Annotated in this window: 60 protein-coding genes, 1 tRNA gene and 1 rRNA gene (1 of these 62 running past the window's edge); 54 read left to right on the top strand and 8 right to left on the bottom strand. The window is 30.9% G+C overall.

The window, feature by feature from the left end:
* The 20 genes from rplF to C7N71_RS00220 form a co-directional block, all read left to right on the top strand.
* On the top strand, positions 1–437 hold the 3' portion of the coding sequence (gene rplF / locus C7N71_RS00315) for a 50S ribosomal protein L6 (protein WP_105956365.1). Its footprint begins 103 nt before the window's first position; 437 of the gene's 540 nt are visible here — the last part of the coding sequence; the start codon falls outside the window, past its left edge; it ends in the stop codon at positions 435–437.
* Positions 438–493: 56 nt separating this feature from the next.
* Positions 494–850, top strand: coding sequence for a 50S ribosomal protein L18 (gene rplR, locus C7N71_RS00310; RefSeq protein ID WP_105987223.1), 357 nt, complete (start codon positions 494–496; stop codon positions 848–850).
* A 20-nt stretch (positions 851–870) separates the two neighbouring features.
* Positions 871–1,374, top strand: coding sequence for a 30S ribosomal protein S5 (gene rpsE, locus C7N71_RS00305; protein WP_105987222.1), 504 nt, complete (start codon positions 871–873; stop codon positions 1,372–1,374).
* 15 nt (positions 1,375–1,389) lie between these two features.
* Positions 1,390–1,572, top strand: coding sequence for a 50S ribosomal protein L30 (gene rpmD / locus C7N71_RS00300; RefSeq protein ID WP_105956362.1), 183 nt, complete (start codon positions 1,390–1,392; stop codon positions 1,570–1,572).
* Positions 1,573–1,599: 27 nt separating this feature from the next.
* Positions 1,600–2,031 carry a 50S ribosomal protein L15 gene (gene rplO, locus C7N71_RS00295; protein ID WP_105987221.1) on the top strand — a complete coding sequence of 144 codons (432 nt, stop codon included), beginning with the start codon at positions 1,600–1,602 and terminating at the stop codon, positions 2,029–2,031.
* Positions 2,032–3,348 (top strand): preprotein translocase subunit SecY, encoded by a 1,317-nt coding sequence (secY, locus tag C7N71_RS00290; protein ID WP_105987220.1) that lies wholly within the window; start codon positions 2,032–2,034, stop codon positions 3,346–3,348.
* A gap of 32 nt (positions 3,349–3,380) precedes the next feature.
* Positions 3,381–4,031, top strand: a complete 651-nt coding sequence (locus C7N71_RS00285) for an adenylate kinase (RefSeq protein WP_280176695.1) — start codon at positions 3,381–3,383, stop codon at positions 4,029–4,031.
* Between the two features lie 163 nt (positions 4,032–4,194).
* The gene (gene infA, locus C7N71_RS00280) at positions 4,195–4,413 is read left to right on the top strand and encodes a translation initiation factor IF-1 (RefSeq protein WP_105956358.1); all 219 of its coding nucleotides are present in this window, start codon (positions 4,195–4,197) and stop codon (positions 4,411–4,413) included.
* Positions 4,414–4,451: 38 nt separating this feature from the next.
* Positions 4,452–4,568: a 50S ribosomal protein L36 gene (gene rpmJ / locus C7N71_RS00275; RefSeq protein WP_105956357.1), complete on the top strand. Its 117-nt coding sequence runs from the start codon at positions 4,452–4,454 to the stop codon at positions 4,566–4,568.
* 30 nt (positions 4,569–4,598) lie between these two features.
* Positions 4,599–4,964: a 30S ribosomal protein S13 gene (rpsM, locus tag C7N71_RS00270; protein ID WP_105987219.1), complete on the top strand. Its 366-nt coding sequence runs from the start codon at positions 4,599–4,601 to the stop codon at positions 4,962–4,964.
* 23 nt (positions 4,965–4,987) lie between these two features.
* A complete protein-coding gene (gene rpsK, locus C7N71_RS00265) occupies positions 4,988–5,377 on the top strand; it encodes a 30S ribosomal protein S11 (protein WP_105956355.1) in 390 nt (129 codons plus the stop codon).
* A 72-nt stretch (positions 5,378–5,449) separates the two neighbouring features.
* Positions 5,450–6,400, top strand: a complete 951-nt coding sequence (locus C7N71_RS00260) for a DNA-directed RNA polymerase subunit alpha (protein WP_105987218.1) — start codon at positions 5,450–5,452, stop codon at positions 6,398–6,400.
* A 21-nt stretch (positions 6,401–6,421) separates the two neighbouring features.
* A complete protein-coding gene (gene rplQ / locus C7N71_RS00255; protein ID WP_105987217.1) occupies positions 6,422–6,805 on the top strand; it encodes a 50S ribosomal protein L17 in 384 nt (127 codons plus the stop codon).
* A gap of 175 nt (positions 6,806–6,980) precedes the next feature.
* Positions 6,981–7,820 (top strand): energy-coupling factor transporter ATPase, encoded by an 840-nt coding sequence (locus C7N71_RS00250; protein ID WP_105987216.1) that lies wholly within the window; start codon positions 6,981–6,983, stop codon positions 7,818–7,820.
* Positions 7,790–8,653, top strand: a complete 864-nt coding sequence (locus C7N71_RS00245) for an energy-coupling factor transporter ATPase (protein WP_105987215.1) — start codon at positions 7,790–7,792, stop codon at positions 8,651–8,653. Before C7N71_RS00250 ends, C7N71_RS00245 begins: the two co-directional genes overlap by 31 nt.
* 6 nt (positions 8,654–8,659) lie before the next feature.
* Entirely contained in the window at positions 8,660–9,454 is a 795-nt protein-coding gene (locus tag C7N71_RS00240; RefSeq protein WP_105987214.1) for an energy-coupling factor transporter transmembrane component T family protein, read from the top strand.
* A gap of 35 nt (positions 9,455–9,489) precedes the next feature.
* Positions 9,490–10,266: a tRNA pseudouridine(38-40) synthase TruA gene (truA, locus tag C7N71_RS00235; protein WP_105987503.1), complete on the top strand. Its 777-nt coding sequence runs from the start codon at positions 9,490–9,492 to the stop codon at positions 10,264–10,266.
* A gap of 123 nt (positions 10,267–10,389) precedes the next feature.
* On the top strand, positions 10,390–10,833 hold the full coding sequence (gene rplM, locus C7N71_RS00230) for a 50S ribosomal protein L13 (protein ID WP_165807736.1): 444 nt from the start codon (positions 10,390–10,392) through the stop codon (positions 10,831–10,833).
* Positions 10,834–10,846: 13 nt separating this feature from the next.
* The gene (gene rpsI, locus C7N71_RS00225) at positions 10,847–11,239 is read left to right on the top strand and encodes a 30S ribosomal protein S9 (RefSeq protein WP_105956349.1); all 393 of its coding nucleotides are present in this window, start codon (positions 10,847–10,849) and stop codon (positions 11,237–11,239) included.
* A 183-nt stretch (positions 11,240–11,422) separates the two neighbouring features.
* Positions 11,423–11,965 (top strand): ECF transporter S component, encoded by a 543-nt coding sequence (locus C7N71_RS00220; protein ID WP_105987213.1) that lies wholly within the window; start codon positions 11,423–11,425, stop codon positions 11,963–11,965.
* A gap of 15 nt (positions 11,966–11,980) precedes the next feature.
* On the opposite strand, the gene C7N71_RS00215 is transcribed toward C7N71_RS00220, so the two are convergent.
* Positions 11,981–12,256 (bottom strand): DUF2187 domain-containing protein, encoded by a 276-nt coding sequence (locus C7N71_RS00215; RefSeq protein ID WP_225361848.1) that lies wholly within the window; start codon positions 12,254–12,256, stop codon positions 11,981–11,983.
* Positions 12,257–12,385: 129 nt separating this feature from the next.
* On the opposite strand from C7N71_RS00215, the gene C7N71_RS00210 reads away from it, so the two are divergent.
* The 10 genes from C7N71_RS00210 to rlmD all read left to right on the top strand — a co-directional run bounded on the left by C7N71_RS00210 (position 12,386) and on the right by rlmD (position 24,853).
* On the top strand, positions 12,386–13,006 hold the full coding sequence (locus tag C7N71_RS00210; protein WP_225361847.1) for a glycoside hydrolase family 73 protein: 621 nt from the start codon (positions 12,386–12,388) through the stop codon (positions 13,004–13,006).
* An 11-nt stretch (positions 13,007–13,017) separates the two neighbouring features.
* Positions 13,018–13,587, top strand: coding sequence for a xanthine phosphoribosyltransferase (locus C7N71_RS00205; RefSeq protein ID WP_105987211.1), 570 nt, complete (start codon positions 13,018–13,020; stop codon positions 13,585–13,587).
* A gap of 106 nt (positions 13,588–13,693) precedes the next feature.
* On the top strand, positions 13,694–15,952 hold the full coding sequence (pcrA, locus tag C7N71_RS00200) for a DNA helicase PcrA (protein ID WP_105987210.1): 2,259 nt from the start codon (positions 13,694–13,696) through the stop codon (positions 15,950–15,952).
* 25 nt (positions 15,953–15,977) lie between these two features.
* Positions 15,978–18,011, top strand: a complete 2,034-nt coding sequence (ligA, locus tag C7N71_RS00195) for an NAD-dependent DNA ligase LigA (RefSeq protein WP_105987209.1) — start codon at positions 15,978–15,980, stop codon at positions 18,009–18,011.
* 21 nt (positions 18,012–18,032) lie between these two features.
* Positions 18,033–19,139 carry a CamS family sex pheromone protein gene (locus tag C7N71_RS00190; RefSeq protein ID WP_225361846.1) on the top strand — a complete coding sequence of 369 codons (1,107 nt, stop codon included), beginning with the start codon at positions 18,033–18,035 and terminating at the stop codon, positions 19,137–19,139.
* A gap of 78 nt (positions 19,140–19,217) precedes the next feature.
* Complete coding sequence (gene gatC / locus C7N71_RS00185) at positions 19,218–19,523, top strand: Asp-tRNA(Asn)/Glu-tRNA(Gln) amidotransferase subunit GatC (RefSeq protein ID WP_105987208.1); 306 nt, start codon at positions 19,218–19,220, stop codon at positions 19,521–19,523.
* 4 nt (positions 19,524–19,527) lie between these two features.
* Positions 19,528–20,988 carry an Asp-tRNA(Asn)/Glu-tRNA(Gln) amidotransferase subunit GatA gene (gatA, locus tag C7N71_RS00180; protein ID WP_105987207.1) on the top strand — a complete coding sequence of 487 codons (1,461 nt, stop codon included), beginning with the start codon at positions 19,528–19,530 and terminating at the stop codon, positions 20,986–20,988.
* Complete coding sequence (gatB, locus tag C7N71_RS00175; RefSeq protein ID WP_105987206.1) at positions 20,988–22,409, top strand: Asp-tRNA(Asn)/Glu-tRNA(Gln) amidotransferase subunit GatB; 1,422 nt, start codon at positions 20,988–20,990, stop codon at positions 22,407–22,409. Before gatA ends, gatB begins: the two co-directional genes overlap by 1 nt.
* A gap of 16 nt (positions 22,410–22,425) precedes the next feature.
* Positions 22,426–23,406, top strand: a complete 981-nt coding sequence (locus tag C7N71_RS00170) for a diacylglycerol kinase (protein ID WP_105987205.1) — start codon at positions 22,426–22,428, stop codon at positions 23,404–23,406.
* Positions 23,407–23,485: 79 nt separating this feature from the next.
* Positions 23,486–24,853, top strand: coding sequence for a 23S rRNA (uracil(1939)-C(5))-methyltransferase RlmD (rlmD, locus tag C7N71_RS00165; RefSeq protein ID WP_105987204.1), 1,368 nt, complete (start codon positions 23,486–23,488; stop codon positions 24,851–24,853).
* A 40-nt stretch (positions 24,854–24,893) separates the two neighbouring features.
* On the opposite strand, the gene C7N71_RS00160 is transcribed toward rlmD, so the two are convergent.
* Complete coding sequence (locus C7N71_RS00160; protein WP_105987203.1) at positions 24,894–26,222, bottom strand: APC family permease; 1,329 nt, start codon at positions 26,220–26,222, stop codon at positions 24,894–24,896.
* Positions 26,223–26,285: 63 nt separating this feature from the next.
* Positions 26,286–27,833 carry a gluconokinase gene (gene gntK / locus C7N71_RS00155; protein ID WP_105987202.1) on the bottom strand — a complete coding sequence of 516 codons (1,548 nt, stop codon included), beginning with the start codon at positions 27,831–27,833 and terminating at the stop codon, positions 26,286–26,288.
* Positions 27,834–28,213: 380 nt separating this feature from the next.
* On the opposite strand from gntK, the gene C7N71_RS00150 reads away from it, so the two are divergent.
* The 10 genes from C7N71_RS00150 (at position 28,214) to C7N71_RS00105 (ending at position 36,221) form a co-directional block, all read left to right on the top strand.
* Entirely contained in the window at positions 28,214–28,774 is a 561-nt protein-coding gene (locus C7N71_RS00150) for a GH25 family lysozyme (RefSeq protein WP_157944325.1), read from the top strand.
* Between the two features lie 68 nt (positions 28,775–28,842).
* Positions 28,843–30,183, top strand: a complete 1,341-nt coding sequence (locus C7N71_RS00145; RefSeq protein ID WP_105987200.1) for a DEAD/DEAH box helicase — start codon at positions 28,843–28,845, stop codon at positions 30,181–30,183.
* A gap of 49 nt (positions 30,184–30,232) precedes the next feature.
* A tRNA-Arg gene (locus C7N71_RS00140) sits at positions 30,233–30,305 on the top strand.
* A 159-nt stretch (positions 30,306–30,464) separates the two neighbouring features.
* Positions 30,465–31,331, top strand: coding sequence for a phosphate ABC transporter substrate-binding protein PstS family protein (locus C7N71_RS00135; RefSeq protein WP_105987199.1), 867 nt, complete (start codon positions 30,465–30,467; stop codon positions 31,329–31,331).
* Positions 31,332–31,391: 60 nt separating this feature from the next.
* Complete coding sequence (gene pstC / locus C7N71_RS00130) at positions 31,392–32,309, top strand: phosphate ABC transporter permease subunit PstC (RefSeq protein WP_105987198.1); 918 nt, start codon at positions 31,392–31,394, stop codon at positions 32,307–32,309.
* Complete coding sequence (gene pstA / locus C7N71_RS00125; RefSeq protein ID WP_105987197.1) at positions 32,309–33,196, top strand: phosphate ABC transporter permease PstA; 888 nt, start codon at positions 32,309–32,311, stop codon at positions 33,194–33,196. Before pstC ends, pstA begins: the two co-directional genes overlap by 1 nt.
* 13 nt (positions 33,197–33,209) lie before the next feature.
* Entirely contained in the window at positions 33,210–34,004 is a 795-nt protein-coding gene (gene pstB, locus C7N71_RS00120) for a phosphate ABC transporter ATP-binding protein PstB (protein WP_105987196.1), read from the top strand.
* Positions 34,005–34,013: 9 nt separating this feature from the next.
* The gene (gene pstB, locus C7N71_RS00115; RefSeq protein WP_105987195.1) at positions 34,014–34,769 is read left to right on the top strand and encodes a phosphate ABC transporter ATP-binding protein PstB; all 756 of its coding nucleotides are present in this window, start codon (positions 34,014–34,016) and stop codon (positions 34,767–34,769) included.
* Between the two features lie 10 nt (positions 34,770–34,779).
* The gene (gene phoU / locus C7N71_RS00110) at positions 34,780–35,487 is read left to right on the top strand and encodes a phosphate signaling complex protein PhoU (protein WP_105987194.1); all 708 of its coding nucleotides are present in this window, start codon (positions 34,780–34,782) and stop codon (positions 35,485–35,487) included.
* A gap of 20 nt (positions 35,488–35,507) precedes the next feature.
* The gene (locus tag C7N71_RS00105; protein ID WP_105987193.1) at positions 35,508–36,221 is read left to right on the top strand and encodes a response regulator transcription factor; all 714 of its coding nucleotides are present in this window, start codon (positions 35,508–35,510) and stop codon (positions 36,219–36,221) included.
* A gap of 45 nt (positions 36,222–36,266) precedes the next feature.
* Here C7N71_RS00105 and rbsU read toward each other — a convergent pair whose 3' ends face one another.
* Entirely contained in the window at positions 36,267–37,145 is an 879-nt protein-coding gene (gene rbsU / locus C7N71_RS00100) for a ribose/proton symporter RbsU (protein ID WP_105987192.1), read from the bottom strand.
* A 248-nt stretch (positions 37,146–37,393) separates the two neighbouring features.
* On the opposite strand from rbsU, the gene C7N71_RS00095 reads away from it, so the two are divergent.
* The gene (locus C7N71_RS00095) at positions 37,394–38,749 is read left to right on the top strand and encodes a gluconate:H+ symporter (protein ID WP_105987191.1); all 1,356 of its coding nucleotides are present in this window, start codon (positions 37,394–37,396) and stop codon (positions 38,747–38,749) included.
* Between the two features lie 49 nt (positions 38,750–38,798).
* Here the strand turns inward: C7N71_RS00095 and C7N71_RS00090 are convergent, their stop codons facing one another.
* Both C7N71_RS00090 and C7N71_RS00085 read right to left on the bottom strand, forming a co-directional pair.
* A complete protein-coding gene (locus C7N71_RS00090) occupies positions 38,799–39,218 on the bottom strand; it encodes a GtrA family protein (protein ID WP_105987190.1) in 420 nt (139 codons plus the stop codon).
* Between the two features lies 1 nt (position 39,219).
* The gene (locus C7N71_RS00085; protein ID WP_105987189.1) at positions 39,220–40,155 is read right to left on the bottom strand and encodes a glycosyltransferase family 2 protein; all 936 of its coding nucleotides are present in this window, start codon (positions 40,153–40,155) and stop codon (positions 39,220–39,222) included.
* 195 nt (positions 40,156–40,350) lie between these two features.
* Between C7N71_RS00085 and wecB the strand changes: the two genes are divergently transcribed.
* Together wecB and C7N71_RS00075 are read left to right on the top strand one after the other, a co-directional pair.
* Positions 40,351–41,475 (top strand): non-hydrolyzing UDP-N-acetylglucosamine 2-epimerase, encoded by a 1,125-nt coding sequence (gene wecB, locus C7N71_RS00080; RefSeq protein WP_105987500.1) that lies wholly within the window; start codon positions 40,351–40,353, stop codon positions 41,473–41,475.
* Complete coding sequence (locus C7N71_RS00075) at positions 41,465–42,349, top strand: YihY/virulence factor BrkB family protein (RefSeq protein WP_105987188.1); 885 nt, start codon at positions 41,465–41,467, stop codon at positions 42,347–42,349. The genes wecB and C7N71_RS00075 overlap by 11 nt, the downstream gene beginning before the upstream one ends.
* 29 nt (positions 42,350–42,378) lie before the next feature.
* On the opposite strand, the gene C7N71_RS00070 is transcribed toward C7N71_RS00075, so the two are convergent.
* A complete protein-coding gene (locus C7N71_RS00070) occupies positions 42,379–42,837 on the bottom strand; it encodes a flavodoxin (RefSeq protein ID WP_105987187.1) in 459 nt (152 codons plus the stop codon).
* A 77-nt stretch (positions 42,838–42,914) separates the two neighbouring features.
* Here C7N71_RS00070 and recX point away from each other — a divergent pair, with 77 nt between their 5' ends.
* From recX to C7N71_RS00050, 4 genes are all read left to right on the top strand, one after another.
* A complete protein-coding gene (gene recX, locus C7N71_RS00065) occupies positions 42,915–43,718 on the top strand; it encodes a recombination regulator RecX (RefSeq protein WP_105987186.1) in 804 nt (267 codons plus the stop codon).
* Between the two features lie 39 nt (positions 43,719–43,757).
* Positions 43,758–44,864 (top strand): AI-2E family transporter, encoded by a 1,107-nt coding sequence (locus tag C7N71_RS00060; protein ID WP_105987185.1) that lies wholly within the window; start codon positions 43,758–43,760, stop codon positions 44,862–44,864.
* A gap of 27 nt (positions 44,865–44,891) precedes the next feature.
* Entirely contained in the window at positions 44,892–45,305 is a 414-nt protein-coding gene (gene tagD / locus C7N71_RS00055; RefSeq protein ID WP_105987184.1) for a glycerol-3-phosphate cytidylyltransferase, read from the top strand.
* Positions 45,306–45,403: 98 nt separating this feature from the next.
* Positions 45,404–46,984: a peptide chain release factor 3 gene (locus C7N71_RS00050; RefSeq protein WP_105987183.1), complete on the top strand. Its 1,581-nt coding sequence runs from the start codon at positions 45,404–45,406 to the stop codon at positions 46,982–46,984.
* A 17-nt stretch (positions 46,985–47,001) separates the two neighbouring features.
* Here C7N71_RS00050 and C7N71_RS00045 read toward each other — a convergent pair whose 3' ends face one another.
* On the bottom strand, positions 47,002–47,853 hold the full coding sequence (locus C7N71_RS00045) for a MucBP domain-containing protein (protein ID WP_225361845.1): 852 nt from the start codon (positions 47,851–47,853) through the stop codon (positions 47,002–47,004).
* Positions 47,854–48,390: 537 nt separating this feature from the next.
* On the opposite strand from C7N71_RS00045, the gene C7N71_RS00035 reads away from it, so the two are divergent.
* The 7 genes from C7N71_RS00035 to C7N71_RS00005 all read left to right on the top strand — a co-directional run.
* Positions 48,391–48,657: a phosphocarrier protein HPr gene (locus C7N71_RS00035; protein ID WP_105987180.1), complete on the top strand. Its 267-nt coding sequence runs from the start codon at positions 48,391–48,393 to the stop codon at positions 48,655–48,657.
* Positions 48,658–48,659: 2 nt separating this feature from the next.
* On the top strand, positions 48,660–50,384 hold the full coding sequence (gene ptsP, locus C7N71_RS00030) for a phosphoenolpyruvate--protein phosphotransferase (RefSeq protein WP_105987179.1): 1,725 nt from the start codon (positions 48,660–48,662) through the stop codon (positions 50,382–50,384).
* Positions 50,385–50,515: 131 nt separating this feature from the next.
* Entirely contained in the window at positions 50,516–51,703 is a 1,188-nt protein-coding gene (locus C7N71_RS00025) for a glycosyltransferase family 4 protein (protein ID WP_105987178.1), read from the top strand.
* Between the two features lie 8 nt (positions 51,704–51,711).
* Positions 51,712–52,734, top strand: coding sequence for a glycosyltransferase family 4 protein (locus C7N71_RS00020; RefSeq protein ID WP_105987177.1), 1,023 nt, complete (start codon positions 51,712–51,714; stop codon positions 52,732–52,734).
* 2 nt (positions 52,735–52,736) lie between these two features.
* Positions 52,737–53,753 carry a lysylphosphatidylglycerol synthase transmembrane domain-containing protein gene (locus C7N71_RS00015; protein ID WP_105987176.1) on the top strand — a complete coding sequence of 339 codons (1,017 nt, stop codon included), beginning with the start codon at positions 52,737–52,739 and terminating at the stop codon, positions 53,751–53,753.
* A gap of 22 nt (positions 53,754–53,775) precedes the next feature.
* The gene (locus C7N71_RS00010; protein ID WP_105987175.1) at positions 53,776–55,836 is read left to right on the top strand and encodes an LTA synthase family protein; all 2,061 of its coding nucleotides are present in this window, start codon (positions 53,776–53,778) and stop codon (positions 55,834–55,836) included.
* 572 nt (positions 55,837–56,408) lie between these two features.
* A 16S ribosomal RNA gene (locus C7N71_RS00005) occupies positions 56,409–57,671 on the top strand; the annotation flags it as partial.

Below are 57,671 nucleotides of genomic sequence, written 5' to 3'. Positions count from 1 at the left end.
GTGAATTTTCACCAAACATTAAAATGAATGTTAAAGATAATATCGTAACATTTGAACCTGCTGTGAGATATAGCAATAAGGTACGTGCTATGCACGGTACTATGCGTGCTAACTTAAATAACATGGTTGAAGGTGTAACTAATGGCTTTAAGAAAACCCTTAAATTAGTCGGTGTTGGTTACCGTGCTCAAGCTAAGGGCTCAGTATTGGAAGTAAATGTTGGTTACTCAAACCCTGTTGAAATTCAAATCAATGATGATCTAAAAGTTGAAACCCCAGATAGTTTAACTATTAATGTTAGTGGTATCAACAAAGAACATGTTGGTGACTTTGCTGCTAAAGTTCGTGCTGTACGTTCACCTGAACCATATAAAGGTAAAGGTATTCGTTATGAAGGCGAAGTTGTTCGTCGTAAGGAAGGTAAGACTGGTAAATAATAAGTATTTGCTTTTTATTTAGTCAATTTTACAAATTCAATTAAGAGGTGACTATTTTGATTAACAAACCAGACAAAAATAAGACACGTCAACGTCGTCACTTGCGTGTCCGTAACAAGATCTCTGGTACTGCTGTGTGCCCACGTTTGAACGTATATCGTTCTAACCAAAACATCTATGCTCAAATTATTGATGACGTAGAGGGTGTTACGCTTGCTAGTGCCTCAACTTTAAGTAAAGACGTAAATGGTGCAAACAAAACAGAACAAGCAAGTTCTGTTGGTGCTTTAATTGCAAAACGCGCTGTTGAAAAAAATATCAAAAATGTTGTTTTCGATCGTGGTGGATACTTATACCATGGACGTGTTCAAGCATTAGCTGATGCTGCACGTGAAAACGGATTAGAATTTTAAAAAAGGAGGAATAACCACAAATGGCAGAATTTATTGATCCAAATAAGTTAGAACTTGAAGATACTGTCATTTCAATTAACCGTATTACTAAGGTAGTTAAAGGTGGACGTCGTCTACGTTTTGCAGCTTTAGTTGTTGTTGGTGATAGAAATGGACATGTTGGATTTGGAACTGGTAAAGCTCAAGAAGTTCCAGATGCAATTCGTAAGGCTGTTGATGATGGTCGTAAGAACTTAATTACTGTTTCAAGAGTTGGTACAACTATTCCTCATGAAATTATCGGTACTTTCGGTGGCGGTAAGATCATGTTAAAACCTGCTGAAGAAGGTTCTGGAGTTGCTGCTGGTGGAGCTGTTCGTTCAGTTATGGAATTAGCTGGTATTGGCGATGTTACAAGTAAGCGTTTAGGTTCAGATACTCCAATCAATGCAATTCGTGCAACTTTTGCCGGATTAAAATCATTGAAGAGTGCAGAAAAAGTTGCTACTTTACGTGGCGTTTCTGCTCAACATTTAGCAGAATAAGGAGGGGTTTATAAGATGGCTCAATTAAAGATTACTTTAACTCATAGTGCAACTCACCGTCTCCCCAAACAACGTAAAATCGTTAGTGCACTAGGATTAGGTCGCATTAATAGTACTGTTGTTAAGCCTGATAACGAAGCAACTCGTGGAGCTCTATTCCATATTGCACACTTAGTTAAAGTTGAACAAGTTGATTAATAAATAACAAGGAGGTGCACTTTTATAATGAAATTACATGAATTAAAAGCTGCTGAAGGTTCACGTTCATCAAGACAACGTCTTGGTCGTGGATTAGGAAGTAAAGGTAAGACTTCTGGTCGTGGACAAAAAGGTCAAAAAGCTCGTAGTAAGACCCGTCTAGGCTTTGAAGGTGGTCAAATGCCTTTCTACCGTAGAATGCCAAAACGTGGTTTCACTAATATTAACCGTAAAGAATATGCTATTGTTAACTTATCTGTTTTAGATCAATTTGATGATGGTGCTGAAGTTACTCCAGAAACTCTTAAAGAATCTGGAGCCATTAAAAATGCTAAGAGCGGTGTTAAAGTTCTTGGTAATGGTAAAATCAGCAAAAAGTTAACTGTAAAAGCAAGTAAATTTTCAAATGCTGCTAAGTCAGCAATTGAAAACGCTGGCGGTAAGATTGAGGTGATCTAAATGCTATCAACCTTGAAAAACGCTTTTAAAGTAAAGAGCATTAGAAATAAGATTCTTTTTACCTTAGGAGTTTTGATTGTATTTAGACTTGGAGCATATATTACTGTTCCTGGAATAAACGCCAAAGCACTCCAAAGCGTTGCTTCATCTGGTTTGGTTAGCATTTTAAACACCTTTAGTGGTGGTGGATTAACTAATTATTCACTATTCGCTATGGGTGTTTCACCATATATTACTGCACAAATTATTGTTCAGCTTTTACAAATGGATATTGTTCCTCGCTTTGTTGAATGGAGTAAACAAGGTGAAGTTGGACGTAAAAAATTAAATCAAGTTACTAGAGTTTTAACAGTAGTTCTTGCATTTGTACAGTCTATTGGAATTACAGCTGGATTTAATACTTTAAGTAGTTTGAACCTTGTTCAACATCCAGGTCCTTCTACTTATATAAGTATTGGTTTAATTTTAACCGGTGGATCAATGTTAACTACTTGGATGGGTGACATGATTACTGATCGAGGAATCGGTCAAGGTGTTTCAATGATAATCTTTGCTGGGATTATCGCTAGAATTCCTGTTGGAATTCAACAATTGTATAAAGAATATATTGTTGGAGATACTTCTTCTCAATTATGGCAATCAATTATATTTATAACTCTATTGTTCATAATAGTTCTAATAATTGTTACATTTGTTACTTGGGTTCAACAAGCTGAACGTAGAATTCCAATTCAATATACAAGAAGAGAAACAGGAGCATCGGATAACAGTTACTTGCCTTTAAAAGTTAACGTTGCCGGTGTTATCCCTGTAATTTTTGCCAGTTCGTTTATTTCAACGCCTCAAGCTATTTTGATGTTTTTTGCAAGTAAACATTCTGGTGACGGTTGGTACAAGATTTTGAGTGATATTTTTAATATGCAAACTCTATCTGGTGCTACTTTATATACATTCTTAATTGTTTTATTTACATTCTTTTATGCGTTTGTTCAGGTTAACCCTGAAAAGTTATCTAAGAATTTACAAAAACAAGGTAGTTATATTTCTGGCGTTTGGCCAGGTAATGGAACACAGACCTATGTTTCTAAGTTACTTATGAGACTTAGTGTTGTTGGTGCCTTATTCTTAGGAATTGTTGCTCTTATTCCTTTAATTGCACAAAATTTATGGAATCTTGATGAGTCAATTGGACTTGGAGGTACAAGTTTATTAATTGTTGTTGGGGTTGCTATCCAAACAATTAGTCAAATTCGTGGATTAATGATGAAGCAAGAATACGTTGGATTCATTCAAGATCCTAGACCTAAAGATTTATAAAATTTTGTGTAAGGAGGAAAAATAAAATGACAATGAATTTGATTTTAATGGGATTACCTGGTGCTGGTAAGGGTACTCAGGCTGAAACTATTATTAAAAATTATGGAATCCCACATATCTCTACTGGAGATATCTTTAGGGCCGCTATAAAAAATCAGACTGAAATGGGAATAAAGGCCAAACAATATATTGACAAAGGGAATTTGGTTCCTGATGATGTAACATGTGGAATTGTTAAAGATCGTCTTGCACAAGATGATACTAAAAAAGGATATATGTTAGATGGTTTTCCTAGAACTCTTGATCAAGCTAATGCTTTACAAAAGATTAGTAGTGATTTAGATCGTCCATTGGATGCTGTTATAAATATTGATGTTGACCCTAAAATTCTTATTGATCGACTTTCTGGTAGATTTATATGTAAAAATTGTGGAGCAACTTACCATAAACTATATAAAAAACCTAAGGTTGATAATACTTGTGATATTTGTGGTGGTCATGAATTTTATCAACGTAGTGATGACAAACCTGAAACTGTTAAAAATCGTTTAGATGTAAACATTAAAATGAATACACCATTAATTGATTTTTACAAAGGTCTTGACTTATTGTATACCGTTGATGGTAGTCAAAATATTGATAATGTTACTGAAGACATTGACAAAATACTCAAGAACCTATAATTTATTAAAATTTTAGAATGTTGCCGTAAGTTAGTTTATATGATAAACTAACTCATGTGTATTTGCGGTTTTATTAACGATTTCGGGATTAATACTACTTAATTTAATATTTTAATGTGTACCCAAAGTTTATAAAGAATCGTAGTTTCGAGGAGGAAATTCTTTGTCTAAAGATAATGTTATTGAAATTGAAGGTAAAGTAACTGAAACTTTACCTAATGCTATGTTTCGTGTTGAATTGGAAAATGGACATGAAATTTTAGCTCACGTATCAGGTAAAATTAGAATGCATTACATTAGAATATTACCTGGTGATCGTGTCACTGTTGAAATGTCACCATATGATTTAAGCAAGGGACGTATTACTTACCGTTATAAATAAGTAGTAGTACTGTCTTTAAATATAGGAGGGTTATTATAATGAAGGTAAGACCATCAGTAAAACCAATGTGTGAAAACTGTAAAGTTATTAGAAGAAAAGGCCGTGTTATGGTTATTTGTTCTAATCCTAAACATAAACAAAGACAAGGCAAGTAATTTATTTAATATCACAGGAGGTGTATTTTAATGGCTCGTATCGCCGGAATTGATTTACCACGTGACAAGCGTATTGTTATTGGTTTAACTAGTATCTTTGGAATTGGTCAAAGTAGAGCTGCTGAAATTCTTTCAAAAGCTGGCGTTTCTGAAGATATTCGTGTTCGTGACTTAAGTTCTGAACAAGAAGAAAAGATTCGTGAAATTGTTGACGGTTACAAAATCGAAGGTGACTTACGTCGTGAAGTAAGAATGAATATCAAGAAACTTCAAGAAATTGGTTCTTACCGTGGAATGCGTCATCGTCGTGGATTACCACTTAGAGGTCAACATACTAAAAATAATGCTCGTACTCGTAAGGGCAAAAAGACAGCTACCATCGCTGGTAAAAAATAATTAATAAAGGAGGTTAGTAAATCATGGTTCAAAAGAAAGGTTCACGTAAACGTAGAGCAAAGAAGAATATCGAAGCTGGTGTTGCTCATATTCATTCTACTTTTAATAACACATTAGTTATGATTACTGATATGCAAGGAAATGCTATTGCATGGTCATCTGCTGGTTCTTTAGGTTTCCGTGGTAGTCGTAAATCTACTCCATTTGCTGCTCAAATGGCTGCAGAAGCTGCTGCTAAATCATCAATGGAACATGGTATGAAATCTGTAGAAGTTGCAGTTAAAGGTCCTGGTTCAGGTCGTGAATCAGCTATCCGTGCTCTTCAATCAACTGGTTTAGAAGTTGCTGCTATTCGTGATGTTACTCCAGTTCCACATAATGGATCTCGTCCTCCAAAGCGTCGTAGAGTTTAATTTATGTTCATCATTTTAGATGGAAATAATTAATATTAACTCATAGCGTTTTGAAAGGGGTAGAAGATAAGAATGATTGAATTTGAAAAACCTAATATTCATAAGATTGATGAAACTGATAATTATGGAGAAGTTGTTGTTGAACCACTAGAACGTGGATATGGAACAACTCTTGGAAACTCGTTGCGTAGAATTTTACTTTCATCTTTACCTGGTGCTGCGGTAACAAGTATTCAAATTGATAATGTTTTACATGAATTTTCTACTGTACCTGGTGTAGTGGAAGATGTAACACAAATCATTTTAAATATTAAAAAGCTTTCATTAAAACTTGAATCATCTGACGATGAAGAAAAGTCAATGGAAATCAATGTTACTGGACCTGCACAAGTAACTGCTGGTGATATCCAAGCTGATAGTGATGTAACTGTATTAAATCCAGAATTACACATTGCCACTGTTGCCGACGGCTCTACATTCCATATGAGAATGACTGCCAATAAGGGTCGTGGATATGTTTCTGCAGATGAGAATAAGGCTCGTAATGATGGAATGCCAATCGGTGTCTTACCAGTTGATTCCATTTATACCCCAATCGAACGTGTTAATTATCAAGTTGAAAATGCACGTGTTGGTCAAAGATCTGATTACGATAAACTTACCTTAGATGTTTGGACTGATGGTTCTATCACTCCAAGTGAAGCTGTAAGTTTAGCTGCCAAGATTTTAACCGAACACCTTGAAATGTTTGTTGATTTGACCGATGAAGCTAAAAATGCTGAAGTTATGGTTGAAAAAGAAGAAACACACAAGGAAAAAATGTTAGAAATGACAATTGAAGAATTAGACTTATCTGTTCGTTCATACAATTGTTTGAAGCGTGCTGGAATCAACACTGTTCAAGAATTAACTGACAAAAGTGAAGCTGATATGATGAAGGTTAGAAACTTAGGACGTAAGTCACTTGTTGAAGTAAAACATAAGTTAGAAGACCTTGGATTATCATTGCGTAAAGAAGATTAGTATAAAGGAGGATATCCATTTATGAGTTACCGTAAATTACAACGTACCAGTGCACATCGTCGTTCATTATTACGTAACCTAACTACTGATTTATTAGTTAACGGTGAAATTAAGACTACAGAAGCTCGTGCTAAAGAAGTACGTTCAACTGCTGAAAAAATGATCACTCTTGGTAAACGTGGCAATCTTCATGCTCGTCGTCAAGCTGCCGCATTTTTACAAAATGTTGTTGCTGATGCAAAAGAAGATGGTGATGATGTAACTGTTACTACTGCATTACAAAAGCTTTTTGATGAAATTGCTCCTAAATATGCAGAACGTAACGGTGGTTACACACGTATCATGAAAACAATGCCTCGTCGTGGTGACGGTGCATCAATGGTTATTTTACAATTAGTTGATTAATCATTAATTAAAAATAAACATTTAAATAGCAACAATAAATCACTAGGTATATTAGTATAGAGCGTTATGATGATGGTTTGTCCAAGTCTAGCTTGAATGGAGTATAAAATACTTTGCACTGATATACTTATAGTGATTTTTTTATACATAAAATTATTTATTTAGAGGGATATCTATGGCAAATAATATTATTGATGTTAGAAATATAAGTTTTAAATATGGTGATGCAAATAAGAATGCCATTAACGATTTATCTTTTTCTATTGATGAGGGTGAATGGGTATCCATAATTGGTAAAAATGGTAGTGGTAAAACCACTTTAATCAATTTACTTGATGGTTTAATTAAATCTAATAATGGTGATATTATAGTAGATGGTTTAAAAATAAGTAATAAAAATTTAGATAATATTAGAGATAAAATAGGAATAGTATTTCAGAATCCTGCAAATCAATTCGTTGCATCTACAGTAAAAGAAGATGTTGCATTTGGTTTAGAAAACAGACAATACGATATTTCAAAAATGCATAAAATAGTTGATAATTCTTTGAAGGAAGTTGATATGCTTAAATACAAAGATAGTAATCCAACAAAACTGTCTGGTGGTCAGCAGCAAAGAGTTGCTCTAGCAGGTGTAATAGCTATATTACCTAAAATAATAATCTTAGACGAATCTACCAGTATGTTGGATCCTAAAGCAAAAAAAATAATAATAAATTTAATTAATAAATTAAGAATAAAGAATAAATTAACAGTTTTATCTATAACTCATGATATGAATGAAATTCTATATTCTGATAGGGTTCTTTTATTAAAAGATGGTAATCTTATAAAAAACATTTCTCCATTAAAATTGTTTAATGAATTAGATGATGTTGAAAATTATGGATTAGAAATTCCTTTTTCAGAGAAACTTAGATTACAATTGAAAAAAAATGGATTCAATGTAGGAAACAATTATATTAATGAGGAGGAGATTGTAAAATGGATAACTCAGTATTATTCAAAAATGTAATTTATAAATATCAAATGAATACTCCTTTTCAACATACAGCACTTAATAATATAAATTTAAAAATAAAAGCGGGTTCTTTTGTTTCAATTGTAGGTAAGACTGGAAGTGGAAAATCAACATTAGTGAAACATATTAATGCACTATTAAAACCTAATTCAGGAACAATTAATGTTGGTAACTTTACCATTAATTCTAAGACTAATAATAAAAATCTAAAAAAATTAAGAAGAAAAGTAGGTATGGTGTTTCAATTTCCTGAACAACAATTATTTGCTAACACGGTTAAAGAAGATATTGCTTTTGGTCCATTAAATTTTGGATACGAAGAGGACAAGATTCCTGATATTGTAGAACATGTTTCTAAAATTGTTGGAATTGATAAAGATTTACTTAATAAATCTCCCTTTGATTTATCAGGTGGTCAACAACGTAGAGTAGCAATTGCAGATGTGTTAGCCACAAACCCAGAAATATTGATATTAGATGAACCAACTGCTGGATTAGATCCTGAGGGTAAAAAATTTATTATGAATTTAATTAATGATCTTAATAAGTATCAAAACATTACGATCATTTTAGTTAGTCATCAGATGGATGATGTTGCAAAATATTCAGATGAAGTTATTGTTATGCAAGATGGTAACTTAGTTAAACAATGTTATCCAGATGAATTATTCGCTAATACTAATTTGTTAAAAAAATATGATTTACAGATGCCTGTTAGTGTGAAAATTAATTCGATGCTCAATGAAAGAGGATTTAAATTAAATGATTTACATTTAGATGAAGATGAATTGATTAATGCTATTATAAATAAATTAAAGGAATGTTAGTTGCTTATGGATAATTTTATATTTGGTCGATATTTACCAATGGATTCAATTATTCATAAAATGAATCCAGCGGCTAAAATATTTTTATGTTTTTATTTTGTTATATTAGTTTTTTTTGCTAATGGTTTATTGAGCTACTCTGCAATGAGCTTATTTGTAATTGCTTTAATATTTTTATCTAAGAGTCCTATTAAAATGTTTTTTAAAGGAATAATGCCTTTAATATGGATAATATTGTTTACAATTGCTATACAAATATTATTTAGTTCTGGCGGAGAGACGATTTACAAAATTGGTATAATTAATATAACTACATTTGGTATAAAAAATGCAATATTTCTTTTTATGAGATTTATATTAATCATTTCTCTTTCTACAATTTTAACTATTACTACTGATCCATTAGAAATATCTAGTGGAATTAGTATTTTGTTAAGGCCTTTTAAAAAATTGAAATTCCCTGTTGAAACATTTTCTCTTATGATTTCTATTGCATTAAGATTCGTTCCTACATTAACTGATGAAACAAAAACTATTATGGATGCTCAAAGATCCAGAGGAGTTGATTTCGGCAGTGGTGGTTTAGTTAAAAGAGTTAAATCATTTATTCCATTATTAATACCACTATTTGTTAGTGCTTTTAAACATGCTGATAATTTAAGCATAGCTATGGAATCTAGAGGTTATCGAATAAACAATAGAAGGACTCATTATAATAATTATAATTGGTCTAATTTTGATACATTATCAATATTTGTAGCAATACTTATTTCTATGATTATCTTTATATTAAGAAAGTAGGGGGGTAAAAAGTGAGTCAACGTTATAAAATAATAATGGCATATGATGGTACTAACTTTTCTGGGTTTCAACGTCAACCTAATGAAAGAACTATAGAAGGAACTTTAACTAAAGTAGTTAATAAAATGGCCAAAAGCCCCAAAGAACATATATCAGTTTATGGTTCTGGAAGAACTGACGCTGGGGTGCATGCTCTAGGTCAAGTGGCTCATTTTGATTTTCCTTATGATTTAAAAGAAATTAATATGTTGAAAGGTCTTAATAGCATGTTACCATTAGACATTAAAATTTTAGATGTTAAAATAGTTAGCTCTAATTTTCATGCTAGATATGATGTTTCAGGTAAAAAATATATGTATCGTATGTATCTGGGAGAATTTAAAAATCCATTTAAAAGATTCTATACAGCGCAATGGAAATTTCCAGTTGATATTAATAAAATTAACATTGCATTGAACGATTTAATAGGTGAACATGATTTTACGAGTTTTGTTGCATCTGGATCAAGTGCAAAGACTAATGTTCGTACAATTTATGAGGCTAAATGTAATTTTAATTCTGATAAAAGTGAAATAATTTTTGAATTCTATGGTAATGGATTTTTATACAACATGGTTAGAATTTTAGTTGGGGTTGTTTTAGAAATTGGTGCTGGTAAGCGTAACGAGCATGATATTTTAAGACTTTATAAAATAAAAGATAGAAATGAAGCTCGAAGAACTGTACCAGCAAGTGGATTATATCTAAAGCATGTTTACTATGAAGGTGACGATCCTAAGCATCCAACTAAATTACCATATCATCAAAGATAATTTTTATGGTTGACTTTTTGGAGTGAACTTTGTATCATTGGTTATGGTATTGTTTGCCCCACGATAAGCCCCGGAAACTTATATTGGTGTCGAACAAACACAGAAACATGGAGGAATATTAAAGTGCGTACAACATATATGGCAAAACCAGGTGAAGTAGAACGCAAGTGGTACATTATCGATGCAACTGATATCAGTTTGGGTCGTTTAACTTCTACAGTTGCTTCTATTTTACGAGGAAAAAATAAACCAACATTTACACCTAATGTAGATACTGGTGATCACGTTATTGTTATTAATGCTTCTAAAGTTGCATTAACAGGTCGTAAAGCTAGTCGTAAAGTATACTCCCACCACACAGGTTATTTAGGTGGTCTTAAACAAAAAACTGCTGGTCAAATGTTAGAAGATACTCCAGAAAAATTAATTGAAACATCAGTTAAAGGTATGATGCCTGATGGATCATTAGCCCATAAGCAATTGTTACATTTACATGTACATGCTGATGGCAATCATGGTCATGAAGCTCAAAACCCTGAAGTATTAGACATTAATAACCTAATTTAAGGAGGAAACTTAATTGGCTCAAGTACAATATCGCGGCACAGGCCGTCGTAAAGACTCAGTTGCTAGAGTACTTTTAGTACCAGGAACTGGTAAAGTAGTTATGAACAAAAAAGCTATTGAAGATTACATTCCATTCCCTAACCTAAGAGCAGTGGTTATGCAACCATTCAATGTTACTGAAACTTTAGGTAACTATGATGCTTTAATCAATGTTAATGGTGGAGGATTCTCAGGACAAGCTGGTGCAGCTCGTCATGGAGTTGCTCGTGCATTACTAGAAGTAGATCCTGATTTCCGTGCTCCATTAAAGAGCGCTGGTTTATTAACTCGTGATGCTCGTATGAAAGAACGTAAGAAACCAGGTCTTAAGAAAGCTCGTAAGGCTGGTCAATTCTCAAAACGTTAATATTTATTTTAATATTAAACTTTCAAGGTGCTTTTCATTTATTGAAAAGTACCTTTTTATTTTATTGAAGATAATATTAATWCACATTGWTATATCATTTTTGTATAATAATCAATAAAGCTTATTTTATAAAAAGGAGATGTAATTATTAATAATAAAAATTATAATATAAATATTTTAACGATGTTTATAGCAATTATTCTAATCCAAACTACTATTCCAGGAATTGGTAATATTCCAATTGGTCCTTTGAGTATTACTATTATTCCTATTACTATTATTGTTGCTTCAATCTTATTAGGTAGCAAAAATGGTGCAATCCTTGGTGGTGTATGGGGAATAATAACATTTATTAGGGCCTTTTGGTGGCCAACTAGTCCACTAGCTGTTTTTGTTCTGATTAATCCTATAATTTCTGTATTACCCAGAATGCTTGTTGGCTTAGTTTCTGGTTTGTTTTACCATAAATTGATAAAGTATAAGATTAATAATAAGTTATTAATGTCATTATCAGGAATTATTGGATCCTTGATCAATACGGTTCTTGTATTATTTTTAATTTATATTTTTTATAAAAATGACTCATTTAATATTTATCATATTAATACTAATGAACTTTTACCATATTTATTGGGAATCGCTGGAACTAATGGATTAATAGAAGCTATTTTATCTGGGATATTTGTTCCAATTATTGCTGTTCCATTACAAAAAATAAAAAAGTAGTGATTTTTTATATCACTACTTTTTTTCGTCTTTATTATCTTCTTTTTTCTTAGCTTCTTTACTGTTATGATCACTCATTTTAACCATCGTTAACTTTTTATTGCTAACTACGACTTTATCATGATACTTATCTTCTAATACTGGATCATTTGATTTAAATGCGATTAGATAAGCATTGTTATATGCTTTCTCAATTGTTCCATTAAAAACATTTTTTTCAAGTTTAAATGATACTTTATCTCCAATATCAAATGGTGACTTGTCGTTACTTGTTAATTTATCCTTTACCAAAGATATACATCTCCTAACCTATATCTTAAAAGTAACTAAAAAAATTTGATTTGTCAATTTTTAGCTATGATATTGCTATTTTTGTGTTAAATAGTTTAGAATTATAAATAAATATGAATAGAGATGATAATGATTAAAAAAAGAAAAAGTAAATTTACCATTAACATTGGTTGGTTGATTTTAATTTTAACTTTAGTATTTATTATTTTCTCAGTAGGCTATTATTATTACGAAAATAATTATATGTATAATATTTATAATCAAAAAAATGTAATAAAAAAGCATCGTAATTTTATTAATAGGTTATTACCATCAGTTACTGATGCACAAAGAAAATATAATATTTTAGCTAGTATCAGTTTGTCTCAGGCAATATTAGAATCTAATTGGGGTAGTAGTAAACTGGCCACTAATTATAATAATCTATTTGGTGTAAAGGCATATAATGGACAACCTTCAGTTAAATTATCCACGAATGAATTTGTAAATGGGAATTTCATAAATATTAAAGGATACTTTAGAGTATACAAAAGTTGGGATGATTCTGTACAAAGTCATGCTAAACTATTAGCCAATGGAACTAGTTGGAATCAATATCAATATCAAGATGTCATAAATTCAGATAACTATATAGAAGCAGCTCATAATTTACAAATTGATGGATATGCTACTGATCCTAAATACACTAATAAAATAATTGAAATAATAAAAAAATATCATTTAAATCAGTATGATAAAGTCAATAAATAAGGAGAGTTACTATGAAAGCATTAGAAGAAAAAATTAACAACGAAGGTCGAGTTTTATCAGGAGATATTTTAAAAGTAGATAATTTTTTAAATCATCAAATTGATCCAACTTTTATGAATGAAATAGGGAAAGAATTCTCCAAACTCTTTAAAAATGAAAATATTACTAAGATTTTAACTGTAGAATCTTCTGGAATTGCACCGGCGGTACTTACAGGTTTACAAATGAATGTGCCAGTTGTTTTTGCTAGAAAGCATAAAAGTCTAACACTTAATGACAACATATATTCTAGTGATGTTTATTCATATACTAAACAAACTAACAATAAGATTAGTATTAATAAAAGATATATTGACGAAAATGACAATGTATTAATTATTGATGATTTCTTGGCTAATGGACAAGCTGTACTTGGCCTTTTAGATATCGCTAACCAAGCTGGTGCTAATGCTAAAAATGTTGGTATTGTAATTGAAAAAAGTTTCCAAAAAGGTCATGAATTAATTACACAAAAAGGTATTAAATTAGAATCACTGGCTAGAATAGCATCATTGAAAGATGGAAAAGTTACTTTTGAATAGATAATAAAAGTCGGTAATTTTACCGACTTTTATTTTACAATGAAATGAAAATAAGTATAGCTATGATATAATTGATATACAAATAAATTGAGAGGATTGTGTTATTTTGCCAGTAAATGATGTAATTTCCGGAATGAATAATAAACAAAAAGAAGCAGTATTATGCACTGAAGGTCCTCTATTAATTATGGCCGGTGCTGGTAGTGGTAAAACTCGTGTTTTAACCCATAGAATTGCATATTTAATTGAAGAAAAACAAGTTCTTCCATGGAATATTTTAGCAATTACTTTCACCAATAAAGCAGCTAGAGAAATGAAAGAACGTGTAGCTAGTCTTTTAGACTATGGTGGCAATGAAGTATGGGTTTCAACTTTCCATGCATTGTGTGTAAGAATTTTGAGAAGTCATATCGATAAGATTGGATATAATCGTGCGTTTACAATTGCAGGAAGTAGTGAACAAAGAACACTTGTTAAAAGGATCTTAAAAGATTTGAATATTGATCCTAAAAAGAATGATCCTAGAGCAATTTTATCAACCATTTCAAATGCTAAAAATGATTTAAAAACTCCCGCTGAATTTAATGAAAGCTTAAATCATACTAGTCCTTTTGAAGAAGTAGTAGGCCAAGTTTATACCGAATATCAAAAAAGATTACATAATAATCAAGCATTAGACTTTGATGATTTAATCATGATGACTATTCAACTATTCGAAGAAGTTCCTGAAGTTTTAGATTATTATCAAAATAAATTTCATTATATCCATGTTGATGAATATCAAGATACGAATGAAGCCCAATATAAGCTAGTAACGATGTTAGCTAAAAAATATAAAAATATTTGTGTTGTTGGTGATGCTGACCAAAGTATTTATGGTTGGCGTGGTGCTAACATGAATAATATTTTAAATTTCCAAAATGATTATAAAAATGCTAACACAGTAATGCTTGAACAAAATTATCGTTCTACTAAAAATATTTTAAGTGCAGCTAATGATGTAATTAAGAATAATGTTTCTAGAAAAGAAAAAAATCTTTGGACTGATAATGATGAAGGAGATAAGATTTCATATTATCGTGGTCAAAGTGAAGTAGATGAAGCTCATTTTGTGGTTACTCAAATCAAAAAAGTCATTGAAGAAAAGAACTATTCATATAATGATTTTGCTATTCTTTATCGTACAAATGCTCAATCTCGTATCATTGAAGAAACTTTTTTGAAATCTAATATTCCATATTCGATTGTTGGCGGACATAAGTTTTATGATCGTAAAGAAATCCAAGATATTTTAGCTTATTTAACTTTAATTGCTAATCCTAGTGATTCTATGAGCTTAGAAAGAATTATCAATGAACCTAAACGTGGCATTGGCACATCTAGTATTGAAAAACTAAGAGTTTTTGCTCAAGAAAACAATTGGAGCATGTTAGAAGCTACAAAAAATATTGAACTTAATAACACTTTATCAAATCGTGCCCGAACTGCTATCAATCAATTTGGTCGATTAATGACTGGACTTCAAAAAATTGCTATGGAAAATAAAGTAACAGATGTTACTCAACATATTCTAGATGATAGTGGGTATTTGGATAACTTAAAACAATCTAAATCTCTAGAGTCTAAAGCTAGAATTGAGAATATTGAAGAATTCATTTCTGTTACTCAACAATTTGATAATAATCACGACGATAATAATGATGGGGATGAACCATTAACTGATTTTCTTGCAGACTTAGCTTTAGTATCTGCTCAAGATGATGTTGATGAACAAACCCCACAAGTTACACTAATGACATTGCATGCTGCTAAGGGGCTAGAATTTCCAGTAATATTTTTAATGGGGATGGAAGACGGTATTTTTCCATTAAGTCGTTCTTTAGAAAAAGAAGATGAATTAGAAGAAGAACGTAGATTAGCATATGTTGGTATTACTAGAGCACAAAAAAAACTGTATATTACTAATGCATTTTCAAGAATGCTTTATGGTAGAAGACAGACCAATCCAGAATCTCGTTTTATTGATGAAATATCTGATAATTTAATTCATTCTGAAAATGATTTTTCTAAGAACAATTCATTAAGAACACCTTTCGATTCCGCTAGAAGTCGTAGATCACAGAATTTTGCAACCCAAAGATCTTATCACCAACCAACTCAAAAAGTGCAAAAACCTAAAGGTAGTGGTGCTGATAAGAAGTCATGGAATATTGGAGATAAAGTTCAACATAAGACTTGGGGAACAGGGACTGTTGTCAAGGTTAATGGAACTGGCGAAGATACAGAATTAGATATTGCTTTTCCAGATCAAGGATTAAAGAGATTGCTTGCTGCATTTGCACCAATTCAAAAAATTGAAAAATGATTTATTGAAAATTGAGGTGAAATAAATGTCAGATAAAACTATAAATGAAATGAATGAATCGGAAGTAAAAAAAACATACGAAAAACTTAAAAATCAATTAAAATTATGGAGTCGTCAATACTATTATGAAGATCAGCCCAGTGTTGAGGATCACATATACGATCAAAATTATAGAATGTTACAAGACATTGAAAATAAATACCCCGATTTGATTACTTCTGATTCACCTACTCAAAATGTTGGTTCTAAAACTTTACCTGGTTTTGATAAAGTTAGACATGATGTACCAATGTTGTCATTAGGTGATGTATTTTCTAAAGAAGAATTATCAGAATTCATGGATAATTTGGATAATAATTATCCATCAATTGATGAATATAATTGTGAATTAAAGATTGATGGACTTGCTATTTCTTTACTATATAAAAATGGTAATTTGGTCCAAGGATCTACTAGAGGTAATGGTTTTATAGGAGAAGATATCACTGAAAATCTAAAGACTATTAAAAGTATTCCCCACAAATTAAATCGTCCGATCGACATTGAAGTAAGAGGGGAATGCTATATGCCTAAGGAATCTTTTGCCAATTTAAATGCGAAACGTGAACATGATGGAAATTCAACATTTGCTAATCCTAGGAATGCAGCTGCCGGTAGTTTAAGACAACTCGATTCAAGTGTTACTGCTAGTCGTAATTTGAGTACATTTATGTATAATGTTGCTGATTATAATGATTTAAAAGCTAATACTCAGTCAGAATTGTTAGATGAATTAAAATCTTTAGGCTTTAAAATTAACCCAACTTATGAAGTTGTTAAAAATATGTCTGATGTTGATAAATATATCGACAAGTATACTAATGAACGCGATGGTTTGAGTTATGGAATTGATGGCATTGTCATTAAAGAAAATAATTTATCGTTGCAAAAAGATATTGGTAATACAGTAAAAGTTCCTAAATGGGCAATTGCTTTTAAATTTCCTCCAGAAGAAGTTGAAACTAAGCTTAATGATATTGAGTGGACGGTTGGTAGAACAGGAGTAGTTACTCCAACTGCTATTATGGATACAGTTAAATTAGCAGGAACAACAGTCTCTAAAGCATCACTGCATAATCCTGACTATTTGAATGAAAAGGCAGTAAGAATTGGAGATACAGTTAAGCTACACAAAGCCGGTGATATTATTCCAGAAATATCTGAATATATTGCAAGTAAACGTCCAAGTGATAGCAAACCATATAAGATACCAACTAACTGTCCTTCATGTGGCGATAGGTTAGTACACTTAGATGATGAAGTAGCATTACGTTGTATTAATCCCAAGTGTCCAGCTCAATTGACTGAACAGATTAATCATTTTGCTTCCAGAAATGCTATGAATATTGATGGCTTAGGTCCTAAAATAGTTCAACAATTATTTGATAAAGGGTTGCTTAATGATATTGCTAGTTTATATAATTTGAATCGTGAACAATTAGAAACCTTGGATAAGTTTGGAACCAAATCTGCTACTAATTTATTAACAGCCATAGATAATAGTCGTAGTAATTCAATGGAAAGGTTACTTTTTGGATTAGGTATTCGCCATGTAGGTTCGAAAGCAGCTAAGTTAATATCGGAACATTTTGAAAATATGCATGCATTAATGGTTTCTAGTGTTGACGATATTTCATCAATTAATTCAATTGGAGATACTATTGCGCAAAGTATAGTTACTTATTTTAATAATCCCGAAGCTAAACAGCTTATTGAAGAATTAAAATCATTAGGAGTTAACATGAACTATAATGGTAATCATGTTGCTTCTGATGTTGTTCAACATTCTGTATTTAACAATAAAACAATTGTTTTAACCGGTAAATTATCTAAGATGAGTCGACCTAAAGCATCAGAATGGTTAGAAAATCATGGTGCTAAAGTTACTGGTAGTGTATCTAAAAGTACAGATATTTTAATTGCTGGTAAAGACGCTGGAAGTAAATTATCCAAAGCTGAAAAATATAATGTATCAATTTGGAATGAAGATCAGTTCATTGATGAAATGAATAACAATTAATAATTTGTGGAGGCAAGCAGATTGAATAAGCTAAAAGTTTTGTTCTTGGTAATGTTTAGTTCAGTTTTATTAGTTGCTTGTGGAAATAATAACGAAAATAGTTCAAGTAGTTCTTCCGGAACTCAAGTTATTTCACAAACAAATAGTAATTATTACCAAGGAGTAATTAAAGATGGACATTATTTGACCAGTAAGTCACGTGGTGTTTCTGTTCAACAAAATGATAATCAATTGAATTTAAAAGGTTTTGAAAATGGATTGCTAGGAATATCTAAACAACATTTTCCAACTGATGACTATATTCTACAAGAAGGTCAATATATTAATACTGATACTGTAGAAGATTGGTTAGGACGTAAAAGTAAAAATAATCCAGATGGATTAAATCCTGCTGGTAAGGACACTAAGGAACCATTGTATCTTCAACAAATGGATGAACAAGATTTTATGACTGAAGATCATAATGCACTTAAAATTAAAGGGATGACTATAGGATTAGGCCTTAATTCCATTTACTATTATCGTAAAGAAGCTTATGGGGCAGTTTATCAAAAGAAATTAAACGATTCAGATATTATTAAACAAGGAAAAGACATTGCAAATAATATTCTTCAACGTTTAAGAAAAAATAAACAATTGAAGAATATTCCAATTGTTTTTGCATTATATAAGCAGGCACCTAATGATAGTCTAGTTGGTGGTAACTTCTTTGCTTCTTCTGTTAATAACGGTAGTTCTATTAAGAGTTCAAATTGGAAATCATTAAACATTAAAAACTATGTTCTACCTGCTGAATCTACTAAGGGTGTGAATAATAATGATGAAGACTCTTTTGAAAACTTTAAAAATCAAATTCAGAAGTTTTTCCCTAATTTAAGTGGTGTTACTGCTCAAGCACACTATGTTGATAATAGTTTGCGAGGTATGCATATCAATATTACTACTCAATTTTATGGACAAAGTGAGATTATTAGTTTTACTCAATATGTAGAAAATATGGCTGAAAAGTACTTACCAAACAATATCCCAATTGATATTCAAGTAAGCTCAACTGAAGGCATGCAAAGTTTCTTATCTAGAAAAACTGGCGATAAGAATTTCTATACGCACGTTTTCACTAGTTATTAAAATTAATTAAATTATTGTGTTAAAATATTTTATAAGTGAATGTAAGTTATATTTAATAAAGAAAGAGGGAGCTATTCAATGTCTGAAAAAATAAGTAAAGATACAGTAAGTCATGTTGCTTCATTGGCTAAGCTAGAATTAACCGATAAACAATTGCCTTACTTTACTGATCAATTAGGAAATATTATGGGGATATTTGATTCCTTGAATGAAGTTGATACTAATGATGTTGAACCAACATTTAGCGTAACCGATCAAATTAACGTTATGAGAGAAGACGTTGCTGATAACTGGGGAGAAAGAGATCAATTATTAAAAAATGCTCCCGATGTTGCTGATGGTCTAATTAGAACACCAACAATTATTGATGAAAGTGGGGATTAATTAAATGAATTTTTTGAATAAAGATATCACTAGTATTCATCAAAGTTTAGTTAATGGTGACATTACTGCTGAACAATTAACAAAACAAGCAATTGAAAATGCTAAAAATAATGAAAAAGATATCAACGCATTTATTACAATTGATGAAGAAAATGCAATTAAACGAGCTCAAGAAATTGATAAACGAGGAATTAATCCTGATAACTTATTATCTGGAATTCCAGTTGCAATGAAAGATAACCTGTTAACAAAGGATGTTTTAACATCTGCTGGTTCTAAAATGTTATCTAATTTTAAACCTATTATTAGTGGGACTGCTGTTAATAAAATGTTAGATGCTGATACTATTAGTATCGGTAAAACCAATATGGATGAATTTGCAATGGGAAGTTCTACAGAAACATCATATTATGGTAGAACTCATAATCCATGGAATTTAGATAAAGTTCCAGGTGGATCATCTGGTGGTTCTGCTGCTTCAGTTGCATCAGGAGATGTACTAGCTGCTTTAGGATCTGATACTGGTGGATCAATTAGACAACCAGCCGCTTTTAATGGCATTGTGGGGATGAAACCTACATATGGTCGTGTATCTAGATGGGGATTGATTGCTTTTGCATCTAGTTTTGATCAAATTGGCCCCTTAACTAAAAATGTTTATGATAATGCACTTGTTTTAAATCATATTGCCGGTCACGATGAGCATGATTTAACTAGTTCGGACAAAGAAGTTCCTGATTTTACCAGTGAAATTGATTCTGGTGTAAAGGGCATGAAGATTGGTTTGCCTAAGGAATATCTTGGTGAAGGTGTTAGTGATGATGTGCGTGAAGCCATTAAATCAGCTGCCGATAAATATCGTGAAATGGGTGCTGATGTGGAAGAAGTATCATTACCACATAGTAAATACGGAGTGGCTGCTTATTATATTATTGCTCCTTCTGAAGCATCATCTAATTTACAAAGATTTGATGGTATTCGTTATGGATATCGTTCAGAAAATGCTAAAAACCTTGATCAATTATATGTTAAAAGTAGATCTGAAGGTTTCGGCGATGAAGTAAAACGTCGTATCATGTTAGGAACTTATTCATTATCTGCTGGGTTCTTTGATGCTTACTTTAAGAAAGCTGCTGAAGTTAGAACTTTAATTAATAAAGATTTTCAAAAGGTATTTCAAAATTATGATCTAATTCTCACACCAACAACACCAACTCCTGCATTTGGTTTAGATGAAGAAAAAGATCCATTAACTATGTATATGAACGATATATTAACTATTCCTGTTAATATGGCTGGCTTACCTGGTATGTCATTACCAGCTGGTTTTTCAAATGGTCTTCCAATCGGAATGCAATTGATTGGTAAACCTTTTGATGAAACTACTATGTATAAAGCTGCGTATGCCTTTGAACAAAATACAGATTTTCATAAACAAACCCCTAAGATTGGAGGAGACAAATAATGAATTTTGAAACTACTATTGGACTAGAAGTTCACGTTGAATTAAAAACAAATTCTAAAATCTTTAGTCCTTCTCCTGTTGGTTATGGTGCAGAATCTAATTTAAACACTAATGTTATTGATTGGGGATATCCTGGTGTATTGCCAACTACTAACAAGGGTGTTGTTAAAGATGGAATTATTGCTGCTTTAGCTTTACATGCTAATGTTAACCAACATCCTCATTTTGACCGTAAAAACTATTTTTATCCTGATAACCCTAAGGCTTATCAAATTACTCAACAAGATACACCAGATGCTAAAGATGGTTGGATAGAAATTAATGTTGATGGTAAAAAGAAAAAAATTGGTATCGAAGAAATGCATATTGAAGAAGATGCTGGTAAGAATAGTCATGGTAAGAATTATTCTTATGTTGATTTAAATCGTCAAGGTACTCCTTTAATTGAAATTGTTTCAAAGCCTGATATTGCTTCACCTGATGAAGCTTATGCATATCTTGAAGCATTAAGACAAAGAATTTTATTTACTGGAATTTCTGATGTTAAGATGGAAGAAGGTTCTATGCGTGTCGACGTTAATATTTCAATTAGACCATATGGACAAAAAGAATTCGGTACTAAAGTAGAATTAAAAAACCTTAATTCATTTAACTATGTAAGAAAAGGTTTAGCATATGAAGAAAAACGTCAACGTCAAATTTTAATGTCTGGTGGTAAGATTCAACAACAAACTAGACGATTTGATGAAAATAATGGTACTACTATTTTGATGCGTGTTAAAGAAGGATCCGATGATTATAGATACTTCCCAGAACCAGATTTACCATCATTAGATATTTCAGATAAATGGATCGATGAAATCAATTCTAAGATGCCTGAGATGCCAACCAGTCGTCGTAATCGTTATATTAATGAATTAGGACTAACTGATTATGATGCAATGGTGCTAACGCAAACAAAGGAAATGTCTGATTTCTTTGATAAGATGATAGAATTAGGTGCTGATGCTAAAATGGCTTCTAATTATCTACAGGGGAATGTAAATGCTTATCTAAATGATAAACAGATTGATTTATCTCAAACTAAAATCACTCCAGAAAACTTGACTACTATGATCAAGTTAATTGAAAATAGTACTATCTCTAGTAAAATGGCAAAAAAAGTATTCAAGGCTATTACTGAAGGTAAGGAACCTGAAAAATTTGTTAATGATAATGGAATGGTTCAACTATCAGATCCAAAGAAACTACAACCAATTATTGACGAAGTATTATCTAATAATCAACAATCAATTGAAGATTTCCATAATGGAAAGGACCGTGCAATTGGTTTCTTAGTTGGTCAAATTATGAAACAAACTCGTGGTAAAGCCAATCCACAAGTGGTAAATAAATTATTAATGGCTTCAATCAATAAATAAGATTAGGGGAATTATAATGCGAAAGCGAGCACGTGTAATATACAATCCAACATCTGGGCGGGAAGCTTTAAAACAGAATATGATTGATATTCTCGGTGTTTTTGAAAAAGCTGGTTTTGAAACTAGTGCATACGCAACAACTCCTAAACCTTTTTCAGCCAGAGAAGAAGCTAAGCGAGCTAGTTTAGATGGTTTTGATTTGGTAGTTGCTGCAGGTGGTGATGGAACTATTAATGAGGTTGTTAATGGGATTGCACCACTTGAGAAGCGACCTAAACTAGCAATTATTCCTGCTGGAACAACTAATGATTTTGCTAGAGCATTGCATATTCCTAGAGAAAATCCTGTCGCTGCTGCTAAAGTTGTTTTAAAACATCAAAGTTTTAAGATGGATATTGGTAAAGCTGCCAACAAATATTTTATAAATATTGCTGGTGGTGGTTTGTTAACCGAACTAACTTATGATGTTCCATCTGAATTAAAAACTATTTTTGGTTATTTAGCATATTTAGTTAGAGGAGCTGAATTACTGCCACGTATTAAACCAATTGATATGGATTTAGAATATGACGGTGGTCATTTTCAAGGCAAGGCATCAATGTTTTTGTTAGCGATGACTAATTCTATTGGTGGTTTAGAACAAATTGTTCCTGATGCTAGATTAGACGACGGTAATTTTACAATGATTATTGTAAAAACTAGTAATATTGTAGAAATCGTTCAATTGTTGGCAAAGGTTATTAGTGGTGGTCGTCATATAAATGATCCAAGAATAATATATAAAAAAACAAGTAAATTAATTGCTAATCCAATTATGGACAAAATGCAAATTAATTTAGACGGTGAGTATGGTGGCGATGCTCCTATGACCTTTAAGAATCTAAAACAACATATTGAATTTTATGCAAATATGGATGAAATGCCTACTAAATCAATTAGTTATGATGAAGTTAAAGCTGAAAAAAAATTTGTTGATAAAGTTGATAAATTATCTTAATTAATTTTAAAAATTAAAAGTTTTGTTGTATTATATTATGAAGGTACAACAGAACTTTTTTATTTATTAAGGGGAAAATATGAAAATTACAGCACCAGTTGAAAAAAATGAAATGTACGATGTTAAAATCATCGACCTTACTTATCAAGGTATGGGCGTAGCTAAAATCAATGACTTTTCAATTTTTATTGAAGATACATTACCAGGTGAAGAAGCTACAATTAAAGTTATTAAAATTAATAAGAATTTTGGATTTGGTAAATTAGTTAAGCTGATCACTAAGTCTAAAAATCGTGTTGAAAGTGTTGATAAAGATTATACTCGCACAGGAATTGCACCTCTTCAGCATTTAAAATATGATGCACAATTAAAATTTAAACAAAGTCAGATTCAAGAACTTTTTAATAAAGCTAAAATGAATGTTGATGTATTACCTACAATGGGGATGGAAAATCCTAGTCATTATCGTAATAAAGCTCAAATTCCGGTTAAAAAAATTAATGGTAAATTGGAGACCGGTTTTTATCGTAAACACTCACATGATTTAGTTCCTATTGAAGATTTCTATATTCAAGATCCAGAAATTGATAAAGCAATTGTTGTCGTAAGAGACATACTTAGAAAATATCATGTTGCTCCTTATGATGAAATTAATCATAGTGGTGTTATCAGAAATATTATGGTTAGACGTGGACATTATAGTCATGAAATGATGATTGGTTTGATTACTCGTACTAAAAAGTTACCAATGGCAGATATGATTACTAGTGAAATTTCCAAAGCATTACCAGAAGTAAAAAGTATCATGCAAAATATTAACTTAACAGATGGTAATGCTTTAATGGGTAAGAAAACTATTTGTTTATATGGTAATTCCCACATTGAAGATCAATTATTAGGATTGAAATTCTACATTTCACTAACTTCTTTCTATCAAGTTAATCCAACACAAACTGAAAAATTGTACTCATTAGCGGTAGAAAAAGCACAATTGAATGGTAACCAAAACGTTATTGATGCTTATTGTGGAATCGGTACAATTTCATTAGCAATGGCCAAAAAAGCAAAAAAAGTATATGGTGTAGAAATTGTTAAAGATGCAATTGAAGACGCTAAAATTAATGCTCAAAAGAATCATATAAACAACGCTAAGTTTGTTACCGGTAAAGCTGAAGAACAAATGGAAAAATGGCAATCACAAGGACTAAAATCAGATGTTATTGTTGTTGATCCACCACGTAAGGGACTTGCATCATCTTTTATAGAAAGTGCAGTTAAAGTTGCACCAAAGAGAATTGTTTATGTATCATGTAATCCATCAACGTTGGTACGTGATGCAAGAAGACTTGCTGAATACGGATATGAAATTAATCAACCAATTCAACCAGTGGATCAATTTCCACAAACCGTTCATATTGAATCAGTAACAGTTTTTGAAAAGAATTAATAAAAAAGCTTGAAGAATAATTTTCTTCAAGCTTTTTTATTTAACCATTATTTTTTAAATGTCTTTGTTGTAAATAATAAACTGGAATTCCTAATACAGTTAGTAATATACCAATTAATGCTAAACCAGTTTGAGATATTATGGTTTCAAATAATATGAAGATTCCACCGACTAGTGCAATGATTGGGATGATTGGGTACCAAGGAACTTTATATGGCCTAATCATCTCTGGCTCTTTTCGACGTAATCTAAATACAGCGATGAATAATAGACAGTTAAATATCCACATAACAAATACCAACATATCAGTTAGTAAATCGAAACTACCTGCAAATATCATTAAAATAGCAATAAATAGTTGGAAAAGTCCAGCTACATATGGAACTAATGTTTTTTTGGTTAACTTTGTAAATGCATTACTAAAAGGTAATGATTTGCTTTTACCCATTGCATATGGGATCCTCATACCACTTAAAGTATATCCATTTAAGGATCCATAAACAGATACTAAAATCCCAATAGTAACTAATTTTCCTCCTAAATCACCAAATAATTTAATGGCTGCTTCTGATGCAGTGTTTTGATTACCTGCAATTTGGTCAATTGGCAATGTTTTAAGAAATACCACATTAATTAATGTATAAATAATTGTAATGAAGCTTAGTCCTAATATAATTGCTTTGGGTAAATTCTTTTTAGGATTTTTAATTTCTCCAGCAACATCACAAACGCCAATCCATCCATCATAAGCAAACATAGTAGCTAATAAACCAGTACCAAATGCTGTCCATAAATTATCATGATTAATAGGGGAAATTGGGAATAATGATACATTAACTTCTCCTGGAATAAATAGTCCAATAATAGCAATAATAAAAATAGGAATTAATTTAAAAATTAATGCAATAGTTTGAACGTTTCCACTTACCTTTGATCCAAGTAAATTAATTATAAGTATACTTAGAGCACATCCAATAGCAATTGGATTTAATAGGCCACCATTTAGGTGGAATAAATTAATAATTTGTGTTGAAAAAACAATCGATTCAGCTGCAATATTAGCTGGATAATAAACTAATATTTGTGCCCATCCCATTGAAAAACCAGTTAAGGGTCCGTAAGTATAATCTAAATATTTAATTGCACCACCAGTTTTAGGAATTGCTGCTGCTAATTCTGATACAGTCAAACCAGCACAAATCGTTAATAATCCACCAATAATCCACGCTAATATAGTTAATGTAAAAGAATGAGTGCTTTGTACAACACTGGCTGTTTTGAAGAATACACCACCACCAATAACTGTTCCCATGACTGTGGCAAGTGATGCCATCATCCCAATACCACGTTTTAATTCATTTTCCTGCAATTTTCTTCCTCCAATAACTTTTGATAAAAAAGGTCAGGCATTAATTAGCCTAACCAATTTTAATTATTTATCTTTTGCAATATCATGTTTACGCTGGAATTCAGCGATGTTTTTATATTCGCTTTGTAATTGACGACTTAAACGAATGTATATTGGAACTAATTCGCGATATGCTTCATAATTATCAGGGTTTGGTTTGTGAGCATTAGTTACACCAACAAAATCTTTAACTTTAGCTAAATCATCAATAATTCCTAAACTATACATACCAAGAGTTGCTGCACCTAGGGCAGTTCCTTCAAAACTTTCAGGAATGTTAACGTTTTGTTCAAAAATATCAGCTAACATTTGACGCCATAATTCTGAACGTGCAAAACCACCAGTAGCTTGAATGCTTGTTGGTTTGCCGACAACTTCTTCCAAAGCTAAACTTACAGTATACAAATTATATACGATCCCTTCAAGTGCCGCACGAATCATGTGTGCTCTTGTATGAATTCTAGTCAGTCCAAAGAATGATCCACGAGCATTTGCATCCCAAATAGGAGCTCTTTCACCACCCAAATATGGATGAAAAATTAATCCGTCTGATCCAGCAGGTATTTGAGCTGCAATCTTAGTCAACAAGTCATAAGGATCCATGTGCATTTGTTCAGCAGTGACTTTTTCAGGAGCACATAATTGATCTTTTACCCAACGGAACACAATTCCACCATTGTTAACAGGTCCACCTACAACCCATTTACCAGGTGATAAGTAATAACAAAAGACACGACCTTTAGGATCAATCTTAGGTTTATCAGTGACAACACGTACAGCCCCAGATGTACCAATAGTTACAGCTACAACGCCGGGTTGTATAGCGTCTACACCTAGGTTAGCTAAAGGACCATCAGAAGCACCAATTACAAATGGTACATTTTCATCAATTCCCATAACTTTAGCATATGCTTTATTCATACCCCTTAATTGATAGGTTGTATCTACTAGTTCTGGTAATTGGTCACGAGAAACGCCAGTTAGTTTTAGCGCTTCTTCATCCCAATCCATATTAAATATATTAAACATACCAGTTGCATTAGCGATTGAATAATCTTCTTTTAATTCGCCAAACAATTTATATAAAATATATTCTTTTATGCCGACAAACCATCTGGTTTTGTCATATAAGTCTTTTTTGTTATCTTTTAACCACATAATTTTGGTTAAAGGAGTCATTGGGTGAACTGGGGTACCAGTTCTTTCATATAATTCTTTAGCTTTACCAGATGCTTTTAATTGATCTGCATAATCAACGGAACGATTATCAGCCCAAGTAATAGCACGTGTAAGTGGTTTATGATTTTTATCTAATAGTATTAAACTATGCATAGCACATGAAAAGGAAACACCTTTTAATGTACCGTTTTTTAAATCAGCTTTTCTTAGTACTGAAGTAATTCCAGAAGCCATCGCAGAAAAAATTTCTTCTGGGTCTTCTTCAGCCATATCTGGGGTATCTTGATATAAAGGATAGCCATTATTTGCATATCCTTCTACTTGTCCATTAGTATTATATAAAAGTGTCTTAACACTAGTGGTACCAATATCTACACCAATGATGTAGTTCATTTTCTAAACTTCCTTTCAATATTAACAGAATAGAATCGTTTATTTACTAACTAATATAAATTAAATTTAACATTTATAAAGTGAAGTTTTAAATAAAAGTCATTATTAAGTTATTGTTTACCGCTTTCATTATATTGAAAAAAACAGCTCCATTCAAGCTATTTATCTAGTTTTATAAGAAAATATGTAGTAATCTTGTTTATAAAGTAAGGTGATTATCGATTAAAAGTAGAGTTGATTTATATAGCAGTAAAAATAAACCTAAAAATTATAAATTATATATTGTCATTATTTCAGTACTTCTTGTTTTTCTCATTATATATTTTGGAATTAAACAATATAATAGTTATTTAATTAATAAGTATAGTGTTCGCGGAGTTTTGGTTAGTCAATCAGATGGATACATTGATTTTGTTTCTTTAGCTAATAATGATCAAAAATTTGTTTATATTAAGGCTAGTCAAGGATCGACTTATACTGATAATAATTTTTCAAATAATTTTAATCGAAGCCAAGGTTCTGGGATGCAAATAGGTGTTTATCATGTTTTTAGTACCCAAAGTAAAATTAAAAGTCAATTATCGAATTTCACTAGGGCAGTAGGACCTAATTATGGTTCTATTCCACCGATGGTATTTGTGAATTCTACCCTTAATAATTTACAAAAGGATCAATTATCTAAATTCGTTTATATGATACATCGTTACTACAATACAAACTTAGTTATTAACTGTAATAATGATATATTTAATTATTTGCATAAAAAGAATCCATATACTAGCTTATTAAGTAATAATCTAAATAATTCAAAAGCTACTTTTGTTTCAATTTATGATCATTCTATAAACCTTGATGGCTCTAATATATCATTGAATCAATTAGCTTTTAATGGTAAAAATACAGATTGGGAACGTTATCTATTAAAAAGTCGCAATCGTTAAAATTTTTATGAAATAATTTATTGTTTTTGATAAAATTAAGTATTAATAAGAAAATATAGGTGAAATAAATGTTAGAAAAATTCGAAAGATATTTTAAAAAGTTGGGATATGACAAACCTACTTTAATTCAGTCAAAAGTTTATCCACTAATTGAACAAAATAAAAGTGTTTTGGGATTATCGCCAACTGGTTCAGGAAAAACGGTTGCATTTTTAATGCCCAGTTTATTAAATTTAAATTTAGGTGAGGGTAGTCAATTAATGATTATTGAACCGTCTCAAGAACTTGCAATTCAAACTGCACGTGTTGCTAGAAATTGGGCTAATTTGTTAGGATTAAAAGTTTTAGCTTTGACGGGTGGAGCTAATATAAAGCGCCAAACTGAACGTTTAAAAAAGCATCCTGAAGTGATTGTTGGGACAGCTGGTAGATTAAACAATTTAATTGATGACAAAAAATTAAAAACACACTTATTTAAAACAGTTATTATTGATGAAGCTGATGATTTGTTACAAGGTGAAACTTTAACGACCGTTCGTGAAATTGTTGATAATATGATGTCTGATTTACAGTTAGAATTTTTCTCGGCAACTGAAACAGAAATTTTAGAGGAATTGGATCATTGGTTTGGCAATCGTAACATTCAAAAAATTGATGTTAGAAATGAAGATGAAACTCAAGGTGTTGTTAAGCATGGATTAATGCAAGTTTTAAGAAAAAATCGCAATAAGATGCTTGCCAGATTACAACATGTACCTAATTTCAAAGCTTTAGTCTTTTTTAATCAAACTGTTGATTTAAATAAAACATATAGTTACTTTGTGCACAATCATTATACTGGAGTAGCAAAATTAACCAGTGATCAAAATCAAAATAAGCGTGAAAAAGCCATGAATGATTTTAGGTTAGGTCGAGTAAAACTATTGTTTACTACTGATGTAGCTGCACGTGGCTTGGATATTCCTAAATTACCGGCTGTTGTTAATTATGATTTACCCAATCAAGAAAATGAATATATCCATCGTGTTGGTCGTACTGGTCGTATGGGCGAAAATGGTTTAGTGATTAATTTCGGTGATGATCATGATTTAAGAGATTTGAAAAACTTACTTAAAAGTTATCAATATGATTTAAAGCCAATTTACTTCTTGAAAAATAAATTAGTCGATAAAATTCCTGAATCAGTAATTAAAGCTGAAAAAATGAAGAAACTTGCTGAGAAAAATCAGCAAAAGCAGGAAGTTAATGTTCCAAATAATTCCAATAAAAAAGCTAATGCCATTAAATCATCATCTAAGAAATCAAATTCAGCTACTTTAAAAAACAAAAGAAAGAAGAAAAATAAGCATACAAAAAATAAAGGTATGCGTAAAAGATGGCGTAATTTAGATAATAAAAATTCTAAGTAGTGTCTTTACTTTGTGTTTATTAAATGCGACAATTGTAACTGTTGCAAATGGCCTCATAGCACAACTGGATAGGGCGACCGCCTCCTAAGCGGCTGATCTCGGTTCAAGTCCGAGTGAGGTCATTTTAAACTTAACTTTTAGAGCTGTTCATTATTAAATGAGCAGCTCTTTTTTTATTGTAAATAAATTTACAATAATTTTACATAAAAACCATATTATATTTACAAAGCCTTGCTATACTTTATTTGTAATTTAGATTAATTCCTATGGGAGGCTTCATTATGTTAAATGCTAAAAAGTTTATATCCATTATTTCTATTATGATTATATCTGGTCTTGCTTTAACAGCCTGCGGTAGTAATAGTTCCAAGTCAAAAATAACTGCAGTAGGTTCTACAGCTTTACAACCCTTAGTTGAAGAAGCTGCTAATGAATATCAACAAAATACTGATAATGTATCAATAAATGTTCAAGGTGGTGGCTCAGGAACCGGTTTAAGCCAGCTACAATCTAAAGCAGTAACAATCGGTAATTCTGATGTATTTGCTGATAATCAAAACGGAATTGATGCAAAAAAGATGATTGATCATAAGGTAGCTGTTGTTGGAATGGCCCCAGTTGTTAATAAAGCTGTTGGAGTGAAAAATTTATCTATGAAACAACTAAGCGATATTTTCACGGGTAAAGTAACCAATTGGAAACAAGTTGGTGGAAAAAATCAACAAATTGAAGTAATTAATAGGGTTAAAGGAAGCGGCACTAGAAAAACATTTGAAGCCGATGTTTTAAAAGGAAAAGATGCAATTAAATCACAAGAACAAGACTCCAATGGAACTGTAAAAAAGATTGTTTCAAGTACTCCTGGATCAATTAGCTATTTAGCATTTTCATTTATTGATGATAATACTCTTCAACCAATTTCAATTGATAATGTAAAGCCAAATGATAAAAATGTTGAAGACAATTCGTGGAAAATCTGGTCATATGAACATATGTACACTAATAAAAATATTGATAAATCAACAAAAACATTTATAGATTATATAAACTCAAAAGAGGTTCAAAATAATTTAGTTAAGAAATTAGGTTATATTAGCATTCATAATATGAAAGTAACTAAAGATGCTAATAACCAAATAGTTAAATGAATTTTAAATGAAAATGTTGGAGAAATTTAATCTTTCATTTTCGTTTATGGAGGATAAAACATGGAAATAAAGAAAAAACTATTAAGGTCATCCAAAGAGACTAGACAAGACAAATTAGGTAAGGGTATTAGTTATCTTAGTATTGGATTTATTATTTTATTAGTCTCTTTAATCCTATATTTTATTATTTCAAAGGGTTTATCTACCTTTACACAAAATAATGTTAATATTTGGGATTTTTTAACCAAACAAGATTGGTCACCTTCATCGATTGGTAAAGATGGCAAACCTGAAGTTGGGGCCTTGCCCATGATAATTACTTCATTTGGAATAACCATTTTATCAGCAATTTTAGCGACACCATTTGCTATAGCGATTGGAATATATATGTCAGTGATTTCTCCTAAAAGAGGTCGCAAATTTTTACAAATAATTATTGAAATGCTAGTAGGAATTCCATCAGTAGTTTATGGATTTTTGGGATTAACTATCATTGTACCAATTAATCGTCATTTATTTGGTGGGACTGGTTTTGGAATTTTATCAGCTACATTAGTATTATTCGTTATGGTATTACCTACGATTGCATCTTTAACTGTTGATAGCTTAAATGCAGTTCCTAAATATTTATCAGATGCTTCTTTGGCATTAGGTGCAACTCGTTGGCAAACAATTTATAAAGTTATATTAAGAGCGGCAACTTCTGGAATCTTAACAGCAATCATATTTGGTATGGCGAGAGCATTTGGAGAAGCATTAGCTGTTCAAATGGTTATTGGTAATGCTACTTTAATGCCTAAAAATTTGATTACACCAGCATCTACTTTAACTAGTCAATTAACGACAGGGATTGGTAATACTGTTATGGGCACTCTAGGAAACAATGCTCTTTGGTCATTAGCATTAGTATTATTGTTAATGTCATTAGTTTTCAATATTATTGTAAAGATGATCGGAAAGAGAGGTAGTATTAAGTAATGAATCCAAAAACAACAAATAAAATTGCGATTGGATTGATTTATACATTCGTAGCAATCGTAGTTGCAATTTTAGTATCATTGATTGGTTATATTTTAGTAACAGGTGTACCTCATATTTCATGGCATTTTTTAACTTCTAAATCACAATCATTTTTATCCGGTGGTGGAATTAGAGACCAATTATTCAATTCTGTTTATTTGTTATTTTTAACATTGTGTCTTTCTTTTCCTATAGCATTGGGCTCGGGAATATATTTAGCTGAATATGCACCCAAAAATTGGATAACAGAAGTTATTAGAACCACAATTGAAGTTTTAAGTTCGCTACCTTCGGTTGTAGTTGGACTATTTTGTTATCTATTATTTGTAGTTCAAATGCACATTGGATTTTCTATTTTGTCAGGTGCAATTGCTTTAACGTTTTTTAATCTACCTTTATTGACTAGAAACATTGAAAATTCATTAAAATCTGTATCACACTTACAAAGAGAAGCTGGTTTGTCATTAGGCTTGTCACAGTGGAAAACAATTACAGGTATCATTCTACCAGCAGCTGTTCCTGGAATTATTACGGGCATTATTTTAAGTGCTGGAAGAGTTTTCGGAGAAGCAGCTGCTTTAATTTATACTGCTGGTCAAAGTGCTCCAATCATTGATTATACTAATTGGAATGTTTTCTCTTCTTCAAGTTTTTTAAATCCAATGAGACCGGCTGAAACATTAGCTGTTCATATTTGGAAGGTTAATTCTGAAGGAATAACTCCAGATGCCAATTTAGTTTCTAGTGGATCATCAGCAGTTTTAATTATTTTAATATTGTTATTTAATTTATTAGCACATTGGATAGGCAATCTTTTATACAAAAAAATGACTTCTAATTTTTAAATGAGGGTTAATAATGAAAAAATATAATTTAGATGAAAATTTAATTGCTAAGTTTGATAATGAAAAAGCAATTGTTACTAATAGTGTTGATGTTTTTTATGGTAATCATCAATCTATCTTTAATGTTAATTTAGATTTTCCTAGATTTAGTATCACAGCATTAATTGGATCTTCTGGTTCGGGTAAATCAACCTTTTTAAGATGCCTTAATCGAATGAATGATTCTATTGCAAACGTTGACGGTAATATTATGTATCGTGATGTTGATATTAACAGTAAAAAAGTTAATGTTTATGAGGTTAGAAAACAAATCGGAATGGTTTTTCAAAGACCTAATCCTTTTGCAAAAACTATTCGTGATAATGTTACATTTGCACTTAAAAAACATGGTATTAAAGATAAAGAAGAATTAAACGAAAGGGTTGAAAGTAGTTTAAAAGAAGCTGCATTGTGGGACGAGGTTAAAGACAATTTAGATAAAAGTGCACTTTCTTTATCTGGGGGACAAGCACAAAGATTATGTATAGCAAGGACGATTACCATGAAACCTGATATATTATTATTAGATGAACCTGCTAGTGCTTTAGATCCAATTTCAACTGCTAAAATTGAAGAGACTTTAAAAAATTTAAAATCTAAGTATACAATCATTATAGTTACTCATAATATGCAACAAGCTTCTCGAGTAAGTGATTATACTGCTTTTTTTCATTCAGGACATGTATTAGAGTTCGATAAAACTGCTAAGATCTTTACTACGCCTAAAATTCAGGCAACTGAAGACTATATTTCTGGAGATTTTGGATAAGGTGATAATATGACTGGTATTTTGCAAACTAAAAATGTACATTTATACTATGGTAAAAATGAAGCTTTACATGGATTTGATTTAAATTTCAATGAAAATGAAATCACTACTTTAATTGGTCCTTCTGGGTGTGGTAAATCTACATTTCTGAGATGCTTAAATCGTATGAATGATTTGCGACCTAATGTAACTATTAATGGCAGTTTTAAATTTGAAGGAAAAGATATTTATTCACCATCAATAGATTTAACAGAACTTCGTAAAACTATTGGCATGGTATTTCAGCAACCAAATCCGTTTCCATTTTCTGTTTATGATAATGTGGCATATGGATTAAAACTTGCTGGGATGAAGAATAAACATAAAATTGATAAAATTGTAGAAGAAAGTTTAAAGGAAGCCGCAGTATGGGATGAAGTAAAAGATAGCATCAATAAAAGTGCTTTGTCTTTTTCAGGCGGGCAGCAACAAAGAATTTGTATTGCTCGTGTATTAGCGGTTAAACCTAAAATTATTTTAATGGACGAACCCACAAGTGCTCTTGATCCGATATCTAGTTCTAAAATTGAAGATACATTGGTTAGACTTAAAAAAGATTTTACAATCATTATGGTTACTCATAATATGCAACAAGCTTCTCGTATTTCTGATAAAACAGCATTCTTATTGAATGGAGATTTGATTGAGTATGATTCCACTCAAAAGATGTTTGTAAATCCCTCAAACAAAAAAACAAGTGACTACTTAAACGGTGAATTTGGTTAGGAGGATCATTATGAATGATTCATTTTTAAAAGAACTAAAAAAATTGCAACGTACCTATATGAAAATGGGAATCACAGTTAGTGATCAAATATATCAATCAATTAAATCTTTTATAGACAATGATAAAAAATTAGCTAGGAAGATTGTTGAAAAAGATACTAAGGTTAATGATGAAGAGGTTGACTTAGAAAAAGAGTCATTGAATTTGATTGCTTTAAAACAACCAGTTGCCAATAATTTTAGAGCTGTTATTTCTTTACTAAAGGCTAGTTCTGATTTAGAAAGAATTGGTGATCATGCTTCTACAATTGCTAGAGAAACGTTAAGATTAAAGACTGAAAATAGAATGCATGATGTTAATGATGCAATTTCTCAAATGTCTTTAAAGATTAGAGGCATGTTGGAATCATCATTAGATGCTTATGTTCATGAAGATGAACAAGCTGCCCGTTTAATCGCAGAAGAAGATTTATTAATTGATAAAAAATTTGTTTTAGCTAAAAATATAATTATTGTAGATATTGAAAAAGATAATAATAAAATTGAATTAGTTAGCAGCTATTTGATGGTTGTTAGGTTGCTTGAAAGAATAGGAGATCACATCGTAAACCTATCAGAATGGATTGTTTATAATTCAACTGGTAAGATAGTTGAGCTTAATCCTGGTAAAATAGAACCAGATCTTATTGCGGAAGAAATCAAAAAAGATATTAAATAAACGGGAAGTGAAACATCAATATGAATAGTATTTTACTAATTACTAATAATCTAAAATTGTCATCTAAAATCAGTCATTCAGCTGCAGATAAGGATTTATTTATTAATAATCTAAGTAATCCCGATATTGATGATTTGGATTTATTCTTAAAAAAGGATAAAGATGCTGCCATTATTTATGATTTATCAGTTAAAGATGATTTTAAAACAAATTTAGAATTTATTAGTAAGATTAGGAATAACTTTTCTAATCCCGTTATTATTATTTCTGCTAATTACATTGAAGCAGATGAACAAAAACTTTTTGACTTAAAAATTGACGATTATATTGCTAACATTTTGAACGAAAATAGAATTTTATTAAGAACTATTAACCTAATTGAATTATATAAAAGATTAATTTCAGAAAATTTTAATAATTTAAAAAAATATGTTTATAAAGATTTTGAAATAAGTTTAAAACACTTTCAGGTTAAATATCTTGGAGAAAAAATGGATTTAACACCTAAAGAATTTAACATTTTTTATTATATGGTTCGTCATCATGATCAAGTTTTAAGTCGTGAACAAATTTTTAGAGGTGTTTGGCGAGAAGATGGGAACGATACAGATCTATTTATATCTTCAAGGATCGTTGATATGCATGTTAGTCATTTAAGAGATAAGTTAAAGGCATTACCTGGAAATAATGTTTTTATTAAAACGGTTAGAGGATTTGGATATATTTTAAATTAGAAAAGAAAAAAGGGCGCCTTTATGGGCGTCCTTTTAAACTATCTTTTATAAGAATGCGGTGGCAGTAGCTGCAACAACAATTAATATTAAACCTAATAATGTAACGACTAGTTCTTTTCTTGTTTTACTTTCATGTAAGAAGTAAACACCAGTTAATGTGGCTAATACCACTGATGTTTGTGAAAGTACAAATCCAGTAGCTAGACCATTCATATCAGGTTGTGCAGAAATTAAGTAAGTTAATGCAGCGAAAGCAAAGAAGAATCCAGAAATAATTTGTAAATATGATTCTTTTTGTTTAAATACATTATCTTTTTTAATATTAATTAGGCAGTAAATAACAGCCGTTATAAACATTCCAAGAGCTTGTGGTAAAAATGCTTCTTTACCATTTATTTGAGCAGCTTGTGGTGCAGCAGAGTATAACCAATAACCAATAACACCAATTAATAATAATACAACTGCGTTTCTTAAGTCTTTTGATCCTTGTTTATCTGGATGTTCTTGCCAAGCAGTCATAGTAGCACCAATAATAATTACTATTAAAGCGATAAATCCAATAATTCTGCTAGTTGTTCCAGCCCAATCGCCTAGTGCAAAAACTCCCCACAATGCAGTAGCAATCAATTGCAAAGCAGTAGTAATTGGCATTACACGAGATGAGCCGATTAATTTGAATGACTTAAAAGACATAATTTGTCCAAAAGACCATCCAGCACCAGAAATTAGTGATAAAACAAATTTAGATCCCATTGGAATAGAATTACCAGAAATTAATAAATAAACAAAAGCAAAAATAAGAGTACCAAATGTGGCACCAACAATTTGATTTGTAGGCTTACCACCAAATTTGGCAGATACAGTAGGGAATAATCCCCATCCTAAAACTGGTCCTAGACCAACTAATAAAGCAATAGCGCTCAAAATTCTTCCTCCTCCATTTAAAGATATTTAAAAATAATATCATAAATTAAAATGATTATATATAGAATTTAATTAAAATATTATTCGCACAATGATAATGCCTCTCATAACAATATAACACATAATAAATTTAAATTGTAAATAAAGCAATGAAATCGGTTTCATTATTTTGAATTATATGCTAATATTAAAATTGTTAAATGTTATAAAGCGCTTTCATATAAAATAAAAAAGATGAGGTAAATAAAATGCCATTTGTAGTGTTAATATTAGGAATATTATTATTGTTATTTTTAATCATAAAATTAAAATTAAATACTTTTATCTCTTTAATAGTTACATCAGTTTTAGTTGCACTTGGATTAGGAATGAATCCCGCAAGTATTGCAACTTCCATAAAAAATGGAATTGGGGGATCACTTGGCGAATTAGTTATTGTATTTGGTTTTGGTGCTATGATTGGGCGACTAGTTTCGGATGCTGGTGGGTCATACCGCATTGCAAGGACTTTAATAAGTTGGTTTGGTAAAAGAAAGCTTCAATTTGCAATTGTAGTTGCTTCATTTATCATTGGAATGTCCTTATTTTTTGAAGTTGGATTGGTATTATTAACACCAATTGTATTTGCGGTAGCTTTAGAAGCAGATGTACCATTTGTTTATTTGGGAATTCCAATGGCTGCTGCTTTATCAGCTACGCAAGGCTTTCTACCACCACAACCAGCGCCAACTGCAGTAGCATCAGCATTAGGAGCTAATATTGGTCAAATGCTATTATTAGGTGTTATTGTTGCTATTCCTGGTGTTATTGTTGCTGGTCCTATTTTCACAAAATTAGCTAAAAAATTTGCTCCTGAAACGTTTGTTGTAAAGAAATCTTTACCAGCCTTTGGTGAAATTAAAGAATATGATTTAAAAGATACACCTAGCTTTGGAATTGCAGCATTTACTTCTCTATTACCAGTTATCTTAATGGCAATAGCAACTATTTATGACATGGTATTTAATGGTGGAAAGGCACAACCTAATCCTCACGGAATTGATGCTTTTATTACGATGATTGGAAATCCAGTGATTGCAATGATAATTACTTTGTTATTTGCTATTTGGTCAATGGGCTTTCATCGTGGTAAAAAAATGKAAGATATTACTAATACGGTAACTGAAGCTATTAAATCTATTGCAATGTTATTAATGGTTATTGGTGGTGGCTCTGCTTTTAAACAAATTTTAATTGATGGTGGGGTAGGTAAAGCGGTTCAAGATATGATGTCCCACGCTAGTTTATCTCCAATTATTTTGGGGTGGTTAATTGCAGTTATATTACGTGTTTCCTTGGGATCAGCTACAGTTGCAGGAATGACTGCTGCTGGATTAGTAACCCCATTAATGCATTCTCTAAGTGTAAATCCTGTGTTAATGGCACTTGCCATTGGTGCCGGTTCACTAGCAGCATCTCATGTTAATGATGCTGGATTTTGGATGTTTAAAGAATACTTTGATTTAGATGTAAAACAAACTTTAAAGATATGGACAACTTTAGAAACCCTAATTTCTTTAATTGGATTATTGATGGTATTAATTTTAAGTATATTTGTTCATTAATATTATAAAAATAAAGCTACCAATCATTTTAAATGACTGGTAGCTTTATTTATTTATTATGATTTATAAAAACAACAAATTTAGACCAAAAGTAATTAAAAATAATAACAATTATTTGGGCTAATATTTTAACTACATTGAAGCTTCCGTGCATTAATGTTTGTCCAATCCAAATAATGATTTCTTCCATTATCCATGATGCCAATCTTCCAAAAGTAAAAGATCTCATCTCAACAATAATTTCATTAATATTTTTAGCGCTTGAATGAAATACCCACTTACGATTAGTAAAAAATGCAAACAATACACTTATTAACCATGCAATTGCAGTATTCCAAAAGGTATTGATATTAGTATGCTGATTTAAAAAGAATGCTACTAATAAATCAACAACGGTTGTTAGGACACCCCAAAAAAGATATGAGATAACTTCTTTATTTTTTTTATATAATTCAACTAAATTATTCAATTTACTTCTTCTCTTTTACAATATATTTTGGACGATGTTTAGTTTCTAGGTAAATTTTACCAATATAGTTACCCACAATTCCTAAACAGAACAATTGAATTCCATTAATTAATAAAATAATTGACACTAAAGAAGGCCATCCAGCAACAGATCCACCAAATATGATTGCTCTAAATATAACTAAAATCAATCCTAAAATTGATAAGAAAAATGATGTTCCACCAACCCAAGTAGCAATTTTTAAGGGAACGTCTGAGAAATCTACGATACCTTCCAAAGAGTATTCTAATAGCTGATACAAAGACCAATGTGAGGTTCCAGCTGCTCTTTCAACACCATCGTATTCAATATATTTAGTTTTAAAGCCAACCCAACTAAAGATACCCTTAGTAAATCGATTGTATTCTTTTAGTTTTAATACATTATCAACATATTGTCTAGTCATTAAACGATAATCACGCACATTCTGTTTTATTTCTACGTCTGACATCTTATTAATGACTTTATAAAACATTGATGAAAGAAACGCTCTTATAGGATTTTGTTTTCTTGTTTTTTGAACACAACCAACAACATCATAATCATCGTTTTTTATGTACTTAATCATTTTAGGAAGAAGTGCAGGTGGATCTTGCAAATCAACGTCCATCACAGCAACATAATCACCACTAACATTGTCTAAACCAGCAGCCATTGCAGATTCTTTACCAAAGTTTCTAGAAAAAGATACATAATGTACATTTTCATCTTTTTCATTTAATTTTTTAATAAGATTCAATGTATTATCAGATGATCCATCATTAATAAACCAATATTCATGATTATAATTTAAAGTATTTTTATGCATTTCATTAAAAACACGTTCTACTTCTTCATAAAATAATTCAATTGAAGGTTCCTCATTATAACAAGGAACAATTAAACCAATAGTTTCCACTTTATAAACCTCCATAACAATTTAATTTTATTTTACCATAATGAATAATATTTTCATGTTTGTATACAAAAAATAATATATTTATAAAATTTTGTATATAAGCATAAAATCGTCATTTTAAAATTATTTTGTTATAATTAAATTAATGAATACAAGTTTCTCGGGGGATTTAAATTGAAAAAACCAATTAAAGTAATGACTGTTTTTGGTACACGTCCTGAAGCTATTAAAATGGCACCAATCATTTTAAAGATGAAGGAAGAAAAAGAAAATTTTACACCAATTACCGTTTTAACCGGTCAACATAAAGAAATGTTGGATCAAGTGATGGATATTTTTCACATTGTACCTGATTATAATTTACATGTGATGAAAGAAGAGCAAACCTTAAGTTCAATTACCACTTCAGTAATAAATAAGTTAGATAATATCATTAATAAAACTAATCCAGATGTTATTTTAGTTCATGGTGATACTACAACTACCTTTGCAGCTTCAGTAAGCGCTTTTTATCATAAAATACCACTGGGGCACGTTGAAGCAGGGTTAAGAACGTGGGATAAATATTCTCCATATCCTGAGGAAATGAATCGTCAAATGACGGATACATTGTCAGATATTTATTTTGCGCCTACTGAATTAAGTAGAAGTAACTTATTAAAACAAAACTTTAATGGCAATAGAATTTATATCACTGGCAATACAGCGATTGATGCGTTAAAACAAACAGTTGATCAGAATTATCATCATGATGTTTTAGATGATATTGATAACAATCATCGTATTATTTTGTTAACAATGCATCGTCGAGAAAATCAGGGGGAACCCATGCATCGTGCATTTACTGCAATTAAAGAAGAGGTCATTAAACACCCAGATATTGAGGTAGTATACCCAGTTCATCTTAGTCCGGTAGTACAAAAAATGGCTCATGAAGTTTTCGATGGTTGTTCAAGAATTCATCTTGTTGATCCTTTAGATGTAGTTGATTTTCATAATATGTCTGCTAGAAGTTATTTTATAATGACAGATTCTGGTGGGGTGCAAGAAGAAGCACCTTCTCTAGGGAAACCGGTACTAGTTTTAAGAGAGCATACTGAAAGGCCTGAAGGGGTCAAAGCGGGAACCCTTAAATTGATTGGTACTAGTTCAACAAAAATTAAAGAAAGCATGGAACAACTACTAGATGATGAAGATGTTTATAGAAAAATGTCTCATGCTAAAAATCCATATGGTGATGGTAAAGCCTCAGATCGTATTTTAAAAGCACTAGACACTTTTATTAACGAAGAATCAGGTGTTGAAAGTAATGGAAATTAATAGTTATAAAAATTATTTAAAGCGGTTAATATCAATTGTGATGAATCGATATAAGAAATCAAATGCTGGAGATTCTGCTATTGTCATTGCCTTTTATGCTTTGTTATCATTATTTCCAATTACAATTATTGCTGGTAATTTATTGAAACTGTTTAATATTAATCAATATGAAATAGTTGACTATTTAGCACCACTTTTACCAGAAACTATTTTGCATACAATAACACCGATTATTTCGTCAGCTTTAAATGGAGCTAGTGGTAATAATCTATCAATTGGATTAATTTTGACTATTTGGTCTGCTAGTCGGGCATTAGCTGCATTTCAAAGAACCGTAAATCGTGCTTATGGTATTTATGAAACTAGTGGTTTTATGAACAGAATTGTTTCGTTTATTTGGATGTTATTGTTAATTGTTTCTTTAGGTATATTTTTAATATTCTTTGGATTTGGTAAAGTTATTATTACATATTCAGCTAACTTTATTGGCTTGTCGCGTGTTATAACTAATCTGTTTATAATACTAAGAATGCCATTAACCATATTAGGAATATTTTTGTTAATACTAATTCTTTATTATTTTGTACCAAGTGTTAATACTAAATGGCGTTATGTATGGTTAGGATCAACAGTTGTAACAATTGGAATGATTGTTCTTTCCAAAGGTTTTTCAATCTATTTGCATTATTTTGCTAAAAGTATGGATGCTTATAAAACTTTGGGTGCTTTTGTAATCTTAATGTTATGGCTTTATATGATAGGCAATATTTTAATAATCGGTGCTGTTATTAATGCTTCGTTTCAAAATAGTTTTAATGATAAAATTAAAAATCAGGGTTTTAAATTAAAGTCTTTAATTCAAAGGAAAAAATAAATAAAAAATCGTTGATTAATAGTCAACGATTATTTTTTAAGATTATTATATTTATCTACTAACTCTTTAGACATTTTATCAAGAGTTTTAATATCATTTTCATCAGGCTCTAAGTTAATTTTGACGCCTTTTGATCCTTGAATAGCATTTGCCTTTTTGAATTGATCAATGAACTTATCAACGGATGTATTGTACGAATCTTCATAGAAATCATCCCCTGATCCAGCAACACCAAAGACTTTATTTGAAAGATCCATATCTGCTAAATCATCAAAGAAATCTAGGCCTTCTTCAGGAAGGTGACCTTCATCATAAGTATAAGCACAAACTACACAAATATCAGCATTTAATAATTCTTCTGTGTCAGTTTGTGAAATTTCGGTTTCCTTGACTTCAGCACCTAAATCTTCTAAGCCTTCAGTAACAATGTCTGCCAAATCTTCATTATTACCAGTTATGGTTGCAAATACAACATGTGCTTTCAATATTTTAATCGATCCCTTCTAAATATTAATCAAATATTTTAAACATTCATATAATAATTATACTAGGAAAGTGAAAAACTATGAACCCAAAGATAACTAAAATTTCTTCACAAAAACGTAAAGGTCGTTTCAATGTATATATCGATGATCATTATGCTTTTCCAATTAGTGAAAATGTAATGATTAAGTATCGAGTATTTAAAGGTATGGAGGTAGATGAGAAACTTAAGCATGAGTTAATTAATGCTGATAATATTTCTAAATTATATAGTAAAGCTATCGACTTCTTGTCTCATCAATTAAGAACTGAGAATGAAGTTGTAAAAAAGCTAAGCAATTTTACCGAAGATGATTCTGAAATTGAAACGGTAATCAATCAATTAAAAGGCCAACATTTAATTAATGATCAAAATTATGCCGATAGTTATGTTAGAACTGAAGTTAAAAAACAAGATAAGGGACCCGCTAATGTATTTTTTAAATTAAAATCTAAGTCAGTTAGTGAAGATAAAATTCAAAATGCAATTGAAAATTTTTATAGTGACGAAGATACAATGGACAACTGTGTTGTCCAAGCTAAAAAGATTTTTAACAAACATAAGCGGGATGCATTTAAAAACAGAATCCAGAAAACTAAAGTTAATTTAATAAAAAAAGGGTATAGTACTGATACCGTAATATCTGCAATTGATTCTTTATCTTTAGAACCTGACGATGAACAACAAGAAAATTTATTGGAAGAACAAGGTGAAAAATTTTGGTTACGCAATAAAAAATACGATAATCAAAAAAGAAGCTTAAAAACTAAGCAATCACTTTACCGCAAAGGTTTTAATATTGACGATATTAATCACTTTATAGATTCTAAGCTTAACAATTTTTAAAATGTTATAATTTATCCTAAAGAAGGAGTTAATTTATGTATGATTAATAAAATAAAAAGTTCATCATTAATTTTATGGACGATAGAGTTATTGTTGGTGGTTAGTATTATCTTTATATGTACTAAATTAGATTTTATTTTCTCGCCAATTGGGACGTTTTTCTCGGCGGTATTTATTCCTATATTAATTGCTGGAGTTTTATTTTATATGTTGAATCCAGTTGTTAATTTGTTAATGAAAATTCATATTGGTAAAAAAAATATGTCTAGGTTAATGGCAATAATACTTGTTTTTTTATTATTAGGCTTATTAATTTTTTATACTACATATTCTCTTATGCCTAGAATTGTTACCCAGGTGACTAATTTAATTAATAATTTGCCATCATTAGCTAATGATACAACCAACTATCTAAAGGGTTATTCACATAAGGGATTTATGAAGAATGTATATTTAAGTGACTACGTAAACAAATTTCAAAGTTATATATATTCTTATGCTCAGAAATTTCTAAGTGGGTTAACAAGTAGTATTGGTTCTGTGATTTCAATGGCGGCATCAACAGTGGTAGTTTTGATTACAGTACCAGTAATGTTATTTTATATGCTAAAAGATGGGCATAAACTATTACCAGGGATTGCAAAGGTCTTACCACCTAAACGTCGTGACAACACAATAGATTTATTAAAAAAAATGAGCAATACTATTTCTAACTATATCGGTGGTCAAATGATTGAATGTCTCTTTGTTGGAGTATTTACATCAATTGGATATATCTTAATAGGACAAAAATATGCTTTATTATTAGGATGTTTTGCTGGAATATGTAATATTATTCCTTATGTTGGACCTTATATTGGAATTATGCCTTCATTATTTGTTTCTTTATCCGAAGATATCACTAAAGTAATTGCTGTAGTGATAGTAGTTTTAATTGTTCAACAAATTGACGGTAATTTAGTTTATCCAAATGTTATTGGAAAATCTTTGAATATTCATCCACTAACCATTATAATTATTTTATTAGCAGCTGGTAATATTTCTGGCTTGTTAGGGATGATTCTAGCCATTCCATTATATGCAGTTGTTAAAGTAATTGTTCAATATGTATATTCTATATGGCTGTTACAACGAGAAAAAGAATAGCACACATGCTAAGAAACAGGAGATTTTATGAAAAAAGTAATTACTTATGGAACCTTTGACCTATTACATAAGGGTCATGTAAGGTTATTAAAACGAGCAAAGGCATTAGGCGATGATTTAACTGTATGTGTATCAACTGATGAATTTAATGCTGAAAAAGGTAAAAAAGCATATACTTCTTATGAAGATCGTAAATATGTATTAGAAGCAATTAGATATGTTGATCATGTTATTCCTGAAAAGGGATGGGATCAAAAGATTAAAGATGTTAAGGACAATAATATTGACATCTTTGTCATGGGTGATGATTGGGAAGGCCAGTTTGACTTTTTAAAAGATTATTGTGAAGTAGTTTATTTACCAAGAACTGAAGGTATCTCAACCACTAAAATCAAGCATGACTTAGGTCTTAACGATGACAAAAAATGGGAAGCTAAATAAATAATATGAAACATCCTTAGGATATTATATTCTAGGGATGTTTTTTATATGTTACAATTAAAATTATATATTATTTTAAATACGGAAGGATTCAAAAAATGAGTAGTAATAAAAGCTTAAACAAAAGTGTAGATAAAAGACGAACTTTTGCGATTATTTCTCATCCGGATGCTGGTAAAACAACAATTACTGAACAATTACTTTTGTTTGGAGGAATTGTTAGAGAAGCTGGTACAGTTAAGGCTAAAAAGTCAGGTAACTTTGCCAAATCAGATTGGATGGAAATCGAAAAGAAACGTGGTATTTCTGTAACTAGTTCAGTTATGCAGTTTGATTATGCAGGTAAAAGAATTAATATTTTGGATACTCCTGGACATCAAGATTTCTCAGAAGATACTTACCGTACCTTAATGGCAGTTGATTCTGCTGTTATGGTAATTGATGCCGCTAAGGGAATTGAACCACAAACTAAAAAGTTATTCCAAATTTGTAAGATGCGTGGAATTCCTATTTTCACATTTATGAATAAAATGGATCGTGATAGTAGAGATCCAATGGAACTAATTAGTCAATTAGAAGATGTTTTAGGAATTGAAGGATATCCTATGAATTGGCCTATTGGTTCGGGTAAAATATTGAAGGGACTATATGATCGATACAATAAGAGAATTGAATTATATCGTCCAAAGGATGAAAATAATCCTTATCTACCACTAGACGATGATGGCAATTTATTATCACCTGATCCAATTACTGATGATACTATTTACCAAGATGCTAAAGAAAGTATGGATTTAATTACTGAGGCTGGAAATCCATTTGATGAAGATAAAATAAGAAATGGTGAACAAACTCCTGTATTCTTTGGTTCAGCTTTAGTTAATTTCGGGGTTAAGACATTTTTAGATGCATATTTAAAATTTGCTCCTAAGCCAAGTGAGCATGAAACTACAAATGATGTTGATGTTAAGCCAGATGATGAACAATTTTCTGGATTTGTATTTAAGATTCAAGCTAATATGAATCCTAGACATCGTGACCGTATTGCTTTCGTTCGTGTTTGTTCAGGAATGTTTGAAAGAGGTATGGATGTTACTTTGGATAGAAATCAAAAGAAGTTGCGCTTATCTAATGTTACTGAATTTATGGCTAATACTCGCGAAAATGTAGAAAATGCGGTTGCTGGTGATATTATTGGGCTATATGATACTGGTAATTTTCAAATTGGCGATACCATTTATTCTGATAAAAGAAAAATTGAATTCACTAAGTTGCCACAATTTACCCCAGAAATGTTTATGAAGGTTTCTGCTAAGAATGTTATGAAGCAAAAATCATTCCATAAAGGAATTAAGCAATTAGTACAAGAAGGTGCCGTTCAACTTTATACGGCTTATACTACTGGTGATTATATTCTTGGTGCTGTTGGGCAATTACAATTTGAAGTTTTCCAATTTAGAATGCAAAATGAATATAATTCTGAAGTAGTAATGGAACCAATGGGACATAAAACTGCTCGTTGGATTGATCCATCACAACTAGATGAAAAGATGTCTTCTTCTAGAAATATTTTAGTAAAAGATACTAATAATGAACCATTATTCTTATTCGAAAATAAATTTGCTGAACGTTGGTTTGCAGATAAATATCCAGATGTTAAATTAACTTCAAAATTATAAAGAAAAAGCCTAATCTTTTAAGATTGGGCTTTTTGTATGTCGCTTGATTTTATATAGTATAGATTGTTAATTTCATACCAGAGAATATTTTCATTATCTAATATCGAATTAGTAATCATCACTTTTTTGCTTTTTACATGATCGTTAATAATTTCTCCACCAGGATAGTTAAATATTTGAGTCCTTTTTGTTTTTAAAAATGTTGACGCATTCATTTTTTGAATTTTCCAATTATTTGTATTAGTTAGTTTCTTACCAAAAGGATATTTGATTTTGGTAAATTCTTTATCTATGATCCATTGATCGCTTCCAATATTTAGCCAGATGGAATCATTCTTTTGTAATTTAGCAAAAATCTTCCAAATACTATTTTGTGGAATAAATCCAACAGGTTTTGATAATTCAGCATTATCGAATACTTTAGTAATTTGACTAGTTTTAATATAGAAATTTACATGAGTTAATTGTAACCAGTCATATTTTTTGTAATATAATACTACAGATTGTACTTTATTATTAAATGTTCCATTTAAATTACCACTATGAGATATATTTTTATAGCCATTTATTTTGGGGGGCTTAACTTGGTATAAGCTGTTTATTTTACCAGTCTTAATTTCAGGCGATTTAAGTAATAAATAGTTTTCGATATTTATAAAAAATACACTAACTGGTTTTCCGTATAATTTTTGATATTCAATAAATACTTCATTATTATCTACAAAATATTTTAAATTACCAGTTATATTGTAGATAACATAATTTTGAAAACTAGGAATTATATAATTATTTCTTGTATTTTTAGGACCATAAAATATTTCATCTTTTGCTAGTCTCTTACCATTTTCATCTATACAATGTACCTTCATTGCATTTAGTGGGAGGGTGTTTTCTGATTTTTGGTTTTTGTTATTTAAGTTTGTTTTTTTATAATTATTTCTTTGAAAATTATTTTTTATAATTTTTTTAAATATTTTAAACAATTCATATCCCTCCCATACATTATAATAACATATGAGAGTTTAATTTTTACTTTTCAATTACCTATAATTTTTAATTAATATATAAATTTATCGCATTAATATGTCTTATTACTAAACAATCATATATAATAGAGGAGAAAGAAGGAATAGTATTATCAATGAGCAAAAATATACTGAATTATTAAATCAACTAAAAAATAATGAAATTAGTAAATTAGTGATAAAACCAGATGAGTTTCTTGATTTTCAGGTTGCATTCATGAATTTTGATACTAGAAAAAGAGTTTCTGGTAAAGCAAGTGAAAATGGAATAATCACTTATACTTACTTGTCTGATAATAATTCTGATAATTAACAAATCTTGTATTTTATAAAATTAATTGATATTCTAAAATTATTATGTAAATAAGAGGAGATTTTAAAATGGAAAAAAGTCAATTTAAAATAGTTTCAGCAACAGGAATTCATGCACGCCCAGCAACTTTGTTAGTTCAAACTGCAAGTAAATTCAAGTCTGAATTAAGCTTGACTTATCAAGACAAGTCAGTTGATTTAAAATCAATCATGGGTGTAATGTCACTGGGAGTAGGCCAAAATGCTGATATAATGGTTTCAGCAGAAGGTGAAGATGAAAAAAACGCAATTAATGCAATTTCAGAATCATTTAAAAAAGAAGGTTTAATTGATTAAGAATGCTTAATTATGAAGGAATTGCAGCCAGCAAGGGATATGCAATTGCTAACGCATATAAATTAGTGCACCCCAATTTATCTTTTTCTACAATGAAAATTGGTAATCCTAGTAAACAAGTTAAGCGTTTAAATAATGCTATTAAAAGAGCTGTCAATGACTTAAATAAAATTGAAGAAGTAGTTATTACTAATATGGGATCGGCTTCTTCAGAAATATTTAAATTACAAGCAACTTTTATTTCAAGCCCAAATTTTATTAATGAGGTTTCCAGATTTATTATCGATAGCAAAGTTAATGCTGAAACTGCTGTAAGTGAAATATTGGAACGCAGAATTAGTAAACTTAAGAATGCTGGTAATGGTAAATTTGTGTTAGACAAGATCAAAGACATAGATGATATCAGGAAAAGATTACTTGCATATTTATTAAATAAGAACATGTCTGATTTAGCTTTGATTCAGTCACCTGTGATTGTTGTTTCAGAAGATTTAACCCCAAATGACATTATTCAATTAAGTAATAAGAATGTTAAAGGAGTTATTGCTGACTTAGGTACGAATACTTCGCATTCCGCTATTTTAACAAAATCTTTAAACATTCCATCCATATTTGGTTTAAATAATATTAGTAAAAATGTTTCTAACGATGATTTAATTATTGTTAATGGAATGTCTGGTGAGGTAATTGTTAATCCAAGTAATGAACTGGTTAAAGACTATAGTCTTAAGATAACTAAGTATAATCAAACTGAAAAACCACTAGATAAATTAAAAAAACGAAATGCATTTACAAAAGATGGTAAAAAAATAGAGATTAATGCAAATATTTCTAGCCCTAAAGAAGTTAACTTGATAAAAAATTATATGATTGATGGTATTGGGTTATATCGAACTGAGTATTTATACATTGATTCTTATTCTTTGCCTACTGAAGATGAACAATTCAATGTTTACAAAAATATTCTTTCTTCAATGAATAATAAACCGGTAGTAATTAGAACATTAGATATTGGTGGAGATAAGCAGGTTCCATATTTAGATAATAATGATAGTAGTGAGAGAAATCCTTTTTTAGGCAATCGATCAATTCGTTTTAGTTTGTCTAAAACAATTATTTTTAGGACTCAAATTAGAGCTTTATTGCGTGCATCTATTTATGGAAACCTTTCTATTATGTTCCCAATGATTTCTGAATTAAATGAATGGTATAAAGTTAAAAAAATAATTAATGAAGAAAAGGAAAAATTGGATGATGAAGGCATTGCTTATAAAAATCCTAAATTGGGAATTATGGTTGAAGTACCTTCTGTTGCTATAATGGCTGATCAATTTGCTAAAAATGTTGATTTTATGAGTATTGGAACTAATGATTTAATTCAATATGTAATGGCCGCTGATCGTGGAAACCCAACGGTTGCAGCTTTAGATAATCCTTTAAATCCAGCTTTGTTAAGAATGCTGGAGAGAGTTGTTAATGTTGCTAATGCATACAAGATAGATATTTCTCTTTGTGGTGAAATGGCATGTAATCGATATGCCTTACCTATTTTAATAGGGATGGGGTTTAAAAATTTATCTATGAATATTAACTCTACTTTAGACGTTAAGGCTTTACTTAGTTTATTAGATTATAGTTTAATGCAAAAAATGGCTGAAGAAATTATTAAAAATGCATGTACAGTTAATGATGTTATTAAAATAGAACAACGATTTATAAAAATTTAATCACTTTTTGAACTAAAGAATGCTTTTTAAATATAATTCTTTAGCTCTTTTTTTATTTGACTGTTTGCAAAGGTAAGACCAAAAACATATAATTACAATAAATTGATAGCTTAAAAGGAGGTGGTGGTATTTTGAACATTGGAATATTTACTGATACTTATTTTCCGCAAGTCAGTGGGGTGGCAACATCAATTAAAACTTTAAAAGACCAATTAGAAAACAACGGTCATCAAGTTTATATTTTTACTACTACTGATCCGCATGTATCCAAAAATACTTATGAAAAAAATATATTTAGATTTTCTAGTATTCCATTTGTTTCTTTTACAGATCGTAGAATAGCTGTTAGGGGAATGTTTCAAGCTTATCAAATAGCTAAGAAATTAAACTTAGATATAATTCACACACAGACAGAATTTTCCATGGGAATGATAGGGAAATTTGTTTCTAAATTTTTAAGAATTCCTTGTTTGCATACATATCATACTATGTACGAAGATTATCTACATTATGTTGCTAATGGGAAATTATTAAAACCGGTGCATGTTAAAGAAGCAACTTTGGCCTTTTGTCATAATATGTCAGGGGTGATTGCGCCTAGTAAACGTGTATTGGACACTTTAGTTAGATATGGGATAAAGAGTCCAATTAGAATTATTCCAACTGGAGTTAATATTAATAAATTTGATGTTAATCCAGAAAAGAGTCTTAAAAGTGAACTAGGTTATAAAGAAGATGTTCAAATACTATTGTCAGTTAGCCGATTAGCATACGAAAAAAATATATCTGGCTTAATTGATATAATGCCTAAAATTATTAATGAAAAACCAAAAACTCAATTAATGATCGTTGGTGATGGACCAGCCAAAAAAGATTTGGAAAAACAAGTACAAAAAATGAATTTATCTAATAATGTTAAGTTCATTGGTGAGATTAGTAATGATAGGATTAGTTCTTATTACCATTTAGCTGATTTATTTGTTTCTTGTTCTAGTTCTGAATCACAAGGCTTAACTTATATTGAAGCAATGGCTTCAGGCGTAAAAGTTGTTGTTACTTCTGGTCCATATACTGATGATTTATTAGATAATAAGGCCTTAGGAATGACATTTTCAAATGAAGATGAATTTGTCTCAGATATAATAGGGTACTTAGATAATAAAGTTAAGTTTAATTCAAATGATGCCAATAACATCAGAGCTAAGAAGCTTCATGAGATTTCCGCACAAAATTTTGCTGATCGTGTGACAGCTTTTTATAAAAACGCACAGATTGAATATAATAATCAAATCAGAAATTCGACCAGAATAAACGATTAGGAGGGCTTATGTTAAATATCAATATGCTGTCTACGGCTGATAAAGTTAAAGGCCAGGGAGTGGGAAGCGCTTATCTTGAATTGATTTCAATGCTTAAAAAACATTTTCCAAATGAATTTAATATTGAAATCAATAAGCATGGTAAATCTCAAATTACTCATTATCATACAATTAATCTTAGTTATTATTTCTCTACTTTTCTTTCTAAACGCGGGAGAAAAATTGGATATGTTCATTTTTTGCCTGAAACATTAGAAGGAAGTTTAAAGTTACCTAAACTATTTAAATGGATTTTTTATAAATATGTTATTGCTTTTTATAAAAGAATGGATCATATTGTAGTTGTCAATCCAACCTTTATTCCAAAATTAGAAAAATATGGTATATCTAAAAAAGATATTACTTATATTCCTAATTTTGTTAGTAAAAAGGAATTTTATCCCTTGTCAGATGAAAAGAAATCTGATATTAGAAAAAAATTGGGTTTTAACAGAGATGATTTTATAGTAGTAGGTACAGGTCAAGTTCAAACAAGAAAGGGCGTCTTAGATTTTGCTAAACTTGCACAGTCTAATCCAGATGTTCAATTTATATGGGCTGGTGGATTTTCATTTGGTAAAATTACTGATGGTTATAAGCAATTAAAATTATTAGTTGATAATCCACCTAAGAATCTACATTTTCCAGGAATAGTTGATCGCAATGTGATATTTAAATATTATAATATTGCAGATTTATTTTTATTACCTTCATATAATGAATTATTTCCAATGTCAGTTCTTGAAGCCTTTTCTTGTGGTACACCAGTTATGTTAAGACATCTTGACTTATATAAGAAGATTATTGAGGGCTATTATGTTCCATTTGACAACTTTAATGAAATGGATGCTCAACTTAAAGAATTAAAAAATAATCATAATAAATTAGAAGCTTTATCTGATAAATCGCTTAAGGCTTCTGAATATTATTCTGAGGAACATTTAGCATCAATATGGTATGGCTTTTACATATCTCAAGCAAAAGAAGGTTAAAAATGTCAAAAAAAAATGCAATCACTTTTGTTATTATGTTTCTGTTTGGTGCATTTATATTTTGGTACTTTATTAGAGACATTCAAATTAGTGTTTTGATTCAAGACTTTTTCACCATTAATTGGTGGTGGATTTTAGTAGCATTTATGTGTATGGCACTTTATTTAGGGCTAGAAGCAGTTATTACCAAAATAATTGTTAACACACAGTCGAAGCGTTTTACTTTTAAAGATGCTCTAAGAGTTCCTCTAGTAGAACAGTTATTTAATGGTATTACGCCATTTTCTTCTGGCGGTCAACCAGGTCAGCTATATGTATTGGTTCAAACAGGAGTGGATGCAGGTAAAGCTAGTTCTGCTCTTTTGATGAAGTTTATTATATTCCAAGGGATGATTGTATTAAACTTTATAATGAGTCTTATTGTCGGATTTCAATATATTGAAGAAAAGCTTCATTACCTTGCTATTTTTGTTATTTTTGGTTTTGTTATTCATTTATTTGTAATTGCGATTTTACTATTAATTATGTATTGGTACTCATTTACCAAAAAAATGATTGATGTAGTTATTAAGCCGGTTCGCTTTTTCATTAGTAATGATAAATTTGTTAGTTTTAAGAATATGATTGATGAAAAAGTGGATAACTTCCACCAAGAAAGTGTAAAGATAGCTAAGCAATGGAAACTTATGTTTAAGATTATTATTATTACATTTTTCCAACTAGCTTTTTATTATCTTATCCCTTATTTTATAATGCTGTCACTAGGATTCAGTAAGGTAAATATTATTGTTGTAGTTAGTCTACATGTTTTAATATTTATGATTATATCTTTGTTTCCTATTCCTGGTGGAGCAGGTGGGGCAGAATATAGTTTTGAGGCTTTGTTCAAAAGTTATATAACTAATAGTACAAAATTAGTTTTGGCACTTATGATTTGGCGATTGTTAACTTACTACTTAGGGATGATATTAGGTGCAATAGCATTATTTATTAAACCAGATAAAATTTCTAAAAAATAAATTATTTTCGGAGGCATTGATAATGTCCAGTAACATTAAAAATACCAGAAGATTTATTAATACTAAGTTTGGATTCTTTGTATTAACAATTTTACTTTTCTGGTTAAAAACTTATATTTCATATCGAATGGATTTTACTTTAGGTGCAAAGGGTGGAATCCAAGAATTTTTATTAGCAATTAATCCTATACCAGCTGCGTTACTTATTTTTGGAATAGCGCTTTATTTTAGAGGTAAGCTGGCATATTGGTTAATGTTAATTATTAATTTCGTAGAATCAATATGGCTGTTTGCTAATATTGTTTATTACCGTGAATTTTCTGACTTCTTATCTTTTGGAGTTATTAAAGGCTCTGGTGATGTTCAAAATAATCTTGGAAAAAGTCTAGCAGAAATTATTCACCCACTAGATTTTATTGTATTTGCGGACATAATAATCTTAATTATTTTATTGTTATTTAAGATAATTAAAGTTGATCACTGTCCGTTTAAAAAGAAGAATGCCTTTGCGGTGACTATTTTGTCTATCATCTTGATTTTTGCAGAGTTTGGTATTGCAAATGCTAACCGTTCTGGGCTATTAACTAGAACTTTTGACAATAATTACATTGTTAAATATTTAGGACTAAATGAATATGCTGCATTTAATGGTTATCAAACATATAAAGAAAGTAAAACTCGTTCTGAAGCTAAACCATCTGATATGAATGATGTCCTTAAGTATCTAAAAAATAACCGTAGTTCACCTAATATGGAATATTTTGGTAAGGCTAAGGGCAAAAACGTCTTTATTTTGCATTTAGAAAGTTTTCAACAATTCTTAATGAATTATAAAGTGGATGGTAAGGAAGTTACGCCTAACTTAAATAAATTTTATAATAACAAAAGCACGCTTTCTTTTGATAACTTTTACCATCAAGTATCTCAGGGTAAAACCTCTGATGCTGAGATGATGCTAGAAAATTCTTTATTTGGATTACCACAAGGATCAGCAATGGTTAGCTATGGTAGTCAAAATACTTATCAAGCTGCACCTGCAATTTTGGCCCAACATGGATATAGTACTGCAGCATTTCATGGGGATGTTCCAAGTTTTTGGAATCGTGACAATACTTATAAGTCTTGGGGATATCAATATTTCTTTGATTCAGATTATTATACTGAAAAGCCTTCATATAGCGTTGGGTATGGACTAAAGGATAAAATATTCCTAAAAGATTCTGCTAAGTATATTCAGCAATTGCCACAACCATTCTATGCTAAGTTAATTACATTAACTAACCATTATCCATATGAACTTGATAAGCAAAATCAATCTTTCCCGGCAACTAAGACTGGTGACGATACGGTTGACCCATATGTTCAAACAGCGCACTATTTAGATCAAGCTTTTGGAGAATTTGTCAATTACTTGAACAAAACAGGTTTGATGAAAAATAGTATGATTGTACTTTATGGTGATCATTATGGTATTTCTAATAATCATAGACCTGCGATTGCTCAATTGTTGCATAAGAAAAATATCAATAGTTATGATTTAGCTCAATTCCAAAAAGTTCCATTTATGATTCATATGAATGGTTTGAAGGGTGGAATTAATCACACTTATGGTGGTGAAATTGATGTTTTACCTACATTGCTACACTTATTAGGTTACAAGGATAATAATACCATCCAATTTGGTAATGATCTTCTATCTAAGCATCGTAATCAAGTTGTTGCATTTAGAAATGGTGATTTGGTTTCTCCTAAATATACTGTTGTAGGTGGAAATGTATATAATACTAAGAAAGGATCAATTATTAATCCTAACACTAATCAAAAGAAGGAAATAAAATCTATGCAAGATCATGTTACGACCGAACTTTCTTTATCAGATAGGGTTGTTTTGGGCGATCTTTTGAGATTTTATAAACCAAAAGGATTTAATACAGTCGATAAAAAAGACTTTAATTATAAGTATTCTGCTGCAATGAAGCAATTAAAAGATGCTAATCAAAAAAAACATTCTGACTTGCTTAATAAATTGCATACTAATGATACTGAAAATCTATATAAAACAGATGCTCCTGAATTAAAATAGATAATACAAAAAGAGTATTCGCAAATTATTCTGTGAATGCTCTTTTTTTGTTGACGTTTTATGTTTATATTGGTATTATTATACCTGTTGTTATTAGTTTATAATAATTAATAAAAATAATTATAAAAAGTTATTGACGTTGTTTTACAGCTTTGGTATTATTATAAATGTCGTTGAAAAGGACAAGTTAGTTATTGAAAAATAATTATAAAAAGTTATTGAAAAATAATTATAAAAAGTTATTGAAAAATAATTATAAAAAGTTATTGACTTTCACTTGTTAAGATGGCATAATAATTAATGTTGCGTTGTTGAGATAACGAACGACAACATATCAACTTAAAAATTAATTATAAAAAGTTGTTGACATCAAGTTGATGATATGATATAATTAAAAAGCTGCTTCATAAAAGCAGTTAACTGATAAGTAGATCTTTGAAAACTGAACAAGATTGATAATCGATGATGTGTAAGGAACTTGCAATTTAGATTGTAAGCAATTAAACACAGCGAAGTCAATTCGCTTATAAAAAACAATTAATTTGATGAGCTAGTTAAAAGCTTTTCATCTATAAGATGAGAGTTTGATCCTGGCTCAGGGGGACGAGTGGCGAACTGGTGAGTAACACGTGGGTAACCTGCCCTAAAGCAGGGGATAACATTTGGAAACAGATGCTAATACCGTATAATTAGTTGGAACCACATGGTTCCAACTTGAAAGATGGCTCTGCTATCACTTTAGGATGGACCCGCGGCGTATTAGCTAGTTGGTGAGATAAAAGCTCACCAAGGCGATGATACGTAGCCGACCTGAGAGGGTAATCGGCCACATTGGGACTGAGACACGGCCCAGACTCCTACGGGAGGCAGCAGTAGGGAATCTTCCACAATGGACGAAAGTCTGATGGAGCAACGCCGCGTGAGTGAAGAAGGGTTTCGGCTCGTAAAACTCTGTTGTTAAAGAAGAACAAGTGTAAGAGTAACTGTTTACGCTTTGACGGTATTTAACCAGAAAGCCACGGCTAACTACGTGCCAGCAGCCGCGGTAATACGTAGGTGGCAAGCGTTGTCCGGATTTATTGGGCGTAAAGCGAGCGCAGGTGGTCTTTTAAGTCTGTTGTGAAAGCCCTCAGCTCAACTGAGGAAGTGCAGCGGAAACTAGGAGACTTGAGTACAGAAGAGGATAGTGGAACTCCATGTGTAGCGGTGAAATGCGTAGATATATGGAAGAACACCAGTGGCGAAGGCGGCTATCTGGTCTGTTACTGACACTGAGGCTCGAAAGCATGGGTAGCGAACAGGATTAGATACCCTGGTAGTCCAYGCCGTAAACGATGARTGCTAAGTGTTGGGAGGTTTCCGCCTCTCAGTGCTGCAGCTAACGCATTAAGYAYTCCGCCTGGGGAGTACGRCCGCAAGGTTAAAACTCAAAKGAATTGACGGGGGCCCGCACAAGCGGTGGAGCATGTGGTTTAATTCGAWGCAACGCGAAGAACCTTACCWGSTCTTGACATCTASTGCMARYCYWAGAGATWRGRCGTTYCCTTCGGGRACASTAAGACAGGTGSTGCATGGCTGTCGTCAGCTCGTGTYGTGARATGTTGGGTTAAGTCCCGCAACGAGCGCAACCCTTATTATTAGTTGCCAGCATTAAGTTGGGCACTCTAGTGAGACTGCCGGTGATAAACCGGAGGAAGGTGGGGATGACGTCAAATCATCATGCCCCTTATGACCTGGGCTACACACGTGCTACAATGGATGGTACAACGAGTCGCGAAACCGCGAGGTCAAGCTAATCTCTTAAAGCCATTCTCAGTTCGGATTGCAGGCTGCAA

The organism is Apilactobacillus timberlakei, from assembly GCF_002993965.1.
Classification (GTDB): domain Bacteria; phylum Bacillota; class Bacilli; order Lactobacillales; family Lactobacillaceae; genus Apilactobacillus; species Apilactobacillus timberlakei.
This window is presented reverse-complemented; position numbering and strand designations above follow the sequence as displayed.

Coding starts and splice junctions, on each gene's coding strand:
- C7N71_RS00020 (WP_105987177.1), top strand. CDS start 51,712: ATGTTAAATATCAATATGCTGTCTACGGCTGATAAAGTTAAAGGCCAG.
- rpmJ (WP_105956357.1), top strand. CDS start 4,452: ATGAAGGTAAGACCATCAGTAAAACCAATGTGTGAAAACTGTAAAGTT.
- C7N71_RS00105 (WP_105987193.1), top strand. CDS start 35,508: ATGAATAGTATTTTACTAATTACTAATAATCTAAAATTGTCATCTAAA.
- C7N71_RS00135 (WP_105987199.1), top strand. CDS start 30,465: ATGTTAAATGCTAAAAAGTTTATATCCATTATTTCTATTATGATTATA.
- ligA (WP_105987209.1), top strand. CDS start 15,978: ATGTCAGATAAAACTATAAATGAAATGAATGAATCGGAAGTAAAAAAA.
- rpmD (WP_105956362.1), top strand. CDS start 1,390: ATGGCTCAATTAAAGATTACTTTAACTCATAGTGCAACTCACCGTCTC.
- rpsM (WP_105987219.1), top strand. CDS start 4,599: ATGGCTCGTATCGCCGGAATTGATTTACCACGTGACAAGCGTATTGTT.
- C7N71_RS00285 (WP_280176695.1), top strand. CDS start 3,381: ATGAATTTGATTTTAATGGGATTACCTGGTGCTGGTAAGGGTACTCAG.
- wecB (WP_105987500.1), top strand. CDS start 40,351: ATGACTGTTTTTGGTACACGTCCTGAAGCTATTAAAATGGCACCAATC.
- C7N71_RS00060 (WP_105987185.1), top strand. CDS start 43,758: ATGATTAATAAAATAAAAAGTTCATCATTAATTTTATGGACGATAGAG.
- rplO (WP_105987221.1), top strand. CDS start 1,600: ATGAAATTACATGAATTAAAAGCTGCTGAAGGTTCACGTTCATCAAGA.
- C7N71_RS00205 (WP_105987211.1), top strand. CDS start 13,018: ATGAAAGCATTAGAAGAAAAAATTAACAACGAAGGTCGAGTTTTATCA.
- C7N71_RS00075 (WP_105987188.1), top strand. CDS start 41,465: ATGGAAATTAATAGTTATAAAAATTATTTAAAGCGGTTAATATCAATT.
- C7N71_RS00220 (WP_105987213.1), top strand. CDS start 11,423: ATGTTTATAGCAATTATTCTAATCCAAACTACTATTCCAGGAATTGGT.
- gatC (WP_105987208.1), top strand. CDS start 19,218: ATGTCTGAAAAAATAAGTAAAGATACAGTAAGTCATGTTGCTTCATTG.
- tagD (WP_105987184.1), top strand. CDS start 44,892: ATGAAAAAAGTAATTACTTATGGAACCTTTGACCTATTACATAAGGGT.
- pstC (WP_105987198.1), top strand. CDS start 31,392: ATGGAAATAAAGAAAAAACTATTAAGGTCATCCAAAGAGACTAGACAA.
- pstA (WP_105987197.1), top strand. CDS start 32,309: ATGAATCCAAAAACAACAAATAAAATTGCGATTGGATTGATTTATACA.
- C7N71_RS00260 (WP_105987218.1), top strand. CDS start 5,450: ATGATTGAATTTGAAAAACCTAATATTCATAAGATTGATGAAACTGAT.
- C7N71_RS00245 (WP_105987215.1), top strand. CDS start 7,790: ATGGATAACTCAGTATTATTCAAAAATGTAATTTATAAATATCAAATG.
- C7N71_RS00015 (WP_105987176.1), top strand. CDS start 52,737: ATGTCAAAAAAAAATGCAATCACTTTTGTTATTATGTTTCTGTTTGGT.
- rpsK (WP_105956355.1), top strand. CDS start 4,988: ATGGTTCAAAAGAAAGGTTCACGTAAACGTAGAGCAAAGAAGAATATC.
- C7N71_RS00050 (WP_105987183.1), top strand. CDS start 45,404: ATGAGTAGTAATAAAAGCTTAAACAAAAGTGTAGATAAAAGACGAACT.
- C7N71_RS00240 (WP_105987214.1), top strand. CDS start 8,660: ATGGATAATTTTATATTTGGTCGATATTTACCAATGGATTCAATTATT.
- C7N71_RS00250 (WP_105987216.1), top strand. CDS start 6,981: ATGGCAAATAATATTATTGATGTTAGAAATATAAGTTTTAAATATGGT.
- gatA (WP_105987207.1), top strand. CDS start 19,528: ATGAATTTTTTGAATAAAGATATCACTAGTATTCATCAAAGTTTAGTT.
- truA (WP_105987503.1), top strand. CDS start 9,490: ATGGCATATGATGGTACTAACTTTTCTGGGTTTCAACGTCAACCTAAT.
- recX (WP_105987186.1), top strand. CDS start 42,915: ATGAACCCAAAGATAACTAAAATTTCTTCACAAAAACGTAAAGGTCGT.
- C7N71_RS00210 (WP_225361847.1), top strand. CDS start 12,386: ATGATTAAAAAAAGAAAAAGTAAATTTACCATTAACATTGGTTGGTTG.
- C7N71_RS00010 (WP_105987175.1), top strand. CDS start 53,776: ATGTCCAGTAACATTAAAAATACCAGAAGATTTATTAATACTAAGTTT.
- phoU (WP_105987194.1), top strand. CDS start 34,780: ATGAATGATTCATTTTTAAAAGAACTAAAAAAATTGCAACGTACCTAT.
- rpsE (WP_105987222.1), top strand. CDS start 871: ATGGCAGAATTTATTGATCCAAATAAGTTAGAACTTGAAGATACTGTC.
- rplQ (WP_105987217.1), top strand. CDS start 6,422: ATGAGTTACCGTAAATTACAACGTACCAGTGCACATCGTCGTTCATTA.
- C7N71_RS00170 (WP_105987205.1), top strand. CDS start 22,426: ATGCGAAAGCGAGCACGTGTAATATACAATCCAACATCTGGGCGGGAA.
- secY (WP_105987220.1), top strand. CDS start 2,032: ATGCTATCAACCTTGAAAAACGCTTTTAAAGTAAAGAGCATTAGAAAT.
- gatB (WP_105987206.1), top strand. CDS start 20,988: ATGAATTTTGAAACTACTATTGGACTAGAAGTTCACGTTGAATTAAAA.
- ptsP (WP_105987179.1), top strand. CDS start 48,660: ATGCTTAATTATGAAGGAATTGCAGCCAGCAAGGGATATGCAATTGCT.
- rlmD (WP_105987204.1), top strand. CDS start 23,486: ATGAAAATTACAGCACCAGTTGAAAAAAATGAAATGTACGATGTTAAA.
- gntK (WP_105987202.1), bottom strand. CDS start 27,833: ATGAACTACATCATTGGTGTAGATATTGGTACCACTAGTGTTAAGACA.
- C7N71_RS00035 (WP_105987180.1), top strand. CDS start 48,391: ATGGAAAAAAGTCAATTTAAAATAGTTTCAGCAACAGGAATTCATGCA.
- C7N71_RS00145 (WP_105987200.1), top strand. CDS start 28,843: ATGTTAGAAAAATTCGAAAGATATTTTAAAAAGTTGGGATATGACAAA.
- pstB (WP_105987196.1), top strand. CDS start 33,210: ATGAAAAAATATAATTTAGATGAAAATTTAATTGCTAAGTTTGATAAT.
- pstB (WP_105987195.1), top strand. CDS start 34,014: ATGACTGGTATTTTGCAAACTAAAAATGTACATTTATACTATGGTAAA.
- C7N71_RS00045 (WP_225361845.1), bottom strand. CDS start 47,853: ATGAAGGTACATTGTATAGATGAAAATGGTAAGAGACTAGCAAAAGAT.